This is a genomic window from Candidatus Endomicrobium procryptotermitis (assembly GCA_031279415.1).
Classification (GTDB): domain Bacteria; phylum Elusimicrobiota; class Endomicrobiia; order Endomicrobiales; family Endomicrobiaceae; genus Endomicrobium_B; species Endomicrobium_B procryptotermitis.
This window is the reverse complement of sequence record JAITIP010000036.1, coordinates 1-57,671: the sequence shown is the minus strand read 5'-3', so window position 1 is coordinate 57,671 and position 57,671 is coordinate 1. Positions and strand designations below refer to the sequence as shown.

At 35.2% G+C, this 57,671-nt stretch carries 44 protein-coding genes, 4 tRNA genes and 1 riboswitch; of the genes, 24 read left to right on the top strand and 24 right to left on the bottom strand.

The genetic code is table 11. From position 1 onward, the window contains the following. Positions 1 to 12 precede the first annotated feature (12 nt). The 4 genes from LBD46_06895 to mfd all read right to left on the bottom strand — a co-directional run bounded on the left by LBD46_06895 (position 13) and on the right by mfd (position 7,772). On the bottom strand, positions 13 to 1,680 hold the full coding sequence (locus tag LBD46_06895; protein MDR2426881.1) for a YgiQ family radical SAM protein: 1,668 nt from the start codon (positions 1,678 to 1,680) through the stop codon (positions 13 to 15). A 119-nt stretch (positions 1,681 to 1,799) separates the two neighbouring features. Continuing rightward, complete coding sequence (locus LBD46_06890; protein ID MDR2426880.1) at positions 1,800 to 2,729, bottom strand: AEC family transporter; 930 nt, start codon at positions 2,727 to 2,729, stop codon at positions 1,800 to 1,802. Between the two features lie 388 nt (positions 2,730 to 3,117). Continuing rightward, positions 3,118 to 4,581 (bottom strand): IMP dehydrogenase, encoded by a 1,464-nt coding sequence (guaB, locus tag LBD46_06885; protein ID MDR2426879.1) that lies wholly within the window; start codon positions 4,579 to 4,581, stop codon positions 3,118 to 3,120. A gap of 125 nt (positions 4,582 to 4,706) precedes the next feature. Then, entirely contained in the window at positions 4,707 to 7,772 is a 3,066-nt protein-coding gene (mfd, locus tag LBD46_06880) for a transcription-repair coupling factor (GenBank protein MDR2426878.1), read from the bottom strand. Positions 7,773 to 7,992: 220 nt separating this feature from the next. Continuing rightward, positions 7,993 to 8,226, top strand: a riboswitch (cobalamin riboswitch). A 124-nt stretch (positions 8,227 to 8,350) separates the two neighbouring features. Between mfd and LBD46_06875 the strand changes: the two genes are divergently transcribed. From LBD46_06875 to metE, 4 genes are all read left to right on the top strand, one after another. Beyond that, the gene (locus LBD46_06875) at positions 8,351 to 10,402 is read left to right on the top strand and encodes a ribonucleoside triphosphate reductase (protein ID MDR2426877.1); all 2,052 of its coding nucleotides are present in this window, start codon (positions 8,351 to 8,353) and stop codon (positions 10,400 to 10,402) included. 21 nt (positions 10,403 to 10,423) lie between these two features. Next, complete coding sequence (locus tag LBD46_06870) at positions 10,424 to 10,603, top strand: anaerobic ribonucleoside-triphosphate reductase (protein ID MDR2426876.1); 180 nt, start codon at positions 10,424 to 10,426, stop codon at positions 10,601 to 10,603. Between the two features lie 114 nt (positions 10,604 to 10,717). Continuing rightward, entirely contained in the window at positions 10,718 to 11,323 is a 606-nt protein-coding gene (locus LBD46_06865; GenBank protein ID MDR2426875.1) for an anaerobic ribonucleoside-triphosphate reductase activating protein, read from the top strand. Positions 11,324 to 11,508: 185 nt separating this feature from the next. Next, complete coding sequence (metE, locus tag LBD46_06860; GenBank protein ID MDR2426874.1) at positions 11,509 to 13,770, top strand: 5-methyltetrahydropteroyltriglutamate--homocysteine S-methyltransferase; 2,262 nt, start codon at positions 11,509 to 11,511, stop codon at positions 13,768 to 13,770. A gap of 197 nt (positions 13,771 to 13,967) precedes the next feature. On the opposite strand, the gene LBD46_06855 is transcribed toward metE, so the two are convergent. Together LBD46_06855 and LBD46_06850 are read right to left on the bottom strand one after the other, a co-directional pair. Then, positions 13,968 to 14,059: transfer RNA gene (locus tag LBD46_06855), tRNA-Ser, on the bottom strand. Between the two features lie 268 nt (positions 14,060 to 14,327). Next, positions 14,328 to 14,846 (bottom strand): GyrI-like domain-containing protein, encoded by a 519-nt coding sequence (locus LBD46_06850; protein ID MDR2426873.1) that lies wholly within the window; start codon positions 14,844 to 14,846, stop codon positions 14,328 to 14,330. Between the two features lie 154 nt (positions 14,847 to 15,000). Here LBD46_06850 and LBD46_06845 point away from each other — a divergent pair, with 154 nt between their 5' ends. Beyond that, complete coding sequence (locus LBD46_06845) at positions 15,001 to 17,118, top strand: transglycosylase domain-containing protein (GenBank protein MDR2426872.1); 2,118 nt, start codon at positions 15,001 to 15,003, stop codon at positions 17,116 to 17,118. A 280-nt stretch (positions 17,119 to 17,398) separates the two neighbouring features. Here the strand turns inward: LBD46_06845 and LBD46_06840 are convergent, their stop codons facing one another. Beyond that, positions 17,399 to 17,692 (bottom strand): hypothetical protein, encoded by a 294-nt coding sequence (locus LBD46_06840; GenBank protein ID MDR2426871.1) that lies wholly within the window; start codon positions 17,690 to 17,692, stop codon positions 17,399 to 17,401. 334 nt (positions 17,693 to 18,026) lie between these two features. On the opposite strand from LBD46_06840, the gene LBD46_06835 reads away from it, so the two are divergent. Beyond that, entirely contained in the window at positions 18,027 to 19,175 is a 1,149-nt protein-coding gene (locus tag LBD46_06835) for a carbohydrate porin (GenBank protein ID MDR2426870.1), read from the top strand. Between the two features lie 590 nt (positions 19,176 to 19,765). Here the strand turns inward: LBD46_06835 and LBD46_06830 are convergent. Continuing rightward, on the bottom strand, positions 19,766 to 23,596 hold the full coding sequence (locus LBD46_06830) for an MFS transporter (protein ID MDR2426869.1): 3,831 nt from the start codon (positions 23,594 to 23,596) through the stop codon (positions 19,766 to 19,768). A 395-nt stretch (positions 23,597 to 23,991) separates the two neighbouring features. Here LBD46_06830 and LBD46_06825 point away from each other — a divergent pair, with 395 nt between their 5' ends. From LBD46_06825 to LBD46_06815, 3 genes are read left to right on the top strand one after another with little or no spacing between them, the layout of a single operon-like run. Then, positions 23,992 to 24,867, top strand: a complete 876-nt coding sequence (locus LBD46_06825; protein MDR2426868.1) for a M23 family metallopeptidase — start codon at positions 23,992 to 23,994, stop codon at positions 24,865 to 24,867. Continuing rightward, complete coding sequence (locus LBD46_06820) at positions 24,836 to 25,219, top strand: polymer-forming cytoskeletal protein (GenBank protein MDR2426867.1); 384 nt, start codon at positions 24,836 to 24,838, stop codon at positions 25,217 to 25,219. Before LBD46_06825 ends, LBD46_06820 begins: the two co-directional genes overlap by 32 nt. After that, positions 25,216 to 25,893, top strand: a complete 678-nt coding sequence (locus LBD46_06815) for a SurA N-terminal domain-containing protein (protein ID MDR2426866.1) — start codon at positions 25,216 to 25,218, stop codon at positions 25,891 to 25,893. The genes LBD46_06820 and LBD46_06815 overlap by 4 nt, the downstream gene beginning before the upstream one ends. Here the strand turns inward: LBD46_06815 and LBD46_06810 are convergent. The 4 genes from LBD46_06810 to argF all read right to left on the bottom strand — a co-directional run bounded on the left by LBD46_06810 (position 25,880) and on the right by argF (position 28,798). Further along, positions 25,880 to 26,455 carry a Maf family protein gene (locus LBD46_06810; protein ID MDR2426865.1) on the bottom strand — a complete coding sequence of 192 codons (576 nt, stop codon included), beginning with the start codon at positions 26,453 to 26,455 and terminating at the stop codon, positions 25,880 to 25,882. The two genes, LBD46_06815 and LBD46_06810, sit on opposite strands and share 14 nt — an antisense overlap. Then, a complete protein-coding gene (gene amrS / locus LBD46_06805) occupies positions 26,452 to 27,444 on the bottom strand; it encodes an AmmeMemoRadiSam system radical SAM enzyme (protein MDR2426864.1) in 993 nt (330 codons plus the stop codon). Before amrS ends, LBD46_06810 begins: the two co-directional genes overlap by 4 nt. Continuing rightward, positions 27,413 to 27,757 (bottom strand): divalent-cation tolerance protein CutA, encoded by a 345-nt coding sequence (locus tag LBD46_06800; GenBank protein ID MDR2426863.1) that lies wholly within the window; start codon positions 27,755 to 27,757, stop codon positions 27,413 to 27,415. The genes amrS and LBD46_06800 overlap by 32 nt, the downstream gene beginning before the upstream one ends. 114 nt (positions 27,758 to 27,871) lie before the next feature. Further along, complete coding sequence (argF, locus tag LBD46_06795; GenBank protein MDR2426862.1) at positions 27,872 to 28,798, bottom strand: ornithine carbamoyltransferase; 927 nt, start codon at positions 28,796 to 28,798, stop codon at positions 27,872 to 27,874. A 401-nt stretch (positions 28,799 to 29,199) separates the two neighbouring features. On the opposite strand from argF, the gene LBD46_06790 reads away from it, so the two are divergent. The 4 genes from LBD46_06790 to LBD46_06775 all read left to right on the top strand — a co-directional run bounded on the left by LBD46_06790 (position 29,200) and on the right by LBD46_06775 (position 33,531). Beyond that, complete coding sequence (locus tag LBD46_06790; protein ID MDR2426861.1) at positions 29,200 to 29,916, top strand: ZIP family metal transporter; 717 nt, start codon at positions 29,200 to 29,202, stop codon at positions 29,914 to 29,916. A 128-nt stretch (positions 29,917 to 30,044) separates the two neighbouring features. After that, positions 30,045 to 30,116 (top strand) — tRNA-Met (locus tag LBD46_06785). A gap of 181 nt (positions 30,117 to 30,297) precedes the next feature. After that, on the top strand, positions 30,298 to 31,233 hold the full coding sequence (locus LBD46_06780; protein MDR2426860.1) for a glycosyltransferase family 2 protein: 936 nt from the start codon (positions 30,298 to 30,300) through the stop codon (positions 31,231 to 31,233). A gap of 54 nt (positions 31,234 to 31,287) precedes the next feature. Beyond that, on the top strand, positions 31,288 to 33,531 hold the full coding sequence (locus tag LBD46_06775) for a glucosyltransferase domain-containing protein (protein ID MDR2426859.1): 2,244 nt from the start codon (positions 31,288 to 31,290) through the stop codon (positions 33,529 to 33,531). Between the two features lie 82 nt (positions 33,532 to 33,613). Here LBD46_06775 and rlmB read toward each other — a convergent pair whose 3' ends face one another. Genes rlmB through ispF form a run of 3 tightly spaced genes read right to left on the bottom strand, consistent with a single transcriptional unit; the run spans position 33,614 to position 36,265 of the window. After that, on the bottom strand, positions 33,614 to 34,390 hold the full coding sequence (gene rlmB, locus LBD46_06770) for a 23S rRNA (guanosine(2251)-2'-O)-methyltransferase RlmB (GenBank protein MDR2426858.1): 777 nt from the start codon (positions 34,388 to 34,390) through the stop codon (positions 33,614 to 33,616). Between the two features lie 8 nt (positions 34,391 to 34,398). Continuing rightward, a complete protein-coding gene (cysS, locus tag LBD46_06765; protein ID MDR2426857.1) occupies positions 34,399 to 35,790 on the bottom strand; it encodes a cysteine--tRNA ligase in 1,392 nt (463 codons plus the stop codon). Further along, positions 35,780 to 36,265, bottom strand: coding sequence for a 2-C-methyl-D-erythritol 2,4-cyclodiphosphate synthase (ispF, locus tag LBD46_06760; GenBank protein ID MDR2426856.1), 486 nt, complete (start codon positions 36,263 to 36,265; stop codon positions 35,780 to 35,782). The genes cysS and ispF overlap by 11 nt, the downstream gene beginning before the upstream one ends. A 185-nt stretch (positions 36,266 to 36,450) precedes the next feature. Between ispF and LBD46_06755 the strand changes: the two genes are divergently transcribed. From LBD46_06755 to LBD46_06725, 7 genes are all read left to right on the top strand, one after another. After that, positions 36,451 to 36,524, top strand: a tRNA-Ala gene (locus LBD46_06755). A gap of 81 nt (positions 36,525 to 36,605) precedes the next feature. After that, positions 36,606 to 38,252 carry a DNA polymerase III subunit gamma/tau gene (dnaX, locus tag LBD46_06750; GenBank protein ID MDR2426855.1) on the top strand — a complete coding sequence of 549 codons (1,647 nt, stop codon included), beginning with the start codon at positions 36,606 to 36,608 and terminating at the stop codon, positions 38,250 to 38,252. A gap of 179 nt (positions 38,253 to 38,431) precedes the next feature. Continuing rightward, positions 38,432 to 39,028, top strand: coding sequence for a recombination mediator RecR (gene recR, locus LBD46_06745; protein ID MDR2426854.1), 597 nt, complete (start codon positions 38,432 to 38,434; stop codon positions 39,026 to 39,028). A 115-nt stretch (positions 39,029 to 39,143) separates the two neighbouring features. Continuing rightward, positions 39,144 to 39,725 (top strand): 2-oxoacid:acceptor oxidoreductase family protein, encoded by a 582-nt coding sequence (locus tag LBD46_06740; GenBank protein ID MDR2426853.1) that lies wholly within the window; start codon positions 39,144 to 39,146, stop codon positions 39,723 to 39,725. A gap of 27 nt (positions 39,726 to 39,752) precedes the next feature. Further along, positions 39,753 to 40,070, top strand: a complete 318-nt coding sequence (locus LBD46_06735) for a 4Fe-4S binding protein (protein MDR2426852.1) — start codon at positions 39,753 to 39,755, stop codon at positions 40,068 to 40,070. 18 nt (positions 40,071 to 40,088) lie between these two features. Continuing rightward, complete coding sequence (locus tag LBD46_06730) at positions 40,089 to 41,291, top strand: hypothetical protein (GenBank protein MDR2426851.1); 1,203 nt, start codon at positions 40,089 to 40,091, stop codon at positions 41,289 to 41,291. 47 nt (positions 41,292 to 41,338) lie between these two features. Continuing rightward, the gene (locus LBD46_06725) at positions 41,339 to 42,274 is read left to right on the top strand and encodes a hypothetical protein (GenBank protein MDR2426850.1); all 936 of its coding nucleotides are present in this window, start codon (positions 41,339 to 41,341) and stop codon (positions 42,272 to 42,274) included. Between the two features lie 245 nt (positions 42,275 to 42,519). On the opposite strand, the gene LBD46_06720 is transcribed toward LBD46_06725, so the two are convergent. The 9 genes from LBD46_06720 to LBD46_06680 all read right to left on the bottom strand — a co-directional run bounded on the left by LBD46_06720 (position 42,520) and on the right by LBD46_06680 (position 53,049). Then, positions 42,520 to 44,829 (bottom strand): AsmA family protein, encoded by a 2,310-nt coding sequence (locus tag LBD46_06720; protein MDR2426849.1) that lies wholly within the window; start codon positions 44,827 to 44,829, stop codon positions 42,520 to 42,522. A 96-nt stretch (positions 44,830 to 44,925) separates the two neighbouring features. Further along, positions 44,926 to 45,525, bottom strand: coding sequence for a methylenetetrahydrofolate reductase C-terminal domain-containing protein (locus LBD46_06715; GenBank protein MDR2426848.1), 600 nt, complete (start codon positions 45,523 to 45,525; stop codon positions 44,926 to 44,928). After that, complete coding sequence (pth, locus tag LBD46_06710; protein ID MDR2426847.1) at positions 45,522 to 46,097, bottom strand: aminoacyl-tRNA hydrolase; 576 nt, start codon at positions 46,095 to 46,097, stop codon at positions 45,522 to 45,524. Before pth ends, LBD46_06715 begins: the two co-directional genes overlap by 4 nt. Positions 46,098 to 46,100: 3 nt before the next feature. Further along, positions 46,101 to 46,766: a 50S ribosomal protein L25 gene (locus LBD46_06705; GenBank protein ID MDR2426846.1), complete on the bottom strand. Its 666-nt coding sequence runs from the start codon at positions 46,764 to 46,766 to the stop codon at positions 46,101 to 46,103. Positions 46,767 to 46,837: 71 nt separating this feature from the next. Next, positions 46,838 to 47,770, bottom strand: coding sequence for a ribose-phosphate pyrophosphokinase (locus LBD46_06700; GenBank protein MDR2426845.1), 933 nt, complete (start codon positions 47,768 to 47,770; stop codon positions 46,838 to 46,840). A 10-nt stretch (positions 47,771 to 47,780) separates the two neighbouring features. Beyond that, positions 47,781 to 49,130 (bottom strand): bifunctional UDP-N-acetylglucosamine diphosphorylase/glucosamine-1-phosphate N-acetyltransferase GlmU, encoded by a 1,350-nt coding sequence (gene glmU / locus LBD46_06695; GenBank protein ID MDR2426844.1) that lies wholly within the window; start codon positions 49,128 to 49,130, stop codon positions 47,781 to 47,783. 521 nt (positions 49,131 to 49,651) lie between these two features. After that, a tRNA-Ser gene (locus LBD46_06690) sits at positions 49,652 to 49,739 on the bottom strand. A 112-nt stretch (positions 49,740 to 49,851) separates the two neighbouring features. Further along, positions 49,852 to 50,094 carry a DUF3781 domain-containing protein gene (locus LBD46_06685; protein ID MDR2426843.1) on the bottom strand — a complete coding sequence of 81 codons (243 nt, stop codon included), beginning with the start codon at positions 50,092 to 50,094 and terminating at the stop codon, positions 49,852 to 49,854. Between the two features lie 33 nt (positions 50,095 to 50,127). Next, positions 50,128 to 53,049, bottom strand: a complete 2,922-nt coding sequence (locus LBD46_06680) for a UvrD-helicase domain-containing protein (GenBank protein ID MDR2426842.1) — start codon at positions 53,047 to 53,049, stop codon at positions 50,128 to 50,130. Between the two features lie 313 nt (positions 53,050 to 53,362). Between LBD46_06680 and LBD46_06675 the strand changes: the two genes are divergently transcribed. From LBD46_06675 to LBD46_06660, 4 genes are all read left to right on the top strand, one after another. Further along, on the top strand, positions 53,363 to 53,971 hold the full coding sequence (locus tag LBD46_06675; GenBank protein MDR2426841.1) for a hypothetical protein: 609 nt from the start codon (positions 53,363 to 53,365) through the stop codon (positions 53,969 to 53,971). Positions 53,972 to 54,090: 119 nt separating this feature from the next. Beyond that, a complete protein-coding gene (nadE, locus tag LBD46_06670; GenBank protein ID MDR2426840.1) occupies positions 54,091 to 55,902 on the top strand; it encodes an NAD(+) synthase in 1,812 nt (603 codons plus the stop codon). A 364-nt stretch (positions 55,903 to 56,266) separates the two neighbouring features. After that, entirely contained in the window at positions 56,267 to 57,289 is a 1,023-nt protein-coding gene (locus LBD46_06665; protein MDR2426839.1) for a bifunctional nicotinamide-nucleotide adenylyltransferase/Nudix hydroxylase, read from the top strand. Positions 57,290 to 57,364: 75 nt separating this feature from the next. Beyond that, positions 57,365 to 57,577 (top strand): transposase, encoded by a 213-nt coding sequence (locus tag LBD46_06660; GenBank protein ID MDR2426838.1) that lies wholly within the window; start codon positions 57,365 to 57,367, stop codon positions 57,575 to 57,577. The last annotated feature ends 94 nt before the right edge of the window (positions 57,578 to 57,671 follow it).

The window sequence follows — 57,671 nt, the reverse complement described above, 5'->3', positions numbered from 1 at the left end:
AGCTTCCAAAAACTATCCGCAGATAATTCTCTTTTGCCGCTGCTTGCCGTTTCTGTCTTTTTCGACAAAAACCTTGCCGCCAGATAAATCCTTTTCACAATAGTACATCATTGCCGCATTCGTTGAAGGTGCCGGGGTAAATATTTGTACTTGCTGCGGATGAATTTTTAAATTTTTTCCTATATAATTTTGAAGATATATCATTTCTTTTTCACCGCAGCCTGGATATGCTGCAATAAAATAGTATGTGAGAAACAGATTTTTACTGTTACTTCTTTTAAACATTTCGATAAAGTATTTAAGTTTATTTGACGAAGGTTTGCCCATGAGAGATAAAATCTTATCATCACAATGTTCTGGAGCTATCTTCATCTGTCCCGATATATGATTTTCCGTGATACGGTCAAGATAATCTTGACCGTTTTCTGCATCGCCGCATATAATGTCATATCTTATTCCTGAAGAAACAAAAACCTTTTTTACTCCTTCAAGCATGCTCACTTTTTTCAGCAGCAGCATTTGTTTATTGTGTCCGTAAATGAGATTTGCACATTGTGACGGAAATAAGCAGCGTTTACTTTCGCATCTTCCCGCATTTGAGTTTAACGAACATTTTATGGCAAACATATTTGCTGTCGGTCCGCCTAAATCTGTGATATAACCTTTAAAATCTTTAAGTTTAGTTATTTTTTCGGCTTCTTTAACAACCGATTCTTCGCTTCTTGATACCACTTCTTTTCCCTGATGCACTGCTATAGAACAAAAATTGCATTCTCCGATACAGCCTCTGTGCGTTGTTATTGAAAATTTTATGGTCTCCTGAGCTTTTACTTTTCCCATTTTAGCATAGAAAGGGTGAACTTCTCTTGTATAATCTAAATCATATACAGCATCCAACTCTTCCGTCGTAAGAACTGACTGACTGCCATTGTGTATGATGTATCTGCCGCCGTGTTTTTGCGATATTGTTTTTTCATTTCTGTTGCAAGAATTTTTATAAAAAGTTGAAAACATTTCAAAAAATTTGTCTTTATTATCTCTGCATTCTTCAAATGACGGAAGCTCTAAAGAATCTTCTTTTTTTTCTTTTGAAATATAACATAGCCCTTTTATATCTCTCCATTCTTCTCCATCTCTTAAAGCTCTGGCGAGCTCAAGATTGGACTTTTCACCCATACCGTATGAAATTATATCGGCTTTTGCGTCAAATAGTATTGACCGCCTCAAAGCATTGTCTTTAAAATCATAATGGACAATTCTCCTAAGGCTTGCTTCAACTCCGCCGAGAACTATAGGTTTTGTATTTTTAAAATGTTTCCTTATAAGGTTTGTATATGCCATGCATGCTCTGTCAGGACGCTTATTATTTATGCCTCCAGGTGTTAAATCGTCATCGTTTCTGAACTTGTTAAGAGCCGTATAATTTGAAATGAAAGAATCCATTGCGCCAGCCGATACACCCCAATAAAGAGCTGGTTCTCCGAGACGGGCAATATCATTATTATTAATGTCTGGCTGTGCAATAATCGCAACTCTAAGCCCTTTGGAAACAAGATAATTTCCAATAACGGCAGTACCTATAAAAGGGCTGTCTATATAAGTATCTCCGGACACTAAAATTATGTCGGCCTTATCCCAGCCGATTCGGTTCATTTCTTCTTTTGTGGTAGGTAAAAACACAAATCCTCTTTTATATTTTTAATTTACAAACATTATAAGTTTGTCCCGCAAAAGCGGAAATCCGAGTTGAAAAAACTCTTTTCAACTTATATTGCACCAGTTTGCTGTGCATAAAATTATTATTTCTCCAGTAAAAGAGATATTATCGGCATTGTTATAAATCCTGCTGCTGTTGTCAGCACTATAGCAAGTGCAGCAAGTTTGTGACTAAGTTTATACTGCGAAGCTATAACTAAAGTTAAAACCATTGTAGGCATTGCGGCTTCCATAGTCGTTGATTTGAAAGCCAGATTTTTCATTCCCAAAATCATGGCCGCAGAATAAGCAATCAGTGGAGAAATACACAATTTTATGACAACCGCAGGAAGAACTATTACGGTTTCTTTTATTTTTGGAATAGTAAGTGCAAGCCCAACGCTGAAAATCATAAGGGACACTATGGGCATCGACATGAGTTCTAAAGTTTTAAGTAAAAAACCGGGAAGAGTTATCCCGCAAAAATTTACCACAAAACCCAATATTAATGCCCATATCGGCGGAAGCTGTGCAAGTATTTTCACGCTGTCTTTAATTGAAAGTTTTTGTCCTTTTCCATAAGAACAAGCAAGCGAAGCACCTACAAACCATAACAACGGCATGGTCGCCATTAAATCATATAAAAAAACATATTGCGAAACGCCGCTGCCGTAAAGTCCGGTTAAAAGTGGAAGTCCTAAAAATGTAACGTTTCCAAAAGTCGCCGCAAGTATCAAAACAATTTTATCCTTTTTATTTAAAGATATGAATTTCTCTATGATTCCAAAAACGATAAAAGAAAAAATAAGCGAAAGCGATATTGTAAGAATTGCCGAAACAGGCAAAAGAATAGTATTGATGTCCATGTCGGCAGTGGCGATAACTCTGAAACATAAAGTTGGCAGAAAAAATCTTATAACGATAGTATTGATTGTGTGTCTTGCCAAATCTGGATTTATGTTTCCGGGTTTTTTCCATTGAAAAAAAATACCGCTGCCCATAATTAAAAAAAACGCTATTAAATTTTCAATCATTTTAATCCTTTAAAAAAAGAATTTTAGTAAAAATGCAGAAGTGGGAAAGCTGGATAACGGTATATTGGGGGCGGCAATCCAGAAATGCAAAGTAATATTTTAATATGCCGACTGTCAGCACTGCAGCTTCGTGTGAGTTGTTGACATACGGGAGAAAAATATTTTTTGTGGACAGATATGTTCTTAATCCATATTAGCCGCTTGCGGACTGTATTAAGATATTATGGTACAAACTGCATTACAAGATTTGCTGTTACCATTTTCCTTTGTTCGACTACTCGGTTTCTGCTTTCGCCAATATGTCATATCGTCAAAAGCCTGTATCCTTTTGCAGCTACTGCGGTCATTACCCAGCTGCTGTTGTTGTCCAACTTCCCGACTTCTGTAATCATCCATTATATCTGCTGTAATTACTTTCTTCTTTAGTTATAAAGATATCATGAGGATGACTTTCGGCAAGCCCAGCCGAAGTTATTTTTACAAATTTTCCGTTTTCAATAAGTTCTTTAATAGTTTTAACTCCGCAATAGCCCATTGCTGCTCTTAGTCCGCCGATAAGCTGATAGACTACATCTCCGACTTCTCCGCGGTAAGGAACTCTTCCTTCGACGCCTTCTGCGACAAGTTTTTTTGAATTTTCCTGAAAATACCTGTCGCTGCTTCCGGACTGCATTGCAGCGGAAGAACCCATACCTCTGTAATATTTAAAAGCGCGGCCATTATAAATGATGTCTTCTCCTGGACTTTCTTTTGTGCCGGCAAAAAGCGAACCCATCATGCAGATGCTTGCACCTGCAGCAATTGCTTTAGGTATGTCTCCGGAATATTTTATTCCGCCATCGGCAATTACCGGTATGCCATATTTTGCCGCAATTTTAGCGCAGTCATAAACCGCGGTTATCTGCGGAATGCCTATGCCTGCAACAACTCTTGTAGTGCATATGGCGCCCGGTCCTATTCCTACTTTTATGCAATCTGCGCCGGCATTTATTAAATCTTCGGCCGCCGCCGCGGTTGCGATATTTCCGGCAATTATCTGCGCATAGGGAAAAGTTTTTCTCAATTTTTTTACTGCGTCTATAACTCCTTGGCTGTGCCCGTGTGCAGTATCTACGGCCAGAACGTCTACATGTTCAGCGAGCAGAGCTTCTGCTCTTTCAAGCATATTTTTTGTTATTCCTATGGCAGCTCCGCACAAAAGTCTTCCGTCATCATCTTTTGAAGAGTTTGGAAAGCGTATTCCTTTCTCAATATCTTTAATTGTTATAAGTCCTTTTAAGATAAAATTTTCATCGATTAAAGGAAGTTTTTCTATTTTTTTATTTTTCAGTATTTCTCTTGCTTCGGAAAGAGATGTGCCTACTTTTGCGGTTACGAGATTATCTTTTGTCATTATATCGGAAATCTTTTTACTGCTGTCATCTTCAAAACGCATGTCCCTGTTGGTTATTATGCCGATAAGTCTTCCATCATCTTCAACGATAGGCACGCCAGATATTCTGTATCTTGAGGCAAGTGCTTTCGCATCGCCAAGAGTATTATCCTTTTTTAAAGAAAAAGGATCAGAAATTACTCCATGATCGCTTCTTTTTACGCGGTCAACTTCGCCTGCCTGCGCCTCTATTGTCATATTCTTGTGGATGATTCCGATTCCGCCTTCACGCGCCATGGCTATAGCCATTTTGGATTCTGTAACGGTATCCATTCCTGCGCTCATAAGTGGAATATTAAGTTTGATTTTTTTTGTGAGATTAGTGCTTAAGTCAACGTCTTTTGGAAGAACCTGCGAATGCTGAGGGATAAGTAAAACATCATCGAAAGTCAGAGCCTCTTTTAAAAATTTTGTATCCATTTTTATCTCCGCTTTCTGAAAATTATACTTATTTTAACCATTTTTGGCAAATGCTCTCCTGCGGCGGCATTAAAAATCAGTTATAATAAAATTTATAATATATAAGTGTTTTTTCTATTGCCCCATTAGACTTTTATATACAATACCTCCAATTTTTGAAGAAAAGTTTTTATAAAGTCTACAATAGTGCCATTTATTTTTTCTTTTTTCAATTTAAACGCATAATGTTTCCCCATTATAAATTCAATCATATCCGAATAATCGTTTATAAATTTTTTAATATCTGCATTAGAAAAATCAGCGTTTTGTGAAAATAACACATATATATATTTATTGTCTTCCGATATTCTTTCAATTTTCAATTTTTCCGCTTTGAGCCTTATGCGCGCGATTTCAAAAAGTTTCTGTGTTTCCTGTGGAATCTTCCCGAAACGGTCTGTCAGTTCGTTTTTAACATTTTCTATGTCTTCGGCTTTCTTTGCATTGGAAAGTTTTCTGTAAAATAAAATTCTTATATCGTCATTTTCTATATAAATGTCGGGTATCAAAGCTGAAATTTGTAAATCTATTTCACATACGAGATCTTTTTCTCGTTCAACTGTTTTGCCTTTTATTTTTTTGCCTTCTTCTTCAAGGAGCTTTGCAAACATATCGTAGCCTATATCCCTGACAAATCCATGCTGATTAGCACTGAGTATCCCGCCTGCACCTCTTATTTCCAGATCTTTAAGTGCAAGCCTGAAGCCTGACCCTAGTTCGCTGAACTCTTTCATCGCTTCAAGCCTTTTAACCGCTTCATCGCTTAAATGTTTGTCTTTATAAAAAAGATAGCAATATGCTTTTCTTTTATCTCTGCCAATTCTGCCGCGCAGTTGGTAAAGCTGGGACAAACCGAAATTTTCAGCTTCTTCGACTATCATCGTGTTTACTGAAGGAATGTCCAAACCGGACTCAATAATAGTCGTCGCAAGCAAAACGTCAAGCTCGGCATTTGTAAATCTCCACATTATTTCTTCGATATCCGCAGTCTTCATCTGTCCGTGTATAACTCCGAGTTTGATGTCTGGGACAAGTCTTTTAATCTCTGAAGCTTTAGCAAGAATCGTTTCAACTTTATTGTAAACATAAAAAACCTGCCCGTTTCTTGAAAGTTCGGCGCCGATTATCGTTTTTATCATATTTTCGTCATATTCCGAAAGAGAAGTTTCTATCGGAAGCCTTCCAAAAGGAGGCGTTTCAATAAGCGACAAATCCCTGAACCCTGAAAGCGAGGAAGACAATGTGCGTGGGATAGGTGTGGCGCTCAACATCAGCATATCTATATTTTTCTTTATAGATTTTATCTTTTCTTTTTGTTTTACTCCAAATCTATGCTCTTCATCGACAATCAGCATTCCGAGATTTTTAAATTTAATGTCTTTTTGAAGAAGTCTGTGCGTACCGATAACTATATCGACTCTTCCCTGAGCAATTTCTTCGACAGTTTTTTTCTGCTGCGCTTTGCTCTGAAAGCGGCTTAACACCACAATTTTTGTCGGGAAAGGAGAAAGCCTGTTATAGAAAGTGTTGAAATGCTGCTGCGCCAAAACCGTAGTAGGTACAAGAACTGCCGCCTGCATGCCATCCTGCACGATTTTGAATGTCGCTCTTACGGCAATCTCAGTTTTACCATAACCGACATCACCGCATATCAGTCTTTCCATTGGATAAGGTTTTAAAAAATCACTTTTTACATCTTCGATGGCTTTAAGCTGGTCAGGAGTTTCTTCATATGGAAAAGCGTCTTCCAATTCTTTCTCCCAAGTTGTTTCGCGGCTTAAAGGCTGCCTTTTAACTTTGCTTCTTTCCGTGTAAAGTTTCAAAAGCTCTTTTGCGAACTCTGCCGCCGCTTCCCTGGCGCGCGACTTTATTCTTTCCCATGCACCCGTATCCATAGAATAAAGTTTCGGTTTTACACCTTCGACGCCTATATATTTTTTTACGGTTTTAATTTCTTCGGGAGGAACGTAAAGTTTGTCGCCTTTTCTGTACTCTATGCACAGATATTCCGACGTTTTATCTTCGCGTGAAATCGTTTTCAACCCGATATAGCGGCCAATACCATATTTTTCGTGCACGACATAATCTCCAGCAGAAATTTCCCATATTCCTTCAAGTCTCCTTCCTCCCTGAACTTTCGGAAAACTTATGGGTTTCTTTTTATATAACATTTCGCGGCTGGACAGGCATGCAAAGTTTTCTTTTTCAAGATAAAATCCCTGTGACAAATTTCCATACAAAAATTCAGGCACTTCGTATTTCCAGCCGTTTTCATAAAAAAGGTCATGAATTCTTTCCCTTTCTCCATCATTAGCGCAGTATATCTTTATGTTTACGCTGTTACGTGCAAAATTTTCAAGCGAATTTATGAAAAATTTTATGTCTCCATGAAAACCAGTAAAACTTTTATAACCTTGATATTCGGATTTTTTATTTAATGGTGCATTTACAAAAAGTTCATATTTTTTAGAAACCAACTCCTCTTCCTTTTCCACTGTGTAATCGAAATAAAGCATGGATTTATCGTCAAAATAATCTTTAATTAAAGCGGTATCATTTTGCAGATTGAGCGGCAATACTTTTATTTTGTCGATAAAAGTATTTGAAAGCTGGCTTGCTGGGTCAAAAATTCTTAAAGCCTCAATAGTATCGTATTCAAAAAGAATTCTGACGGGGTAGATATTTGCCGCAGGCCAAATGTCTATTATGTCACCTCTTATGGAAAATTGCAAACGGTCTTCGACAAAACTCGTTCTTGTATAGCCTAAACTGACAATCGAACAAATCAATTCCTCAAATTTATGTTTCTGTCCATGTTTAAAAACTATTCCTCTGTCATCTCCGGGAGCGGCAACAGGAAGGTTATATGATATGTCTCCGGCACATATAATGAAACTCTTAAGATTTTGTATTTTATCAATGGCAAAAGTTCTCTGCTGAGCATCATCGGAAGGAAAGAGTATGATGGGAAATTCTTTATAATCTTTTTGGAAAAAAACGTTCAAATCATCGTAAAAAGAGTCAAGTTCATCGTCTTTGACAAATAAAAAAGCGCGCAAATCCGAATTTTGGACATACCTTTCAGATAAGCATTTAAACAAAAAATGGGCTTTAGCAGATCCCGAAATACCTGACAAAAACGTTACACTCATTTCACTTAGTGTTTTTTATCAAAAATTTAATTAGAAATCAATAAATAGAAACTTGACTGCCACCAAAAACATGAAAAATATCAAATGCATATTGCAGTAAATTTTACAAGATGGCGCACAGAAGGTCGCTCAAAGTGCTTGTGTGATATTACAAGTAATTGACATTTTTATTTTAATAATATAGCATTAGTTGTGTCATCTAGATTTTAAAACACAATATATAGATTTTTGCTTTTTTGGTGTTTCGCAGGGTTTTATTGCGTAACCTAATAGGAAATTCCGTGAAAATCGGAAGCATTCCCGATGCTGTAAGGGGAAAACAAAAGCCGCAGATTTAGCCACTGCCCAATTCGGTTGTGGGTGGGAAGGCGCGGCAAGTAGATTAAATGTTTGAGTTTTGTACGGCATTTATTATTCCCAAGCCAGAAGACCTGCCAAAAAAGCTGCCTGAAAACAGGCAAATAATATTAAGTTGCCGCGGACAGTAGCTTAATTTGTTATTTGAGGTCATGAAACCAGGGTACAGCCTCATTCTTTAATATATAAGGAATGAGTTTTTTGTTCTATAGGAGAAAATAATGGAAAATGCAGAGTTTTTTAGTGCAATAGTAAAAAGAAATGCCATGATAGAACCGTTTAACCCTAAAAAAATAGCGGCAGCCATAGCAAAAGCAGGACAGGCAACAGGCGAGTTTGGTGCAGATGTTGCAGACAAACTTACGCTTAAAGCATTATCTCTTTTGCAGGACACAATAGAAGACAGAAAACCTACGGTTGAAGAAATTCAGGATATAGTAGAAGAGGTTTTACTTTCTTCGGTTTATAAAAAAACTGCAAAAGCATATATTCTTTATCGCGACCAACACAATAAAATAAGAGAAATAACATCTGCTTTCAACGTTGACCTTGTGGAACAGTATCTCAAAAAGATAGATTGGCAGGTAAATGAAAACAGCAATATGTCGTATTCGTTGCAAGGGCTAAACAACTATATTTCTTCTGAAGTCAGCAAAGTTTACTGGCTGAACAAAATTTATCCCGAAAGCGTCCGCAAAGCGCACAGTGGAGGAGATTTGCATCTTCATGATTTGGGTCTTCTTGGTGCATATTGCGTTGGCTGGGATTTACAGGATTTGCTTCTCAGCGGCTTTAAAGGCGCTTTAGGCAAAGCTGAGGCAAAGCCGGCAAAACATTTCCGTACGGCTTTAGGGCAGATAGTAAATTTTTTCTATACCCTTCAGGGAGAAAGTGCAGGAGCGCAGGCTTTTTCAAATTTTGACACTTTGCTTGCACCTTTCATTTATTATGACAAATTGTCTTACAACGAAATAAAACAGGCTTTACAAGAATTTTTGTTTAACGTAAACGTTCCCACAAGGGTAGGATTTCAAACACCTTTTACGAATTTGACTATGGATTTGACCGTAGCACCGTACTATAAGAGTGAACCCGCGATAATAGGCGGCAATCGTATGGACAAGACTTACGGCGAATTTCAAAAAGAGATGGACATGTTAAATCAGGCTTTCTTGGAACTCATGCTTGACGGCGATGCTAAGGGAAGAGTTTTCACATTTCCAATACCTACTTATAATATTACAAAAGAGTTCGATTGGAACAATAAAAACATAAGCGCATTGTGGGATATCACTGCAAAATATGGCATACCTTATTTTGCAAATTTCATAAATTCTGACATGAAACCAGAAGATGCAAGAAGCATGTGTTGCCGTCTGCGCATAGACAACCGTGAATTGCAAAAACGCGGGGGCGGGTTATTCGGAGCTGCCCCTCTTACGGGTTCGATTGGCGTTGTTACGATAAACTTGCCAAGGATAGGTTATCTTGCCAAGAACGAAACCGATTTTATTGAAATATTAAAAAAGAACATGGACATCGCCAAAGAAAGTCTTGAGATAAAAAGAAAAGTTCTTGAAAAATTTACATCCGGAAGCCTTTACCCTTATATGAGTTTTTATCTAAGAAGCGTAAAAGAACGTTTTGGGGAATATTGGAAAAACCATTTTTCAACTATTGGAATTGTCGGTTTGAATGAGGCATGTCTAAACCTTTTCGGTCAGGGCGTTGGGAGTCCAAAAGGCAAAGCTTTCGGCGAAAAAGTTTTGGATTTCATAAGAGATACACTAATCATATACCAGCAGGAAACTGGAAACAATTATAATCTTGAAGCTACTCCCGCAGAAGGCACGTCTTATAGACTTGCAAAGATTGATAAACAGAAATATCCAGAAATAATTTCCGCAAACGAGAACGGAAGCACGCCATTTTACACAAATTCCAGTCAGCTTCCAGTAAATTATACAGATGATATTTTTGAAAATCTGGATTTACAGGATTCAATGCAGACAAAATATACAGGAGGAACGGTTATCCATATATTTATGGGCGAAAGAATAAAAGATACGGGCAGCTTAAAAGAATTCATAAAAACTGTCTGTGAAAATTATAGTTTGCCGTATTTTTCCATAACGCCGACTTTTAGTGTATGTCCTGTATGCGGATACCTTGAAGGCGAACATGCACAATGTCCGAAGTGCAAACAGGAAAGAATAGAGGCCATAAACAAACAAATAGAAATGTTGGAACAGCAGTTAATAGTTAACAGCTGATAACAATAAAAAGGAGGCGGCATGACAAAAAATGAAATTACACAAAAGCTTTCAGAACTGAAAACGCAAAAAGCAAACATTGAAGGCACAAAATGCGAAGTTTACTCAAGAGTTGTAGGATATTTACGACCAGTAACTTTGTGGAACGAAGGTAAAAAAGAAGAATTTAAAATCCGCAAACATTACTGCCCTTGCAAGTAACTCATATTTTGCCTAGATACTGATGGAGCAGGCAGATTTTTACTTTGCCGCTCAAACAAAATATTGTCTGAGCGGCAAAAATTTATATGTTTTTGGCAGAAGGAAAAAATTTCAATGAATATAGGCGGCCTTCAAAAATTATCTTTAATAGAGTATCCTGAAAAAACAGCAGCGATAATTTTTACGCAAGGCTGCAATATGTTTTGCCCTTATTGTCACAATCCGCAGCTTGTATATAAGGACATGTTTGAACAAGTTTTAAATGTAGCTGAGATTTTCTCATTTTTAGAAAAAAGACAGCGTTTGCTGCAAGCTGTTGTAATAACAGGCGGTGAGCCCACAGTTCAAAAAGATTTAAAAGATTTCATAAGAAAGATTAAAAGTTATAGATATGCTGTAAAACTGGACACAAATGGCACAAATCCGCAGATTTTAGAAGAACTCATAAAAGAAAATCTGATAAATTTTATAGCTATGGACATCAAATCTCCTTTGGAAAAATATAATCTTTTCTATAAAGGTGATATAAAAAAAATCGAAAATTCAATATTCATAATAAAAAACTCAAAAGTTCCTCATCTTTTCAGAACTACTTTTGACGAAGAACTTTTATGCAAATTGGACTTACAAATAATAGAAGAGCTTGTTTTTCCATCGCGACACATAGTCCAGCCGCACATAAAGCGGGACAAAAAAACGCTAAGCTCTTTTAATGTATAAAAATAAGGGGTAATTTTCATCTTAGGGAGGAAAAAGTTTTTTTATGTTATCGCTAAAATGGGGAAGTCCTGTGAAAATCAGGCACAGTCGCGCTGCGGTATGGAGAAATCTTAACGATAAGCTCTAAGTCCGAATGCCATGATAACAATCAATAAATTTTGTCGCGCAAACAAAAGGAGAAAATTATGTCAATTAAGACACTCATCACTGGTTTTCCGAGAATTGGTGAAAAAAGAGAATTAAAAAAAGCTTTAGAAAGTTATTGGTCAGGAGCAATTAAGGCCGAACAGCTGCATAAAACCGCCTCACAAATACGCCAAAAAAGCCTGCTTTACCAAAAAAACTGCGGAATTGATCTTATCAGCGTAAACGATTTTAGTTTATATGACAATATGCTTGACACCGCCGTAATGTTAAACGCGGTATCAGAAAGATTTAAGGTTATTGAAAACGACCTTGATCGTTATTTTGCCATGGCGCGTGGAAACGATAAAGCAACTGCCCTTGAAATGACTAAATGGTTTAATACAAATTACCATTATATCGTTCCAGAATTAAATGGCAATATGAAACCCATGCTCAACGCTTTAAAAATCATATCGGAATATAAAGAAGCGAAAAAGGCTGCTGTAACACCTAAAATAAATATTATAGGACCCGTAACGTTTTTAGGATTGTCAAAAAATAAAGAAGGAAACGTATATAATGCATATTTCGATAAAATTCTTTCCATATATAAAGAACTGCTGTCTGAAATTTCAAAGCTTGATGATATAGTATATGTTCAATTTGAAGAGCCCCTTTTAGTAAAAGATACTACAAATCTTGAATTAACACTTTTAAAAACCGCATACACTTCGCTTTCATGCGTCAGTGATAAAATTAAAATCATAGTGACTTCATATTTTGAACATTCTACTGAAGCGGTTGAAATTCTTACAGAGACGGGAATATGGGCTGTGGCGCTTGATTTTGTCTATGGCAAAAAGAATTTGCAAGCATTAAAGAAATTAAATTCAAAAAAACTTATAGCGGGAGTTGTTGACGGTAGAAATGTTTGGATTAACGATATAGACAAAAGTGTAAAATTGTTAGATAAAATTGCCGAAAACGTGCCTCATCAGGATATTATCATCTCTACAAGCTGCTCCCTTCTTCATGTTCCGTATGCACTGGAAAACGAGCCTGACAGCGATATAAAACGCTGGCTGAGTTTTGCTTACGAAAAAGTAAAAGAAACAGTGCTTATTGCAAAACTGTTTCACAAAGATTCTTTATCCGAACAGGAAGAAATTTTTCTTGCACAAAGCCGCGCTGCGATAGAAGAAAAGAAAACTTCTTGTAAAATTAATGATATTTCCGTTCAAACACGTGTTAAAAATATTCAAAAGTTTGAACGCGGGGGAAATTTCAAAGAAAGAAACCCGCTGCAAAAGAAAAATTTAAACCTTCCGCTTCTTCCGACAACAACCATTGGCAGTTATCCGCAAACAGACGACATACGTAGTATCAGAAAAGAATATAAGAAAGGAAATATTTGTCTTGAAGAATACGAGTCAGGAATAAAAAAATATATTGATAACTGTGTAGCTTTTCAGGATGAAACGGGTTTAGACGTTTTAGTGCATGGCGAACCTGAAAGAAACGATATGGTGGAGTATTTCGGAGAAATGCTTAAAGGTTTTCATTTTACGACAAATGCATGGGTACAAAGTTACGGTTCAAGATGTGTAAAACCGCCTATCATTTACGGAGATATTTCTCGGCCGCAGCCGATGACGGTAAAATGGATAACGTATGCGCAAAGCAAAACAAAAAAAGCGATGAAAGGCATGCTAACAGGGCCTGTTACGATTTTAAACTGGTCTTTTGTAAGAGACGACAAGCCAAGAAATGAAGTGTCAAAACAAATAGCGTTGGCATTAAGTGATGAAATAAACGATTTGCAGCAGGCAGGAATAAAAATAATTCAAGTTGATGAAGCTGCATTTAAAGAAGGCTATCCGATACGAAAAGAAAACATAGCTGAATATGAAAAATGGGCAGTTGAAAATTTCAAGCTGGCCGTAAGTACTGCAAAAAAAGAAACGCAGATACACACGCATATGTGTTACAGCGAGTTCAATGAAATAGTAAAAACAATAGAAGCGATGGATGCAGATGTTTTAACGATAGAAACGACAAGAAGCGGAAATGAATTATTAAATGCATTTAAGCAGGTTGGATACAAAAATGAAATAGGACCCGGCGTTTACGATATCCATTCGCCTAGAATTCCGCAGGTTGAAGAATTTGCAGATCAAATAAGAAAGTTAAAAGAAATCATACCTGTCCAACGTCTCTGGATAAATCCGGACTGTGGACTAAAAACAAGAAAATGGGAAGAAGTAAAACCAGCATTAAAAAACATGGTGGAAGCGGTAAAAATTATCAGAGACAAAAACTGAGAAACAGGGAACCGAAGGCCGAGAATAATGGAAAGGCAGAAGACTAGGATATCATATTCTATGCAAACAGAGAATGTCTGACTTGGTTTTGGCTGAAAATATATGGTTTTTTTGCACTCGCTCAGTTCGGGAAATAAAAAAACACCAACGTGAGTTTTTCACGTTGGGAAATATTTAAAACAGAAAAAACTGGGATGCGGAAGGGGAGGGATTCGAACCCTCGGTACGGACTTTCATCCGTACAGCGGTTTAGCAAACCACCGCACTAGACCAGCTATGCGACCCTTCCATTTTGAAATATTTTAAGAATTATAACAAATAAGGACTGCCCTTGCAATAACGAAATGAGATGACTGACAAGCGCTGTTACCTTAGTTCTAAATTTTAAAAATACTTTAATAGAAAAACTAAAACAATTTAACGACAAATATTTTCCCGACGCACAATACAAGTATAAATTAAGACAAAACCTTATAGACGAAGACGCATACAGCGCACAAAAAGAGAAATTCAAAATATTATTGACGAAATCTCAGTGGCACAGATGAATCAATTTTCTATCGGAATTTTTTAAAATCCTCTATCCATTTTAATTTCTTCTGCGAATAAGGTCCGTTTATCACGCCAATAGCAATCTTTACCAGAGTTTTATCATCGGAAGTGTCTTCAGATGGATAAAAATATTCATATGTACTACTTCCATGTTTAAGCTTATTGTCAGCAAACCATTGAGCCATCTCTTCATATAAATGCTTTCTTTCAAGATGACCTCCCTGAATTAAGCAAAAAACGATTTCCCCTTCGGGAATTATGGAAAACTTTATATCTCCTTTTCCTGAAATATGCTTATTTATAGGAAAACATATTTCTATTTCAAGATTATTAATATCGGAATTATGGTATGCAACAAAAGGAATATCTGTAAAAGCCACATTCTTTTTTGAAAGATATTCGGCAATTTTCAGTCTGTTTACTGAAACAACTTTTCGCAGGTCTTTAAGTGAAGTTCTTGCTTCTATAGTAAGCACTGGTTGTTCATTTTGATGTATAAAAATGTATTGCGACAACCTTGGCATAAAACCTCCATGCTTCAATCAAAAAGTGTTTACATATTATAGCCTTATTATGTTTTTTTTGCAGTATTTTTATTGAAATCCACCGTCTATATTTTGACACAGTGTTTAATTTAAAATATAATCACTTTTATATATGTGAAAAGCGGAGTGCTAAATGAATTTTAAAAATACTTTTTTAAAAATAATTTTTTATTTTTTTCTCACGGCAGTTCCATTATGTATTATTGTCAGTGGTAAAATTTTAGAAAAAATGACCGAAGACTTGCCTTCCATAAGCCAGTTGGAAAATTACACTCCTAATCTATCTACAAAGATCTATGATAAAGATGATAATTTGATAGCTGAACTTTTTACGGAAAGAAGAATGTTGGTACCGATCAATGAAATTCCAATAGATTTGCAAAATGCCTTTATCTCTATAGAAGACAATGCCTTTTTTCAGCATTGGGGCGTATCGGCAAAAGGAATTATTCGCGCTTTTTCGAGAATAGTGCTGAGAAGAAAAGTTGCTGAAGGCGGTTCCACTATAACTCAGCAGCTTGCAAAAACAATATTTTTAACTCCAGAAAAAACTTTAAAGCGCAAAATCAAAGAACTCTTGCTTACCATACAGCTTGAAAAAGATTATTCAAAAGATGAAATTTTACAGTTTTATATAAATCAAATTTATTTCGGCAGCGGCGCTTATGGGGCGCAGTCGGCTGCAAAAGTTTACTTCAATAAAAACGTCGAAGATTTAAATCTTGCCGAATGCGCAACTCTTGCGGCAATACCAAAATCGCCTAACTATTATAATCCTTTCAAAAAAGCAGAAGCTTCTTTAATAAGAAGAAATCTTGTACTGGCAAAAATGAGACAGCTCGGATATATAACTCCACAACAGGAACAGGAAGCTCTTGAAGTGCCTCTTCCGATAAAAGAAGATAGGCTCAAAGAGGAATCAGGGCATTATTTTGTAGAATTTCTAAGAATAATGCTTGAACCTAAATACGGAACAAATGTTTTGTTTAAAGCTGGACTTTCGATATATACGACTCTTGATATAGCTGTACAAACGGCGGCAGAAAAAGCTTTGGAAAATGAACTTGAAAAATTTGATGCAGAAAAAGCCAAAGTTTTTGAAAATGCAGGAAAAGAACCAGTAAAAGTACAGGGCGCGTTGATAGCAATGGACATAAAAACAGGAGCAATCAGAGCAATGGTTGGTGGCAGAAGTTTTAAAGAAACGCAGTTTAACAGGGCAATTCAAGCAAAACGTCAGCCCGGCTCGGCTTTTAAACCTTTCGTTTACCTTGCCGCAATAGAAGCTGGACTTACCACCGCAACACTTCTTAACGATGAACAAATGGTGTTTGTTTACAACGGCGCCAATTGGGATTTGGTTTCAAGAGATATAAAAACCCTTGAAAGCATTGCAGAAGAAATTTCGGAAGAGGACTTAATTGACACTCAAAAAATATGGACACCAGTAAATTACGGCGGCAAATACAGAGGTCCTGTTTCTTTGAGAACGGCTCTAGCTTTATCCATAAACACATGCGCCATAGAGACAATAATGCAGATTACACCGAGAAAAGTGATACAGTCGGCAAAAAAGCTCGGTATCAGCACTCCACTTTCAAATTCTTTTGCTTTGGCGCTGGGTTCAAGCGACGTAACTTTACAGGAAATGGTTTCGGCTTATTCCACATTCGCCTCCGGAGGCGTTAAAACGACTCCTTATGTTATCACAAAAATAACTGATAAAGACGGAAGAATTTTAGAGCAAAATCTTCCCAAACAAAAAGAAATTTTACCTCCGCAAATATGTTTTGTTATGACAAACATGCTAAAATCCGTTGTCGAAAGGGGCAGCGGCTGGTATGCAAAATATCTTAACAGACCCTGCGCAGGAAAAACAGGAACTACAAACGAAGGCAGCGACGTTTGGTTTATAGGTTACACTCCGCAGCTTGCAGCTGGGGTGTGGGTAGGATATGACGACAGAACCATATCTTTAGGCGACAGAGTTACCGGAGGAAATTTAGCATGTCCGATTTGGACAAAATTTATGAAAGAAGCTCTTGAGGGAAAACCTATAGTCGATTTCAGCCAACCGGACAATATAGACTGGGCTTTAATAGATCCGCAAACTGGACTTTTAGCGCTTAGCAAAACGCCAGGCGCATTTTTGGAAGCTTTTATAAAAGGCACGGCCCCAAAACAATATTATGATCAGATTATTCCAGATTCAAAAAGGATTGATCTTACAATCGAAGAAGAAGGATTTTAGTTTTTTCCCTAACTTGATATATACTTTATGCCCTTTAAAAAATACTACATCTAATCAATCTGCTGATAAGTAAAGATTTTTATTCTGTATAAATGTATGCTTTTACAATTTTTGAATTGTTGAAAATTGTCATTGAAAGTTAAAATTAATCATCTGCCTGAAGAAAATCTAAAAGTTCTTTAAACGTTTTTTTGGAATATTTGCTATCCATATCAAATTGATATTGATGGTATAAAACAGGGTCGTCTTTTGAATAGATATTATAAAAACGCTTTTCGCTTTAACTCCCTTTTCTTTCAATGCTTGCGATATACGTTCCAGATGGTCGATATTTTACCAATAGCATGGGCAAATTCATCCTTTTTATTTTTTTAATTTTTAAAGCTTTTTTGATACTTTCATCTTTTTCTTTTTCACAATATTGATATATTACTTGTTGACTTCTGATAGAAATACCAAGCACATATCCACTAGAAGCATGTTCAGCAGGATTACCGACAACAGGGAACAATCTTTTTCTTTTCAGTATCTTTTTATTTTTGTGTTGACACAAGTAAAAATTAGGTATTGACATTAAAAAAATAAAATGTTATATTAATCTAACAAACTGCTCTTTTCATATTGTTTTTGAGAGAATGTTTTATCAAAAAAAGATAAAAAGTTTAATCAATAAAATATTGTTTTGAAAAAATAAGTTATGATTTTAACTCTTTGCTGGAGATTTATTTTTAATTATTTAAAAGAGTTAGTTTAAACTATAATAATTTTTAAGAAGACTTTATTATCTAAATTTAATTCTCATTAAATTTATAGCTTTTTAAATAAATGTAGTCGAGTTAACAAAATAGATATTTATTTTGTACAATTAATTGATAGTCTAAAAATAATACACATAGGAGGGTTTGATAATGAAGAGAAGTATCGCAGCAGTAGCAATGGCAGTATGTTTATTTTTTGGAAGCAACGCTTTTGCCTTGACAGTTGAAGAAGAGTTAGCTCTTCTTAAAGAAGACGTAGCAAAATTAAAAAGTGGTAGTGTCTCTGACGCTTTAGGAATTCAAACTAATGCTGGCGCCACATTTGTTTTGCAGGGCGTTTCAAAAGCAAATGATGGTTCGGATAAAGGGAGAATTGACGGTTCTTTGAGTGTGGATTTGGAGTTCAGCAAAGAGTTTTCTAATGGAGGAACGGCTTTCTTACATCTTGAAGGCGCAATAGGGGAAGGATTAAATGATAAACTGTCGCTATACAGTCCTTTAAATGGAGATGCAGGCACAACTTTAAGTATTTTTTCAATAGCGGAATTTTGGTATGAACAGGCTTTGTTCGATAATAAGTTGACAATAACTTTCGGAAGATTAGATCCTACCGGATATTTTGACGGAAACGAAGTTGCCAACGATGAGACCGAACAGTTCTTAACCTCAATGTTTGTCAATAATTCCACTATACTTTTCCCTGACTATTCTTTAGGTTTGAGCGTTTCTTATTCTCCGGTCGAGTTTTTGAGTTTAACTTATGCTTATTTTAATCAGGATTCAATAGAGTTTAACAATATAGATACCGCAGGTTTTAACATTGTTGAAGCGGGATTTAAAGTCGGAGAAACCGGGAATTATCGTTTGACATATTGGTTAAGCAATGTAGACTCCAGAGATGAAAGTGTTTTTGGTTTTGCTTTAAGCGTGGATCAACAGATAACGGAATCCATAGCATTGTTTGCCAGATATGGTTATAAAAATCCTAAAATAGCTGATGATGACAATCCTCTTTCTCATACATGGAGTTTTGGAGCCGGATTTAATGGTTCGCTTTGGCAGAGAAACGATGACGCAGTTGGAATAGCCGTAGGCCAAAATTTGATTTCAAAAGATTATGCAAGTATAAACAATCGTAAAGAAGATGCCGAAACACAAGCTGAACTCTATTATAAACTTGCGCTTACTGAAAACATCGCCTTAACGCCTATTTTACAATATGTCATAAAACCCGCAGGCGGAAATATTACAGAAGATGACATTTTTACATTCGGCATAAGAACGCAGATAGGTTTTTAAGTTTTAAAGGAAGTATAAAACAGAATATACGTCCCCCCGTATATATAAAAAGGGACTTTTGTCCCATCAGTAAAACAAAGGAAGGAGCTTTTCTCTACCCCTGAAAAGTTCCTTCCTTTTTTGATTTAACAGTCTGTAATCTGTGGCAACAAAAGGTAAAACTGTGGACCGTCAGTAGTGAAAGCTAAAGCTGAGCAATAATGAGGAATGGCTTGGTAAGTCTCTCACTCAATCTTGATAGGAATTTGAAAAGGCAGTTCTTTGCCTTTGCCAAACTTCTGCTAATCTTTATGCCGCGGCTTTGATAAATTGCCGGGATCATCAAAAAAAAGCTTAAATACCACAATAGGCAGTTTCTTTTAAAACCCCATAAGAATGTACAGTTGTGACTGAGCTTTCTTCATATCCAATACGACACCGGTTTTTGTCACTAGCAAAAAGTTTTGCATATTCGGGTAACTTGAAAGTTTTATGGGGAAGATATTATTGTATTTTTGAGAGGCAGCATTAATTTGGAGATTTTAGTTTTTAAGAAACTGTTGGAATAAAATAATAAAGCGGCGGTTGATATTTTTCAATAATCGCATATTCTATGCAGCGCTTAGCATTCTGTTTGTAAGCATAATATTAGGAAGTTCGTTAAAGTCTTTTTGATTTTTCCGTTTACTAAATGAGGAGCTTAAAATTGCAGAAAACACCGTTATTGCCGCCATCATAAGCATTAATATTGTAGCATAGGCGAAGTTGTTAAACAGCAATAAAGCAATAATTAATTCAACCACTGCGGCAAGCACGCTATTTATAACTATTTTTGCAGAAAACCAGTAGGGGCTGATATTATCAGATAATGTTTTTTCTACTTTAGCAGGTTCAACTACGGATGATGTGCCCTGCCAGAAACTTGCAAGCAGATAAAACGCTATTAAGAAAAAGAAATTATGAAATACTAAGAAACCAGCCACAAGTGCCGTTAGAGAAGTAAAATATACTATTCTTCTAGAATAATTATTTACAAATGATGAAACTTTACTGACAAACTTGCTTGCCACGCTTTGCATTAAGCTTGCAGAAAAAACTACAATGCCAATAGCTAGTGTTCTCAAACCGTTACCCTCATTGTGGAGCATAAGCTGCATACCTAAATCAAGAAAAACAAATAATCCACTGTCAATTATAAAGTTGATTATAACCATAGTATTCAGATTTTTTGTTGTAAGCACGGTTTTGACGGCATTCCATATCTTTTTACTTTCTTTTAAATTAGAAAACTGTTTCTCTTCTTTAGTTTTCTCTTCCTGCCTATTGTCTGCAATGGATTTTGTCATTATAAGTGAATAAATACTCAAAAATGTTATTAAAATACTTGACATAGCAATTACAAAAGTCATAGTTACAACTTCTGCAAGCAAACTACCCAAAAGTACTGAAATCGCAAATCCTATCCAAAATTTGCTCCTTATTTTCCCATAAACCGATTCAAAATTATCTTCTTTTCCTATAGTTTTAAGTGAAGAATATAAAAATGGTATAAAAAGAGCACCTATTCCTGCAGCAGCCATGGCAGGAACACCCAACGCAAAACCGAGTAATATAGGAGACCCACCCGCAAAAAGTAAAAGAGCATCGCCCGCACAATGTAAAAACAGGTTGCCCATAAGAACATTTCGCTTTCCGAATAAATTGCTTAGATAATTTGATATAAGAGATCCCATAACAGCAAGTAAAGCACATAATCCCAATATAATGCTTAAATATGACGCTTCATACCCTAGTTCTTTAGTAATATACACATTCCTGAAAGAAGCAAAAAATTCAAAACCTACAACAAGATGTATAAAAAGTGCTGCTGAAATATTTCTGTGTGCTGCCAGAGATCTTTTCTTTTGTTCCAGATGTGTTGCGGGTTCAGAAGATATCAGAATAGTTTTGCCTCTGCCCTCAAATATAAAATCACTGTATTGCTCATCGACCTTTCCGTCCTGAATATACAGATCAAGATATTTGCCGTGATGTTTTATGGAAAACAGGTATACACCTACCGAATCAAAAATACTTTTATCGATATGCAATCCAAAAATACCCGCTGCCGTGATATTTTCTATTTCTTCAAGAGCATCCTCTGCGCTTAGACCAGAAGGCATCTTGTAAACCATGCTTACATTTTTGTATACGGCTGAATCGACAGAAGCTGCAAACTCTTTATTACTGCTGATTATTATGAATTTATTCTTTATTTTAAGCGTAAATCCGAGAATCCTGCCGGAGTCACTGTCAATGCTTTTATCAAAGTTTAATATAATATTGGTTTTACTTTTCTTTTTTGCGAATTTCTCAACTATATTAAGCGCTTCATCTATTGAAACCTTAAAACCTTTGCTGCATTCAATATAAAAGTCTGATCCTTCGCGCTTTATATCAAATTCAATGGTATTCACTTTTTTAAGATTTCTGATTATATTCACTAACTCCTGATATGATTTCGCGGATTTAAAAACAGCATTAGCTGCGGCAATCTCAGGAAAATTCCATCTGAGAAATTTAGCTTTAAGATTTCCTTTTATTTTTGTAAAAATCGATTTTTTTTCAGGCTTGGCATTTGTTTCGCTTATGTTGGGAGCTTTTGTCTGCGGTTCTTGTTTTTCGACATTTTTTTCTTCTGCCTTTATCCTTTGCTCTTGCAGCATTGCCGCCAGAAAAGAAAGTTCTTCTATATTTTTTATATCGCTCTCGCTTATTCCATTTTTTATGAGCCAATCGAGCATATCCGCATAAACATCTTCTTTAGATACTCCCGATTCTTGTGCGGTCGAAACCCAAGCCTGTATTATATTTTTTATTATTTTCCCTTTCAAAGGTTCATTCTCATTACTAGTTACGGCATTTAAAAGAGGCGGAGCAAAGGCAGAATGCTCAAAGGTAATATTTTTGCTGCCGATTCTTCCCGGAAAATTAATCGCATCTAAATACTGCGTTCTATCGGATTTTTTTTCGATTTTGGGGGCTATACTTAAATATGATATTTTATTTTTTCTTAAAAAATCCGTAAATTCCAAATGAAACCCGCCTGTAACAACTACAAAAACATTAGAAAAATCATTTATACCTGATATGCCGGCGCTTCCTATTTTTCCGCTTTTCTCAGAATTTATTGCATCTTTAACTGCATTGAAAAAAATCAAATCTCTTTGAAGATTATTAAAATATATAAGGTCGGTAATTTTATTTTCCGCTAAATATACAAGAGTATTGCTTTCAGCTATATTCATGTATTTTGCGCTTATTTCTTTGATATTGTTTCTAGTATTTATAAAATTAAGCAAATCTGTTCTTGTTATGCCGAGCGAATATATCTGTTTTAGCGATTCGACCATGTCTGCAAGATACATAATATCTTTTTCTTCTTTGGAAGCAAATCGTTCGACAATGTGCTTCTTTAACGATTGTTTTTGTAAGTAAACGTCATAAGGATTCAAATTAAGGTTGACATAATTTATTCTGAAAATCTCCATTATTAGTGGAAAAAATTTTTCGGCATCAGGAGCGTTTTTAGTTATTATTTTATAAGCTTCGGCTAAGGAGTTTTTATCATCGGAATTGGAAATTAAATCGCTGACTCTCATATATTTACCGTAAGACATTTTTGAGTTTAAATACTTGTTTAAAGAGGATATTTCTTTAATGGCGGACTTATAATCGATTTTTTCTCTTTGTTCTTTTGAATATAAATAAGTAAAAAAATCTTTATATAAAGTTTCGTCAAAACTGTCGTCCTTTTTTAAAAATGCCTTTATTTTTGAATATGAATTTATATTTTCTTCTTCAATTGCCTTATCAATATCAAAAAAAGAACCAGACATATGAATTTTTTTTAACACTTCAATTTTTTCAGAAATATTTTTAAAAAAAGCTTCACTCTCTTTGTATAACGATAACATATTTTGTATAAGTCTCAGGTTTTTATTATATAAATCATTGTCCTCCATACCAAAAAGAATGTCTCTATTATTATAAGAGGCATAATACTCACATGCTCCTATCTGCGCTTCAGAAAGCATTTTGTCCAAAATACTTTTTTTAAGATTTTCATCAATACTTTTAAATAAATTCAAATTTACTTTTCCCAAAGGAGCACCTTCAACAAATATTTTTTCTATTTGCTTTTTTTTATCGTAAAAATCTATTATGTCCGATATTTTTCTTTGCGCTTCATAATCGCTATGGGAATCTAGGATATGAATAATAAGAGTATTACTGTCATAATAACTGCTGTCAATTAACATTGAATTTTCAACCATTTTTTCAATGTTGTCAAGCTTCTTTACATTTTTTGCATATACAAAATCACAAAAAACAAAAGTTAGCAAAAATGAATTTAAAACACTAAATAAAACAAGTTTTCTTACATATTTTTTTGTAATCATAAATATTTATTAGCCTCATTTAAATTATTTAGTTTAATATAAAATTAAATATCTTAAAAAATATCACTTTTTTCTCTTTTTTATTTCATTTTTGAAAAAAGGCATCATATTTTAAGATTAGTTAGATTAATATAACATTTATAATAAATTTTTGTCAATCCATTTTAATAAAATATTGAAAAGATTTTTTTAGTTTTAATCGTTTTATGATTCTTTTTGAGAGTTGACAAAAATCATCTTGACAGCAATTTTTTTTAATGATACCATTTTCCAATATGCAAATTTTTTCAAAAATACGAAAAGAATTAAAAAGAAAAATAACAATTATGCTTATTCCTCATGGCAAAATAAGACCGTTGAAATTAAGTATATCTGTGTTATTTTTTGGTATTTTTATGATATCATGGACATCTCTTACGCTTTGGTCGGGATATCTTGTCAGTCAGCATATAGATTACATCAAAACAAAGGCCGACAAAAAAATCATGCAGATGAGGCTTTTGTTTTTTGCCAATCAGCTTGAAAAAACAAAAAACCTTATTGAAAGAGTTCAAAATAATGATGACAAAATTCGTTCGCTTCTTTCTCTAAATTCTAAAAAGTCAATTATAGAAGAAGATATACCGCAGAATCTTGGAGAGGGCGGGCCGTCAGCGGCGCAGGCAAATGCTTTGTCGGTGATTCTTTCTGGCAGGATAAATCAAATAGATTACAAATTTCTTACGGAGCAAACTTATAAGATAAATCAACAATACAATTATATTCAAAGCAGCTATAGCGAAATAATGTCTCATATAAATTATCAAAAGTCGCTGTTTATGGCTATCCCTAGGGGATGGCCAGCTGAAGGTAAAATTTCTTCCCCTTTTGGTTTCAGATTCAATCCTTTTTTTAAAACAAAAGATTTCCATTCCGGGATTGATATAGCGAATGAAAAAAACACTCCTGTATGTGTTACAGCAAATGGCAAAGTTATTTTTGCAGGCTGGCAGTCTGGTTATGGATATATAACCGTTATTGATCACGGATACAATTATAGAACGGCTTATGCTCATAATGCTAAGCTGTTAGTTAAATCCGGACAATATGTGCGCAGGGGCGATGTTATTGCAAAAATGGGAAGCACGGGGTCGGCAACAGGGTCTCATGTACATTATGAAGTGCATTATAAAGGAAAGCCGGTAAATCCAGTCTCATATTTATCAGACTATTTTTATACTCAATCGGAAAGGAACAGGTATGACGAAAAAAAACTCAAAAAGTTTGCTTGACAGCGTAGAAACGCTTGTGGGTGCAAATGCTGTATTTGAAGGAAATATTAAAACCGACCGCACCATAAGGATCGATGGAAAAATTGTGGGAAATATCGAAACTACGGCAGGTGTTTTAGTGGGTGCGGAAGCTTTGATTGAAGGTAATATAAACGCGGAAATAGTTATGGTAGGAGGAACGGTTAAAGGAAATATAAAGGCGCCTGAAGGAATAGAAATTCTTCCAAAAGCAAAAATGCTGGGTGATATTTCGACAAATATCCTGACAATAGCAGAAGGCGCTTTTTTTGAAGGAAAAAGCCAAATGTTTAAATCCGATGACAACGACAAAAGCGGAGAAGAAACAAAATGATGAATTTTTTAAGAAAACATATGCGTAAAATTTTTATCATAACTATTGTGGCCTTTATCGGTGGTACTTTTATGGGTTTCGGCGTATATTTTTTTGGACCGACAAAAGATTTTGATACGGCCGTTAATATAAACGGCACAAAAGTTACATTAAAGTTTTTTTCTTCGATATATACGGCTTCCGTAGACATGTACAGAAATGCTGAAAACCAATCCGCTGCAACGCTGCCGGAGCAGCTTGAACAAATAAAAATCAAAACAATGCAGGCAATAGTACAAGATGAACTGTTTTACCAGCAATCTCTTGGCTATAAAATAATAGTATCAGATGCGGAGCTGAAAAATGACATACAAAGTTCTGCGATGTTTAGAAATACTCAGAATCAGTTTGACGCAAATATTTATTATTCATTTCTTAATTCGATAAAAATGTCTCCTAAAGATTATGAGACGATGAGAAAGAAACGAATTGCAGCGGAAAAATTAAAATTACTTTTGGCATCTGCAATAAAAGTAAGCGATTCAGAATACGAAGCAGCTGAGGCTGACGGCATTAAAATGACAAGAGAAGAGTTTATGCACAATAAAGTGAATATGATATTAAGCGAATGGTATTTTTTCATTATAAGTCATTCAAAAATAGTAACTAACGATTCTATTTTTAAACAGATTTGAGTTTAATGCCGAATTGAAGTAATTTTTTGAAAAGTTTTTCATATGGAAGACCAACTACCGTATAATAATCGCCATATATTTTTTCTACAAAATCATCATTTTTATCTTGAACAGCATATGCTCCTGCCTTATCCATATGTTTTCCAAAAAGATATCTGAGTTTGTTTTCAGGCAGCTTTTTCATTTTTACGATAGCACAATCGTAAAACACAGATTTCTTTTTTGTTGTATTGTCTATTATAGTTACTCCTGTATAAACTTTATGCAGGCTGCCGTTTAACTGCCTTATAATCGTCTCGGATTCTTTTTCATCTTTTGGTTTTCCAATAATTTTTCCATTTAAAACCACTATTGTATCTGCGGCAAGAATTAAACCGCCGTTTTGTTTAGAAGCTATGTCGCTGCCTTTTCTATATGAAATATCTCTTACTATATAAGAAGGTCTTACAAATTTTGTGTCTTCGTTTATTGTGCTGGGAATAACCTCAAAAATTAATCCCCACTCTTTCAGTAAAGAGATTCTTCTTGCAGATGCAGATGCCAATATTATTTGTTTTTTCATATTATTATATTAGTTCTTGTCATACATTGTGGACAAAAGGCCGGATTTTTACAATTTATTTTAATATTATATCCGTTTCTTTCAATAATGCAAAAACCACAATTTTTACAGTATGTGGAACCATATTTGCAATCATCATAATTACCTATATAAACATGTTTAAGTTTGTTTTTTGCAATTTTATACAAATTAATTAAAGTTTCTTTTCTCGTTTGCGGCAGCACAAAATTATTGTTCGGAAAATACCTTGACAGATGAAGTGGTATCTCATCGCTTAAACTTGAGATAAAGTTAAGCATCTGCAGAAAATGTTGTCTATCACTGTTTTCGGCATCTATAACAAGGTTTGTTATTTCTATATGTACTTTTAATTTATATAAAATCTCGATTGATTTTAAAACCTGACTAAGCGTGCCACTGCAATGTCTGTTGTAAAAACCGTCATCATACGCTTTTAAATCTATATTCGCAGCAGCAATATAATCAGCCAGCTTTTCAAGAGGTGCTTCTTTTATATAGCCATTTGTCACTAAAATATTGTGCATGTTCTTTCTTGCGGCAAGTTTGGCCAGTTCAAGAACCCATTCATAATTTGTTAAAGGTTCATTGTAAGTATATGATAAAAGTTTTGCATTTTTTTCTACGGCAAAATATATGGCGTCTTCCGGAGACAACTTAATATTTTCCGATGGTTTTGCGCGGGCAATTACGTAATTTTGGCAAAAACCGCATTTCAGATTACAGCCAAAACTTCCGAAAGACAATGTTGTGCTTCCCGGATAAAAATGATACAGCGGCTTTTTTTCAATAGGATCGATATTTATCGTAGAAATCACTCCGTAAGATTTTGAAATGAGGACGTTTTTAATATTTTGTCGTGCATTGCATATGCCGAACTTCCCATGCACAAGAATACATTCGTGAGGACACAGCTCACAAAAAACTTTACCGCCTTGTTTATTCCAATATAATGCTATCTTGTCCTGCATTGTTTTCTATCCAATCAAGATAATCTTTGTTTGCATCGGATATTTCCGAAGAAATTATTTCGGGCACTTCGTAAGGATGGATGTCTTTTATATGTTTTTCTAAAATGGTAAACTTCGATTTGACCGTTTTCATTATGAGAAGAATTTCTTTGGAATGTTCTATTTTACCTTTCCACCAGTAAAAAGATTCCGTATTTTTTATTATGTTTACGCAAGCGGCAAGTTTTTTCTTTAAAACGTTTTTTACGATATTGCCCGCTGTTGTTTTGTCCGGAACAGTTACAAAAACAATAATATATTTTGATTTTTTCATGCTATGAAAAGGAATTGCAGGCATAAAACCGTACGGCAAAGCAGAGCTTTTATTTGCCTTGATATATTTAATGTGTTCCTTATTTAAAATTTTTGCAAGCGGGAAAATCTTTTGTCACTTTAATAAATGAAGCAATACGGCTTTTTGCATATGCATCCTGTTTTCAGCCTGAGTAAAAATGCTGTTCTCATATTTATTCATAATTTCCGCCGTAATTTCTTCTCCTCTTACGGCGGGTAGACAATGCAAAACTATGCATTTCGAAGAAGCCTTTTTTAGAAGTTCGGCATTTATCTGATACGAGGCGAAAGCCTTTCTTCTTTTCTTTTCCTCGGCTTCTGCTCCCATAGAAATCCAGACATCCGTATAAAGCACGTCGGCGTTTTTAGCGGCATTTATATCACTTGAAATTTTTATTTCCGCGCCAGTTTTTATGGTATATTCCAAAGCTTTGTTTAGCAAAACCTTTTCAGGAGCATATTCTTTCGGGCACACTAGAGTAAAATCAAGTCCTAAAACCGCGGAAACCGCAAGCATTGAATTTGCCACATTGTTGCTGTCTCCGATAAAAACTATTTTAATTTTTTTAAGTCCTTCAACTGTTTTTATTTTATTAAGCTCCATTATAGTCATTATATCAGCTAAAATCTGGCACGGATGCTCAAAATCAGTCAAACCGTTTATGACGGGAATAGAAGAATATTTTGCAAACTCTTCAACATCGGAATGTTTGAAGGCCCTTATCATAATGCCGTTAAGATATCCTGAAAGCACTAAAGAAGTATCATGGATGGATTCTCCCCTTTTTCGCTGTAAGTTTTGTGCGTTAAGAAAAATGGGAAAGCCGCCAAGCTGTACCATCGCGGCCGCGAAAGAAACCATTGTTCTTGTAGAAGGTTTTTCAAAAATAAGACCTAAAGTTTTTCCGGTTAAATCCGTAAGATGCTTTTTCTTGCTTTTAAGTTCAAACGCTTTATCTAGCAGCAGTTTTATCTCTTTATCAGATAAATCATAAATTGAAAGAATGTCTTTTTTTGCCATGATAATCATCTCTGCTTTTCAATTTTTGAACTAATTAAAATATAATTCTATCAAAATAGTAATATTAAATCAATTTTCTCGTTAAGGTCAAAATAGAAAGGTCACTTTCTTAAATATAATAAAAAAGGGGTGATAACAATGAACTTTCTAACAATTTTGACGGCTTGTGAAAATTTGTTAAACAAAAACAATTTGATTATAATTATTTAAGGCTTCACAGATCTTTAATTTTTAACAGCCGTCTGTTTTCAAATAGGAAATTCTTTAATCTAAATAGGGATATATCTCCTTTACCATAACACTGCTGCATTAGCATGTTGAACTTGTGGAAGCCACTCTAAACTTTTAAACAGCGGTCTTTTTTATTATAATATTTTCTATATTTATAAACGGAGAAAAACATGAAAGAGATAATTTCTTCTTTGTTGGCTGCTTGCGCCGCAATGCTTGGCGCTTTTTTAGTTTTAAAATTTCATAAGTGGTCTGAAAAAAATTCAATATTAATAATCAATTTTGCCGCTGGCATAATGCTGACAATCGCTTTCACGCATTTAATTCCCGAAGCAATAGAAATAGATGTGAACGCGCTGCTTTTTACACTTCTTGGTTTTTTGATAATGTTTTTTTTGCAGTTTGTAATACTTTTTCATCCATGCCATGATGATCAAGACTGCAAAACGCATTCAAATATTGGAATAACTTCCGTAATAGGACTTTCTTTTCATTCTCTTCTTGACGGACTCATTATAGCCGTAGGCTTTGAAGCCGGCGCCGGACTTGGAATTTTGACAACGTTTGCCGTGCTTTTACATAAACTTCCTGACGGAATCACGATTTCGGGAATTTTACTTCACAGCGGTGCTTCAAAAAAGAAAATTTTAACTTTTTCATTTCTTACAGCGGCATTTACGCCTATAGGAACATTTTTGGGAATAATTTTATTTAAAAGCATATCGCCTGCGGTGCTGGGAGCTTTGCTGGGCACAGCTTCTGGTTCTTTCATTTTTATTGCCGCTTCAGATTTAATACCAGAAACACATAAATGTAAAAACAGGCTTGCCCCTTCTATGCTTTTCATCGGAGTGCTTATAGTTTTCCTTCTGGAACATCTTTTATAAATCATGAAACTTAACAGTTTAAAAAAAAATTTAGAAACTGGGTACTGCCAGACTTCACTTATTATCTATAATTGATGAAAAATTGACTTTCAAAGGAAAAAATAATAGAATCTTAAAACTTATTTACAGGCGGCGTAGCTCAGGGGTAGAGCAGAGGACTCATAAGCCTTTGGCCGGTGGTTCAATTCCACCCGCCGCCAATTACTTGCCAAAAACACTTTTAAATATTCGGTTTTTCAGGCTTTTTATGCCTCCAATATTTTTTCCTATAGGGATTCCATTAAGTTTTGAGTTGTAAATAATATTTATTATAATTATTTTAGATAATATAAATTCCTTTTATATGATAAAAAGGTTCACAAAAAATTAAAGATAGAAAATATGATTTCTGAAAATTTATCAATAATAGTTCCAATGTATAATGAACAGGAAGCTATAGCCGTATTTTTTACCGAAATCTTTAAAGTTTTGAATAATATCAAAGAATACGGTTTTGAAATTATTTGTGTAAACGATGGCAGTAAAGATGATACTTTACAGATTTTAAAAGAGTTTGCGCAAAAAGATAAAAGAGTTAAGATAATTTCTTTTTCAAGGAATTTCGGAAAAGAAAAAGCGATGTATGCCGCGCTTGAATCCTGCTGTGGAAAAGCTGCAGTTATTATCGATGTTGATTTACAAGATCCTGTAGAGCTGATTATTGAATTTATAAACAAATGGAAAGAAGGTTACGATAATGTTTACGGTGTGCGCCGTGACAGGCAATCCGATACATTTCTTAAAAGAATGACGGCAAATTACTTTTATAAATTAGTCAATAAAATATCCGATAGTCCGATACATAAAAATACGGGAGATTTCAGGCTTATCGACAGAAAGGTAATAGAAGGTATTAAGCAGATTCACGATAAAAAACTGTTTATGAAATATATTTTTAACTGGCCGGGATATAAGTCTGCCGGAATAGAATATGCAAGACAAAAACGCATTGCTGGGAAAACAAAATTTAATTATTGGAAATTGTGGAATTTTGCGCTGGACGGTATCAGTTCTTCATCAACTTTACCTCTAAGGATCTGGACATATCTAGGTTTAATAATCGCTTTTATTTCTTTTCTTTACGGCGGATACATAGTTTTGAGAACAATTATTCACGGTGTAGATATGCCGGGATATGCTTCAATATTTATAGCTGTTTTATTTTTCGGTGGTGTGCAGCTAATATGTTTGGGAGTAATAGGTGAATATTTGGGAAGAATTTTGGAAGAGACAAGAAACAGACCATTGTATATAGTCAGCGAAAAAATAAACTTTTAGAAATCCCTTATTTCAATCAAATACAATAAAAGAAATATATATGGAGATAACATAATGATAAAAAAAATATTTAATTTTTTATTTAAAACAACGTCAGGACTTATAAGTTTGTTGGTTATTACGCTTATTCTTTTTTATTTGGCTGACAATAAATTTAGCAGATATATACAAGTCGGACAAGAAGTTATCTCGGCGTCAGGCTATGACAGCCAATCTTTAGATGAAAAGAAACAAAAACCTTTTGAATTTAAATATTCTAATTTGAACGGTTTGGTTTATTCTATTGAACTGTCTATGGATTTTTATGCATATTCTTTCAGCAATTGGCAGACGCTTTTTGATATGGGTTCAAAGGAAGGCATTATTATTGATATTAATGCCAACGGCAAAGCAGCGGTTGATTACAAAGATAAAAATAGGAAATACAGCATAAATTTTTTAAATGAAAAAATACCGCTGGAAATAAATAAACCTAACCGCTTGGAAATAAGAATTTCAAAAGAAGGAGACGTAATCAGCATTCTTAACGGAAAAGAAAATATTCATGTGAAAATTGACGGAAAAATTGAGTTTTCTGAGATAAAATCCGGAACAAATATTAAAAATGAAAGAATTTTTGACGGCAGGATAGATAATTTTAATCTAAAATATATTTTTTATGAGAAATCTTATTTTTGGCAGAATGTTTCAACAATTTTACTTAGTATGGTTTTTATTGCTTTAATATTTGGATTGTGCAGTCTTCATTATGAAAGTCTCAGCAAAATTATAGAAGGGAAGAATACAAAATCAACGGTTTATTTTGAAAACATTAAAGCATATTTTTCAGACAACTTATTTGACCGCGGTTTTGTAATTTGCTGCATCATGGTATTTTTATATATTTTGCCGATAATCATTGCCAATGTTCCTTATATGGACGATTATGCCAGAACAGTTGTACCACATTATTGGAATGGCGACAGCCGTTTTCTGTCTGGTATTCTATATAAAATGTTTTCCGTTAATGGAAAATTAGCTGTTTTTGCGCCATGGGGACTTATAATAAGCTCATTTATTTTATGCGCAAGCGCATATTTGCTTGCTAAAAAATTTAATTCGCAAAACAATTTAGTGTCCATTTTTGCAGTAATATATTTATTTTCATCTCCGTTTTTGCTTCAGCCGTTAAGCTTTCAATTTGATGTTCTTCCGATGTTATTTTCACTAATCTTTTGTCTGTGGATTTTTCTTACTCCAAATAAAAGTATTCTTTTAGTAATCATTTCAACGTTTATCTTTACTTTTTGCTGTCTTTTGACATATCAGACCTCAATTGGTGCAATATTTATTCTTATTTTTACCGAAATTATAATAATTATAAAAAATAAAGAAAATCCTAAAACCGCACTGAAACTTTTTTTAACCCGCATTTGCTCTTTTATTTCAGCAGTAACTTTATGGTATTTTACTATTTATAACAGCAGCCGTTTTGTAAATAAAGATATTGTTCATTCTTCAAATTTATTTATTTCTCTATTTGGTAGGATTAAAGACATAGGAAACTCACTGTCAAAATGGAAGCCGTATAATGATTTTACCTTGATAATATTATGTTTGTTATTTATTGCTTTTTGTATCGCAGTGATAGTTTTTGCCGTTAATACTTTTTCTAAAAAAACTTTGCTGTTGAGGTCATGGGAGAGTCGCATATGCAAAGTTATTCTTGTTGTTTCTCCGTTTATTATACTGTTTACAGCTTTGTTTGGAGTAAACGCAGTGCAAACTTTTACAATGGATCCCAGACACTTTTTTCCGTTTGCTATTTTTTTATTTGTAATTATATTTTTTGTTTTAACTTTTTATAATGGGATTTTACGTTATATTTTTATTTTTCTATCGATTATCCCGTTATTTTATTCTTTCGGTTTATCTTATTCCTATAGCAATGCTTTGAGTTATCTTGAAAAATATAACAGATTGATTGCTAATTCTTTAATGGATGTTGTGCATGATGATAGAGAAATTTTTATAATTTTTAACGGACCAATAAAATATCAGAAAAAAATTGATAATATCGGTAAAGCTTATCCGCTTATATACACTTTATGTGGAAGATGGATGTGTGGAGGAGGAACAGGTGTTTTACCATATTACGGTTTCAATATCAACGTAAAACTCGATAAAAGGGAAACCAATAAGGTGTTGGAGCATATTAATGAAGCAGAGCTTGTTGCTAAACATTATTACTATAATTTACTGCGTTATAAAGACGTTTATATAGTCGATTTTGATAAAACCGATTTAAATAAAAGTTAAGCTCCCTATTTAACTTTTTTGTTAAAAAAACTTGCAGCCGCTATTTTAATAGCCGTTTTATTATAGATATCAGGTTTATTTTTTAAATTCTTCTTTTGGACAATTCGTATAAAATTACGGCCGTGGCGCATGAGGCGTTTAATGAAGAAATAGTATTTGTCTGAGGTATAGAGATTAAAAAGTCGCATTTTTGTTTTGTAAGGCTGTGAAGTCCAAAACCTTCGCTGCCTATTATTAATACTAGAGGAAAATAAAGATTTGTTTCTTCCAAACTTTGTCCTCCATTTTCAGCTCCCGCTATCCAGAAACCATTTTCTTTTAATAAATCAACGGCCTGATTGGCATTTGTAACTCTTGAAACAGGTATATGCTCAATAGCTCCTGCAGAAGATCTCGATACAGTTTCATTTACGCCTGCCGCCCGCCATTTAGGAATTATAACGCCGTCCGCGCCAAAAGCAACGCAGTTTCTTATTATTGCTCCGAGATTATGCGGGTCTTCAATACAGTCAAGCAAAACTAAAAGCGGGTATTTGCTTTGTTTTGTTTTGGATATAAGCTCTTTGATTTCAATATATTGCAGCGCAGAAACTTCCGCCGCAACTCCTTGTGAATTTTCTGAGTATTTATCAAGTTTTTCCGGAGGAACATTGTGAATCGCAATGCCTTTATTTTTCGCAAGAGTAATAATCTCTGTTATCGCTGTTCCTCTTGCCGTCTGCGCCAACAATATTTTGTTTACTGTTCTTTTTCCTGCTTTAAGCAATTCCAAAACAGAATTTCTTCCGCATATTATATTATCTAAAACTTTTTCTTCTTTATTTTTATGATATTGCGATAAAAATTTTTTTCGAGCCATTTTCAGCCTTATATTTTTTTTGTCAGTATTGAAGTCCCATCTTGATTGTCTATAATTTTATAACCTTTTTCGTCGATTTCTTTTCTCAACTTGTCCGCTTCAGCCCAGTTTTTTGCTTTTCTGGCTTTGTTTCTTACAGTTAAAAGAATCTGTAGGCTTTCATCGTTATTTTGTATTTTTGGCAGTGAAATGCCTAGAGAAACTTTCACGAATTCTTCAAAAAGCGCTCTAAACTGCCAAAGTCTTATTTTATCCGCGCTGAAAAGTTCTTTTAAAAGCATATTTTTTAATTTGTGAAGATATGAGAGTGCCTTTTCAGAGTTAAAATCATCATCAAGAGAATCTAAGAAATTGTTTTCCAGCTCAACAAGGTCGGAATCCTTAGTCTGTACTTTTTCAGCCGTTTCTACAGCAAGCCTTAAGTATGCATCGTCAAGCCCCTGCAAAGCATTTTTTGCCGACTCAAGTCCTGAATCCGAAAAATCAAGAGGACTTTTATAATGCTGTGTGAGCAGATAATAACGCACAACGCGTGGATCATATTTTGTAAAAATGTCTTTTAGCGAAAAAAAATTGCCTAAAGATTTCGACATTTTTTCTTTATTTACCGTTACAAAACCGTTGTGAATCCAATATTTTACAAACTGCTGTCCTGTGCATGCTTCGCTTTGCGCGATTTCATTCTCATGATGTGGAAAAATTAAGTCTTGCCCGCCGCCGTGTATGTCTATGGTATCTCCAAGAATTTTTGAAGACATTACCGAGCATTCGATATGCCAGCCCGGTCTTCCTTTACCCCAAGGGCTGTCCCATGAAGCCTCCTGCTGTTTTCCATCTTTTGTTTTTTTCCAGAGAGCAAAATCAAAAACAGAACTTTTTTTGTCACAGATGTCCACTCTGACGCCCGCTTTCAAATCTTCAAGATTTCTTTTTGAAAGCTTTCCGTAACCTTTGAATTTGTTCACAGAATAATAGATATCGCCATCGACAATATATGCAAAACCTTTATCTATAAGTTTTTGTATAAAATTTATTATTTCGGGAATCATTTCTGTGACGCGCGGATAAAAATTTGCTTTAAGTATGTTAAGTTTTCCGGTTTGGACAAAATAATCGTCAATATATATTTGTGCCAAAGCGGATGGGGAAATGCCTTTTTCGGCAGCTCTTTTTATTATTTTATCATCAATATCTGTAAAATTCTGAACATGTCTGACTTTGTATTTTCTTTTTTGCAGATGCCTTTTTATAATATCAAAAGTCACGTATGCTCTTGCATGTCCGAGATGAACTTCGTCATAAGGCGTAACTCCGCAAACATACATCGTAACAAAATTTTCATTTTGCGGTATAAATTCTTCTTTTGCATTCGTAAGCGTATTGTAAAATTTAATCGCCATATTTCTTTTTTTTGACTGATGCCGCTGCCATTACTGCTATTCCTTCACCTCTGCCGATAAACCCCATTTTTTCATTAGTAGTGGCTTTTATTGCTATCCGCGACTTGTTAAGTTTAACAGTTTTTGAAATATTGTTTTTTATTTGCTCAATATAAGGATAGATTTTTGGAGATTCCGCTATTGCGGTTATATCAATGTTGTTTATTTTAAAGTTTCGTTTCTTTAATTCTTTATAAACCGTTTCTAAAAGTTTGAGACTGGAGATGCCTTTGTATTTTGAGTTGGTATTCGGGAAAAAATGGCCTATATCGTTAAGCCCGGCGGCTCCTAAAAGAGCGTCCATTAAAGCATGAAGCAAAACATCTGCATCGCTATGACCATCAAGACCTTTCGAATTTACGATTTCTACTCCGCCGAGTATCAGTTTTCTTCCCTTTTTAAATCTATGAACATCATAACCGAATCCGATAAACATCATATTTCCTTTACAGCAAATAATAATTTATTATTGTATAAAAATAACGACACCAACTCAAATAATATGTTAAGGTCAAAATAGCTATTCCCTCTTTCATTATATCTAAAAAAGGGACATATTAACCTCAATTGCAATAAATTACAAATAATTTGCTATAATAAAATTCTTCTTCTGAGTAACATGGGGTCATAGTTAAACGGGAGAACGCATCGTTCGCAACGATGAGATGCGGGTTCAATTCCCGCTGGCTCCACCAAAATTCAAAAAACGGTGTTTGGCACGCAGTATTTACAGAAAAACGGGTTTTCCTGCAAAATCTGGTGCTTTTGAGGTTTTTATGTCATATCTAGTATTAGCCAGAAAGTTTCGTCCTCAAAACTTTGATGAAGTTATTGGACAAAATCATATATCTGTAACACTCAAAAATGCGATTTTAGAAAACAGAATAGCACACGCTTATCTTTTTTCCGGTCCAAGAGGCTGTGGTAAAACAACTATGGCAAGGATTCTTGCCAAAGCTTTAAACTGTAAAAATGGTCCGACGAGCGACCCATGCGGAGTATGTGAAAACTGTATCGAAATAGGCAAAAGTTCCAGTGTAGATGTAATGGAAATCGACGGAGCTTCAAATAACGGTATAGATGAGATAAGAGCGCTTAGGGAAAACGTAAAGTTTTCGGCCGCAAGTTCCAAATATAAAATTTACATAATAGATGAAGCTCATCAGATAACCGTACAGGCTTTTAACGCTCTTCTTAAAACTCTTGAAGAACCACCGCCGCACGTACTTTTTATTCTCGCCACAACCGAACAGCATAAAATTCCTGTCACGATACTTTCAAGATGCCAGAGATACCGCTTTAAATTTATATCCGCTAAAGATATAGCCAACACTATTAAAAGCATCAGCACAAAAGAAAGTTTTGAAATAGACGACGAAGCTTTAAATATAATAGTAAGCGCATCCGGTGGTTCTATGAGAGATGCGCTAAGCCTGCTTGACCAGTCCGTTTCTTCAAGCGGCGGAAAAATAAGTGGAGATTATATAAGAGAACTGCTTGGGCTGCTGCCGAAAGAAATAATTGCTTCGGTTACGGAAAATCTTGCCAAAGGTGATATTCTTGCAATATTAAAAACAGTTAAAGAAATTTCAGAGCAGGGATACAATATTTTACAGTTTGCCAGAGATCTGCGCGACCATTTAAGACAGGTTATGATATATTCTATAAATCCGGAAATAGCGGAGATTTCAAGCGAAGATAAAAAACTTTTCGAAATGCAGAAAACTCTTTTTACAGTTTCGCGTCACGTGAGAATGAACAACCTGCTTTCGAAAGTTTTGGAAGAAATGCGCTGGCATGACCAACCCAGAATTTTGCTTGAAATGTACCTTTTAAAAATGTCGGAACCTTATTATAATGTCGGAGAACTTATAAACAGAATTGCTGATTTGGAAAAAAATTTTAAAAGCGGCAATTATTATGTTGCAGATTCTAACGACATTTCCTCATCGACAGTTGACGGCAAAAGCTCGGATAATAGTATAATCTCGGAAGTTGACAATATAGGAATCGATGATGATTTGATAAGCGTCTGGAAAGAAATAGTTACAGAAATTACAAGAAAACATCCTTTAACATCACAATCTCTTCTTAAAACGCTTGTAAAAATAACTTCACCCAAATCGGTGCAAATAACCGTAACGAATAAATTTGACTATGAAGGAGTTTTTGAATTTCAGGAACAAATTACAAAACTTTACCAGAGAAAAACAGGGGAAAATATTGCCATAAAAATAGTGATAGAAGACGTTAAAATCAAAGAAAAACAGGATAGAGAAGAAATTGTGATTAAAGAAGAGTCTGAGCCGAATGTTGCCGCTTATAAAGTTGAAGAGGATTTCAAGGAAAGTGCTAAAACCGCAGTCCCAAAAAATATTCAGGAAATAGCCAAAAAGTTTGGCGGCAAAGTGAGGAAAGTGTAGTGTGGAATCTGAAAATTGAGAAATGGCAAAAGACTGTGTGAAAAGCGTAAAAGTCTCGTATTTTATAAAGAGTTTAAGGAATCCATGAAAGAACAAATAAAAGATGAAAGCAAAAGAATAGTTAAAAAAGTGTCAAAAGCGTTACAAAAGGAATTCTCAAAGGACTCGGCGGATTTTAAATGAACAGACCTCAGCCTATAGAAAGAATGGTGGAAATAATAAAAAGACTGCCTGGCATAGGTCCTAAGATGGCGGAACGGCTAAGCTACCATATACTGAAAATGCCTCAGACCGAAATTGATAGGTTGGTTGATTCCATACTCAAAGCAAGGAAAACAATAAAATATTGCAGCAGTTGTTTCAATCTCAGCGAAAGCGATCCGTGTCCGATATGTTCAGATCCAGCAAGAGAACGCAATATAATATGCGTGGTTGAAACTCCGCAAGATTTAATAGCCGTAAGTAAAGCTAAAGATTATAAAGGGTTATATTTTGTGCTTGGCGGTGCTCTTTCTCCGCTTGACGCTGTAGGTCATGATGATATAAGAGTTGATAATTTGCTAAAAAGATTAAAAAGTGATAATATTAGCGAAGTAATACTTGCGACGGATACGGATTCAAAAGGCGAAACCACCGCATTATATCTTGCCGAAATTATTAAACCTATGGGAATTACAGTTACGAGGCTCGGCTACGGTTTACCTGTTGGCGGTGATATTGAATACGCTGACGAACTTACCATTTCCCGCGCAATTTCCGGAAGAAAAGAAATGTAATAACTATTTTTTATAAATGGTAAAATACATTTTTAATTATTAGTATTTAAATAATATTTTGATTGAAAAATCAGACTTTTTTAATTAAAATATATACTAAAATAAGGAGTAAAAAATGTCAGCAAAAATGATTGAAGTTCGTTGGCATGGACGCGGTGGTCAGGGAGCAAAAACAGCCGCTCTTTTATTTGCCGAAGCAGTTTTGGCAACAGGCAAATATATTCAGGCATTTCCTGAATATGGACCGGAAAGAATGGGGGCGCCGGTGCAATCTTTTAACAGAATAAGCGAAGATGCAATAACGATACACTCTGGAATAACAAATCCTCAATACGTAGTAATTTTAGATCCGTCCCTTATGGACTGTGTCGATGTTACCGATGGAATTGGAAAAACCGGCAAAGTGATAGTAAACACGACTTTCGGCGTCGAAGAAATAGCCAAATTGCTCGTCGTTGACAAATCACAGGTTTATGTTGTCAACGCAAGCCATATAGCTCTTGAAACCATAGGCAAAAATATTCCGAACACCCCTATGCTCGGCGCTTTGGTAAAAGTTATAGGAAATTTGGATATCGACAGCGTTCTTGAAGATACAAAAAAGAAGCTTACCGCTAAGTTCCGTCATAAACCAGAAGTTATCGAAGGAAATCTTGCGTCGATAAAAAGAGCTTATGACGAAGTAAAAAGCGCATAGTTTAAAAATATACGGAGGGGAAATAAAGTGGAAAATAACAATTGTAAAATAAAATTATCGGCGTCAGAGCTTCCTATAGGTGATATAGTCGAAGCTGGTACAGCTCAAAATTTTATAACTGGTGACTGGCGTTCTGAAAGACCTGTGTGGAATAAGGATAAATGTATTCATTGTCTGGCATGCTGGATATCCTGCCCCGATTCTTCCGTTAAAATTGCTCCGGACGAAAAAAAGATAACCGTCATTACTGGTATAGATTATGACCATTGCAAAGGCTGTGGAATCTGTGCTAAAGAATGTCCTGTAAAAATTAAAGCCATTACGATGGAAGAAGAAAAGAAATAAAATAAAGGGGTTAATGAAATGATAAAGACAGTATATCCTAAAGGCAGGCTTGTTGCAAAAACCGGCAACGAAGTTATGGCCGAAGCAATGCGCCAGATAGAGCCGGATGTGGTAGCGGCTTATCCTATCACTCCCGCAACGGAAATCGTTCAAATTTTTTCGCAGTTTGTCGCTGACGGCATAGTAAAAAGCGAGTATGTCGCGGTTGAAAGCGAACATTCTGCAATGTCCGCCACTATTGCCGCTTCCGCAGCCGGAGCAAGAGCCATGACCGGCACTTCGTCACAGGGACTTTCTCTTATGTGGGAAATGCTTTATATAGCTTCGGGTTTAAGACTTCCGATAGTTATGGCGGAAGTCAACAGAGCAATATCCGCTCCTATTAATATTCATGGTGACCAATCGGACACCATGGGCGCAAGAGATGCGGGATGGATACAAATATACTCGGAAAATTCTCAGGAAGCTTATGATAATATGATTCAGGCTACAAAAATTGCAGAAAAAGCAAAATTGCCCGTTTTGGTCACGACCGACGGTTTTATTATTTCGCATTGTATGGAAGTAGTCGAAACTTATCCTGACGAAGACGTAAAAAATTTTATTGGAGAATATAAGCCCGATAGGTACCTTCTAGATACAAAAAGGCCTTATACGCTCGGTTCAATCGACCTTCAAGATTACTATTTTGAGCACAGATGGCAGCTTGCGCAGGCCATGAGAGACGCCAAAGATATTGTTTTGGAAGTCGCAAAAGATTTTGAAAATACTTTCGGCAGAAAATACGATTTATATGAAAAGTTTATGATGGACGACGCCGAAATTGCCGTAGTCGTTATCGGTTCAACGGCTGGAACGGCAAAAGTTGTTATAAAAGAACTCAGAGAAAAAGGAATAAAAGCAGGCCTTATAAAAATAAGAGTTTTCAGACCTTTCCCTGCGGAAACCATAGTAAAAGATTTGGCGAACGTTAAAGCGATTGCAGTTATGGACAGGTCGGACTCATGTTCGGGAACATACGCTCCGGTTTATTCCGATGTTGTTTCCGCTTTATATGCGGCCGGCATTACAGGGCCTAAAGCGATTAACTACGTATATGGTCTTGGCGGAAGAGAAATCAATACGGAACATATTGCCGCAATTTATGACAAACTAGGCAAAATAGCTTCCGGTGCCGAGAAAGCTTTTACCGGAATCGAATATGTTAATGTAAGATTTTAAGTTAATAATTTAAAATGAAGGAGCTTGGCTCCCGGGGGATATAAAAAATGGCAAATATTAAAGAATTGAGTAAAAATCCTGAACGCGTAACCGGCGGACACCGCCTTTGTGCCGGCTGCGGGGCCGGCATTGTTGCAAGGCAAACACTTCTTGCCGCAGGTAATACGCCAGTTGTGGTTACAAGCGCTACAGGCTGTTTGGAAGTTTCAACGACAATTTTCCCTTATACTGCTTGGAAAAGTTCATTTTTTCACAGCGCTTTTGAAAATTCGGCGGCAACCTGTTCGGGAATAGAAGCGGCTTACAGATCTTTAAAAAAACAAGGCAAAGTAACCGAAGATATAAGATTTATAGCTTTTGGCGGCGATGGCGGAACATACGATATAGGAATTCAATCGTTGTCAGGCGCTATGGAACGCGGCCACAAAATACTTTATGTGTGTTACAATAACGAAGCGTACATGAACACAGGTATCCAGAGATCAGGTGCGACGCCGAGAGGAGCTCATACAACGACTGCTCCGTCAGGAAAAGTTCATCAAGGAAAAGAGCAGAACAGAAAAGATCTTACGGAAATTATGGCGGCACATGGTATTCCTTACGCGGCTCAGGCTTATGTCGGCAACTGGAATGATTATGTTACAAAAGTACAAAAAGCTTTAGCGGCGAATGGTCCGTCATTTATAAACGTGCTAACGCCTTGCCGGCTGGGCTGGGCATATAAGCCGGAAGATACTATGACGCTTAACAGGCTTGCAGTCGAAACGTGTATATGGCCTTCGTACGAAGTTGAAAACGGAATTTATAAAATAAATGTAAAACCCAAAGAGAAGAAACCCATTACGGAATTTTTGAAACCTCAGGGAAGATTCAAACATCTTTTTAAGCCTGAAAATGCGCCGATACTCGAACAGATACAAAAAGAAGTTGACGCAAAATGGGAACTTTTGCAGAAAAAAGTTGAGATTTTCAGCAAAGCATAAAAAAATAGTTTTCAAAAACGTCACACAAAAAATAATTCCCAAAAAACGGCTGTAATGGCAAAATATGCCTCTACAGCCGTTTTTTGGGAATTAAAGTGCATTTAATTCATAAGGACTTCGCTGTTGCAGCACAATAAAAACAAAAATTTATATGATGTTTCCTTGTATTTGATAAACAATTTTAAAAGCAGTATCTTTTAAAAAAATCAAAACGGGAGAAACTCAGCTTTACAATTCCCGCGCTTCTATTTAACAGCTTTTTGAATAGCATCAATAACTGTAAAAATGCTTCCTGCTAAATCGACACGAGTTTTTGGTTTATCTAATGTGCCATCCAGTTTTATAACAAAAGATTCTCCTGTAACCGCACCTACGATAAGCCGCATATTTAAAAAATGCGACTGCAAACCTATGCCGCCCGCCGCATTAACATATGAACCCGCTGAAGACAGTTTCAATTTTTCCATATGTATAAAACCGGGATTAAATAAGCTTTTGCTTTCAACTTTATCAAATTTTAAAAAATTTGTCCTTTTTTTTCCTTCAGGCATTTCTTTTTTGCCAAATATATTAATTCCGATATTTGCCGCCGCTTCACGTACCTCATTTAAAGGATATATGACCGATTTTGCAAAAGTATTTTTATTTGCAAATTCTTCAATATTTTCAATAACGACATTGTCAGCGTTAACCGAAAGGTAACCTTTTATACGATCATATCTATGCGTAATATTTTTTAAATCGGCATTGATATTAACGGATTTCGTTTTTATATGAGAGATTTCCGCAAAATTGGCATGAGTGGACATTTTTAAATGCAAAATATAAGGCAAGCCGCGATTTTCAGCTGGAACTTTACCTTCTAAAATGTTTTTATCTGCTTCTTTTTTTGGGGGAAAGGATGGAAAATAAAATTTATTTGCTTTAAAGTTCAGCGAAAGCATTATATTTTGCAAATCTTTGAAATATGAAGCCAAAAGCGTAAATTTCTCACCATTAAGCTTCCCTGTCATATTATTTGTTTTTATATCATTAATCGAATTAAAAACGATAGTCCCATTTAATTTGTCAATGTCAAAAACCGAAAGATATTTTACTGCGGCATCTTTCAAAACGGCGCTGCCTTTAATTCCTGAATTGGAAAACTTGAAAGAAATATCGGCCTTCCCTTGCGGAGAATAATCTTTTATATATCTGCCAAACAATAAAGAAAGATCGCTTATGCCAAATGATGAATTTATAAAAAACTCATAGTTATTCTTTTTGAAGTCATAAATGCCGTTTGAGTTTACAATAAAGTTTAAAATAGAAAAGTCCAGATTTGAAAAATTGATTTTTCCATAAAGAAAGTCAACTTTAAAAGCGGACTTTACCGCAGCGCTGCTTGCTGATATGCCTGTTTTTTCAAAATTTACAGAAATGTCATTGCTCCAAGCCTGCGCTGTTACGGTGTTATTTTTAAAAACTGTCGCTGCATTAACGGTTCCATTTACTGAAAATTTGGTAAACCATTTTTCAAAATTTCCAAGAATTTCTCCGATATTAAAACTTAGCGTTTGTTTAAAATCAATGCTTTTATTTTTTTGTCCAAAACCTACACTGCCACTTGATTTTACAACGGAATTGCCGGAAGTTAAGTCCAAACTTTTAAAAATAATTGCCTTATTGATAAAATCGACTTTGAATTCGGAATTGATTTTAACTTTATTAAATTTAAAAGGCATGCATGCCGCAGCAATATCTTTCAATGTGTTTTGTGTAAAAGTATCGGCTTCGGCCGAAAAGCTTACATTAGGCATAAAAAAATTTTCTGCTTTAGCTTTTACATTAAATTTCGTATCGTTATAATGAAAATCAAGAGATTTTATTTCTATGGAAGCGTTTAATGGATTCATATTTTGCAAATCTGCAATTAACAGAGCTTCAAATGGCACTTCAATCCTTTCGGTTTCTTTATTATAGGAAAGAATAAATTTAAGTTTTGTTTCAAACGGAACTGAAAGATGCACATTTTTTGAAACGGCAGATAAGTCTGAAATTGTATATATAATATTTTTGTCTTTACTAAAATACTGGATCTGCGATTTTGTTATGTTTATTTCTGAGATGGCAAATTTAATCTTTTTATTTTTGCCATTTTTTAAACCGTCAAAAACAAATTTTTTTATAATGTCTTCGTTAGAAACATTGTACATTCCATCTTTTTTTATAATATCCATAAACAATTCACCGGCTTCAATGCGGTATAGTGATATGTTTTTTATTAGTAAAGGCAGCAGTTTAACTTTAAACGACAATTTTTTTGTTTTAATGAAAACGCCTTTGTCAAAACCACCTTTTTTCGATAAAGTAAAATTGTGCAGCTGCATACCCGTTCTTATAAAAGTAATCTTATCAAAATTTATTTCTCTGTCGAATTCGGATTTTGTATAAGCTTCCATAACAGTTTTAATTTTTTCCGGGGGAAATGCGGCTTTTAATAAAAAAGGAATCATTATAAATACAATGATAAAAACTATTAAAATTGCGCTTATTGTTATAATTATTTTTTTCATGATTTATTTTCTCATATTCATATCTAGATGTGAACGGTAACGAGAAACCATATAACCCTCAATGATTTTTTTAAAATATGTGGATTAGAAATTGTTTCATGGTTTTATGTAATCGTTTAAAAATTTTTGGAGTTTGCCAGATTTTTTTAGTTTTTCAAATATAAGAACCCAAGCGCAGTCTTTTGTTTGGTCTGTTTCACATTTTCCGTCAATGAAGCCTCCGCACGGACCGTTTACCAAACTTTTGACGCACCTTGTGCGCGGACAGATGCTTTCTGTTTCGGCTAAAATACAGCTTCCGCATACGCTGCAAAATCGATGGTAAACACCTATTCTTTCTGTACTTCCGACATATTTTGATTCTAAGGCGGGGATTATGTTTTTTTCGCTGACTTTTTCTACTGACTGGCTTCCGGCACCACATGAAAGCATTACAACGGCTTGCGCCGCCCTGAAAATTTTATCTTTTGACAAATCCCGTTTCGCAAGTCTCATATCGCATGCGCTGTCCAATATAAAACTTCCCAAAACCTCTTTGCCGTTATTTTCCAAGAAATCTTTCATTTCGGCTACTGCTTTTTCATCACCTGTAGAACATTTTGCCGCACAACTGCCGCAACCGACAATGAAAAACGTATGAAAGTTTTCAATGCTTTTTAATATTTCATCTTGATTTTTTTTAACCGTTATAATCATTTTATATTGGAAATTTTTGAAATTGCTTTTTCTAAGCCAGATTGTATTATTTCGTCAAACAATTCGATGGCTTTTGAGGTTACGGCTTCTATTTTTTCTTTATCCTCTTCATAAAATTTTGACAAAACAAAATCCGGAATTTTGACAAATTCAGGCAAATGCCCTATGCCAAGCTTCATTCTCGGAAATTTGTCGGTGTGAAGATGGCTTATTATTGAATTTATTCCATTATGCCCTCCGGAAGCACCTGAGAGCCTGAGCCTGAACTCTCCCAGTGGTATGGAAAAATCATCATAAAAAACAAATATTTCTTCAGGCAGTATTTTGTAATATTTTGCCGCTGCAGAAATCGGATGTCCAGAAAGATTCATAAAAGTCATAGGTTTTAAAAGAATTATTTTCCAGTTGGTGCTGTCATAAAAAGAAATATCCGCCATATTTTCCCTATTTTTGAACTCCAGACGTTTTGCATGAGCTATAGCGTCTAAAGCCATAAAACCGAAATTATGACGGGTATTTTTATATTTGTCTCCGGGATTGCCGAGCCCGGCAAACAATTTAATGTCGGACATTTTTTATTTTTTTTCTCCAGAAGCGCCTTCGCCTTCTTTATCTTTCTTTCCTTTTGAAATAACTTCTGGCTGAGCCGCTTCCGTTCCGACTTCTGCCGCAGGCGTTTCTTCAGCCGCGCTCACTGAAACAACATGCACTATCAATGTTGAGGGTTCCTGTAAATATTCGATTCCGTCAAGTTTAGGCAAATCCGCAAGCGTTACCCCTTGTCCCAAACCCAAAGGCGTAACGTCAACGCTGATTTTCTGTGGGATATTTGTCGGCAAACACGAAACTTTAACTTCTCTAGTCATAAATTCCATTAATCCGCCGAAATTTTTAACTCCGTCTGCAATGCCTTCAATATGTATAGGAACCATAACTTCAATCTGTTCTTTAAGAGAAATAGCCTGAAAATCAATATGCATAGGTGACTGTGTCAAAACATTTCTCTGCAATTCTTTTACGAGAGCCGGCTGATTTCCATTTTTCATTTTAAGATTTATGATAACGTTTGCGCCGTTGGCTTCTATTATTGATAGAAAAGCTTTTGAGTCAACTGCTATAGAAGCTGGTTTTATATCTTTTCCGTAAAGAACTCCAGGAATTTTTCCCTGTTTTCTAAAACTTTCCAAACTGCTTTTTGAACCGATTTCTCTTGTTTCTGCATTTAAAATCACTTCCTTCATTTCCCTTCCTCCGTTTTGTATGCTGTAATTATATTTGAATATTGATTTCATCTAAAAGAAATCAAAAACAATTATACGAATAAAGCGCTTATCGACTCGTCATTTGAAATTCTCATAATCGCTTCGGCAAGAATAGAGGCAATGCTTAGAACGACTATTTTTTCTACAGGGCCATCCTGCGACAATGGAATAGAATCTGTTATTACAAGCTCTTCTATGAATGAATCCTGAATTTTTTGTTTTGCATTTCCAGACAAAACTCCATGAGAAGCTGTAGCAAAAACTCTTGCCGCACCTTTTGATTTTATTGCTTCGGCTACTTTTGTAAGCGTGCCTGCGGTATCAACCAAATCATCTAATATTATACAAGTTTTTCCTTTCACTTCGCCAATAATATTCATAATAGCAGCTTCATTCGGTCGAGGCCTTCTTTTATCTACGATTGCCAAATCGGCGTTAAAATGTTTTGCGAAAGATCTTGCTCTTTCCACTCCTCCCGCGTCTGGAGAAACGATAACAGCATCAGTAAAATTTTTTTCCTGAAAATAACTCAGAATTACCGGTGTTCCATACAGATGATCTACGGGAATATCAAAAAATCCTTGAATCTGTCCTGCATGCAAATCCATCGTAAGCACTCTTGTAATTCCCGACGTTGCAAGAAGATTTGCCACAAGTCTTGCTGTTATCGGCACTCTGGGTTCGGCTTTTCTGTCCTGCCTGCCGTAACCGTAATAAGGTATAACCGCTGTAATTCTTCTTGCAGAAGCTCTTTTTAAAGCGTCGGCAATAATGAGAAGCTCCATCAGATTTTCGTTTACTGGCGAACACGTAGGCTGGATTATATAACAGTCAGCGCCTCTGACATTATCCACTATTTTAACCTGTATTTCGCCATCACTAAAATGTCCTACTTTGGCCTCACCCAGTTCAACGCCTAGCTTTTGAACGATCTGTTTGGAAAGTTCAACATTAGCATTTCCTGAAATAATCTTAAGCTTCATAGAGGCCTCTTTATTTTTTTCTATATTTCAATTCCTGACGGGCTCTTGCTATGGCAAGTCTTCCCGAAGGAATATCGTTTGTTATAGTCGACCCTGCCGCAATCAAAGCATCTTTGCCTATTTTTACTGGAGCAACAAAATTCACGTTTGAACCGACAAAAGAACCTGAACCAATAACAGTTCTATGCTTATTTTTGCCGTCGTAATTGCAGGTTATCGTGCCGGCTCCTATATTTACATTTTCGCCCACTTCGGCGTCGCCTATATAAGAAAGATGGTTGACTTTAGAATTTTTTGATATTACTGCTTTTTTCGTTTCACTGAAATTGCCGATTTTTACGCCGTCTTTTAAAATCGACTCCGATCTTATATGTGAAAACGGACCTATTTTCGAGCCATTTCCTATTTTTGAGCCGTTAATATATGAAGACAAAATTGAGACATTATCAGCAATAGACGAATTTTTTATATAGCTTGAACCCTGTATAATACAGTTTTTTCCGATTTTTACTCCGACGTCAATAAAAACGCCCGGGTATATTACCGTATCCTGACCGATTTCTGCGTCATAAGAAACATATATATTATTTACGTCAATAATTGTAATGCCTTTTTTAAAAAGCTCGTCAATTTTAACTCTTTGCAAAGCGTTTTCTGCTTCCTGCAATTCACGCCGGTTATTTATGCCTCTAAGTTCGGAAGCATTTTTCGCAGTGATGAACATGGTTTTTTTGCCGAGTTTTTTAAGTATTTCAACAGTATCGGTCAAATAATACTCTTTTTTTGCGTTGTCAGGCTTTACTTTAGAAAGTGCTTTCCAAACATTATTGTCAAAACAGTATATGCCGCTGTTAACTTCATTTATAAGTTTTTCGCATTCATCTGCATCTTTTTCTTCTACTATTTTTTCAAGAGCGTCTCCATTTTTAACAATCCTGCCATAACCGCAAGGATTATCGACTCTTGCCGCCAACACTGTAACCGAAGATTTATTTTTTTTATTATATTTGATAAGAGAAGACAACTCAGAAACTTTAACAAGAGGAACATCGCCGCATATTACTAAAAGGTCGCCTTTATAATATCTAAGCGCTTTTTGAGCCTGCATAAGAGCATGCGCCGAACCAAGCTGTTGTTCTTGATACGCTATCGTTACTTTTTTATTTTTAAAGTTTTCCTGCACTATTTCGGATTTATGTCCAAAAATCACTACGATTTTATCCGGCTTTAAAGCTTCAACTGCGTCTATAACCCAATTTATTAAAGGTTTGCCCGAAAGCTTATGCATAACTTTAGGCAGCGACGATTTCATTCTTGTTCCTGCGCCGGCGGCAAGAATTACGGCGGCAAAATCTCTCATTTTATTTATGTCCGTATCCCAGCAAAGTGAACTAAGTTCGGAAAACTCATATATAAAAACTACAATGAATTATTAGAGTTCCATGCCTTTGTTCCGGCTGTTAATCGTTTAATATTTAGATATACAATTAAACAATAATTCTAATAGTCTGTCAAATTCAAGCTGCTCGGCTCTTTACTTAATTTTCTTAAATTTATAAATGATATAATAAAAAATTCAAAAAGGAAAAAACATGAAAAAAACAAAAGCCAATGATAATGTTCAGCGGGTTGTAAATAAGAAGAAAAAAGTATTCATTGAGCTTCAAACTATGCTGATGATAAAAGCGATAACACATTATTTGAGTGAAGAGGCAAAATAAATAAAGTTAAAAAAGTCGTAAAATCAGAGTTCTGAAGGCTTTTTGCAAATTCAGAAATATACAACACAGTTTCTAGCAATAAGACACAGTCATTTAAAAGGCTGTTATGAGAAAAAATATTGTAGTTTTCAAGTCCACGATGACATACAAAAGCCAAGAACGGAGAAGGGGGGATTCGAACCCCCGATACGGTTTCCCGTATAGCAGTTTTCGAGACTGCCGCCTTAAACCAGCTCGGCCACCTCTCCAGTTTTTATTTAAGAAACACAATTATATCATTGTTAATATTTTCTTTCAATATTACATTTTGTCTCAATTATGCATAGCGTTTTGGATGTTTAGCGCTTTCTGTACAGCATTTTATTTTCTCTTATGAGCCGTAATTATCGTATAACTATAAACATTAACTGTTATTACGCAGTCAATTGTACTCACATACCAATTTTTACCTGTTCTGACTATATCGTTTGATTGAGTGATTTTTTGTTTGCACCAATCAACGGCATTGATATCCGCTTTCAAGACAAGGTTTTGTTTTATTCGTTCTCTGCCCATTTCCGTCGTATGAATTTTATCAATATTTTTTTGCAGGTCATTTGCCATTGCATTTTCCTTTTCACCGCGAGTCGTCATACCTTAAAATAAATCAAGCTGACAGGATTGTTTTTTTGCGTGAAGGACTTTTTCCAGTCTGCTGAATTTTAACAGATCGCTTTCTATTTTTTCTAAGAATGGCGACGGAAGTAATTTTTTATAGGTTCCAAACCATTTTCTTTTGACGCAGCGCGTCAAGAATAATCTTTTCTCAGCTCTTGTCATACCTACATATAATAAACGCTTTTCTTCTTCTATTTCGTATTCTTTTTTAGCGCGGTAAAAAGGAATAATGCCTTGTTCAAGGCCGACTATAAAAACGCATTTGAATTCTAGTCCTTTTGAAGAATGCAATGTCAATAATGAAATTCTGTCTGCTCTTTTATCAAGAGTATCTATTTCCGACAGCATAGACACTTCATGGATAAATTCTTTTTTTATTCTATGAGTTTGCGCAAGTTTTACAAAGTAGTGCAAAATATTTTCATCTATTTGCTCTAAGAATTCTTTATTAAGCCTGTTAAGCTGTTCGATAACAGGTTCAACATCTGTCAGCAGGCTTAACAGTTTTATAACCTCTTTTTTATTACACAGCAAATCGTCGGATAATTTTACATAAGGCATGCCCGATCTTTTAAACGCTTCAAGCAGAGGTTCTAACTGCGAAGAACTGCGGTATAATACGGCAAAATCCGAGAACGAAAAATTACTTTCTTCTCCCGCAGATCTGTCTGTATCAATTGAAAAGAAACTATGCCCGCCGATTAGACTTTCTATAGAGCTTACAACAAATTCGGCTTCAGATTTTTCCGTAGGTGCTGTGTGTATGGTAATTTTTTCATGAGGTTTATCGTATTTTGCAGTTATGTCATATGAATTAACTATTTGATTTGAAGCGTTGACGATAGTCCCGGTAGAGCGATAGTTATTTTTTAAGTTAATTATATCTGCGTTAGGATAATCTTGTGTAAAGTTGTTGAAATACTTTGAATCACCTCCTCTGAAGCCGTAGATTGCCTGATTGGGATCGCCTATTGCGCATAAGTTTGCGTCCTGATTAGCTAATAATCTGATTAACTTATACTGATTTTCATCAATATCCTGATATTCGTCCACCGAAATATACTTGAAACGGTTCTGGTATGATTTAGCGATATCTAAATTATCAGCCAGAAGTTTTAACGTCAAAATTATCAAATCGTCAAAGCTAAGCACATTATCTGATTTGGACAAATTTATTTCTTCTTTACTTGCCGCTTTGAAATCAGCGCTTAATCCTGCTTCTGCGGCATTTTCCTTTAAAATTGAAAAACACAAAGAATGAAAAGTATGAATATTGATATTTGAGCAATTTTCGGGAAGCATTAAACTAAATCTTTCAAGCATTTCATTTGCTGCTCTGCGTGTAAAAGTTATGGCAAGACAGTTTTTAGGAGAAATATTGTTTTCTGAAATTGCAAAAGCTATGCGTTTTGTCAATACAGTAGTTTTTCCAGAGCCAGGACCTGCAATTATTAAAAGCTGTTTTCTGGAATTTTTTACTACGGATAGCTGATACTCGTCAAGATCCAAAAGAATTATATTTTTTGGTATGGCATGGATATTATGATTTTGATTTTGATAATTCTGTTTTGGTATATCTTGTTTATGCGTACGGAAAGTTTTTTCCTCTTTTTTAATCGGCTTTACAGGAATTGCCATATCAAACATCAGATTAGCGCTTTCCAGTTCTTCCTGCTCAAATAACTTTATTATTCCGTATTCGCCGTCAAAGCCTGCTTGTTTTATAACTTTGCCCTCTCTTAGCCTAGATATAGCTTCCCCGAGAAGTGAAGAATGATGTTTTGATATTTCCACTATAGGAATATCTCTTAGTATAGGCAATTCCGCGCCTAATTTTTTTATTAAGTTTTCATACGCATTACTTACCAACTTGCTGGATACCCCGGCTTGCATAATTTCTGAAAGAATTTCCTCTAAAGGCACAAGGCTAAACGCCTTTCCCGCGGTTTTTGGAATTATCAAATCTTTACCCTTGCGGTCGGATAATTCATTAACTCTATGCATAACTCCTATGGTCAGAGGTTTGCCGCATACGGGACAGATGTTTTTAAGTTTTACCGTTTCTTCAGGACTCAGGCAAATATTACATTTTCTATGCCCGTCTTCATGGTATTTTCCTTCTTCAGGAAAGAATTCTACGGTACCGACATAACCTTTGCCGGTTTGCAGTGCTTTACTTACAGCGAAATAGTTGGGATCAGTATCAAAAACCGTGGCTTCGCGTGCAAGTTTTGAAGGAGAATGAGCGTCGGAATTGGATACCAGTCTGTATTTATCGAGAAATGAAACCCGCCAATTCATTTTCGGGTCAGATGACAATCCTGTTTCTACGGCGAATATATAATCTGCAAGGTCTCCATAACAATCTTTTATGGAATCAAAACCTGACCGCGAGCCTAATACAGAAAACCACGGAGTCCATATATGCGCTGGAACTATATACGAACCTTCTCCGGACTCAAGAACTATTTCAAGGAGATTTCTAGAATCAAGCCCAAGTATTGGTCGTCCGTCTGAAACTATATTTCCCACTGCGGAAAGTTTTTGTCTTACATTTTCTACGGTTTTAAAATCGGGAACAAATACTACATGATGGACTTTTCTTGTTTTTTCATCTTTTTTATATATGGTTGAGATTTCAACAGATAACAAAAATCTCACGCTTTGATTATTTTTTAGAACTTGTCGTTCTATGTCGTCTCTCAGTTTGAAAACGCCGCCGCCAACGGGAACAAGCTTTTCTTTTATTTCGTTAAACCATGCGGGATGCGTGAAATCACCCGTTGATATGAGGCTTAGCCCTTTCTTTTGAGCCCATGCGGCAATCTCTTCCAAATTACAACTTTTGCTTGTTGCTCGTGAATATTTTGAATGTATATGCAAATCTGCATAGAAAAACATTAAAAATCCTCATTTATTTTTAAGTTTGAAGATTATAGCAAATTAACAGCGACGTGCAGAAGTTTGGATACATAGACGCATGTTCAAGAGAGGTCAGTTCCTGCCTTTGATCCCATACACTGACATTCTCTAAATACTCTTAATTTTATATTATATATAGAAACTAGTGAAGCGGCAGCCAAAGATATTTTGAAGGCATTAAAAGTTTCTTGCAAATGCGCCCAGCGTTGAGGAAAAACAATTTAGAAATTTAACAGTTCGACAGCGAGTCTTTATCTAGCCGTTTGACCGATTAGATGCAAAAGGAGATTTTATGACGCGCTATATTTTTTACATTGTAGTTTTTATTATCGGAGGAAGTTTGTCATCTGCAGCTCTTCATTTGTGTTTGGTACATTTTAAAAACGCAAAAGAAATGGCTCAATACAAAAATGCAGTCTCCCAAACAAAAAATTTGGGAAAAGTTTTGGTTGTTTATTATTCTCTAAGCGGACATACTCGTGATATTGCAGAAAGAATAAAAGCTAAAACAAGCGCCGATATTTATGAAATAAAGCTTAAAGAAAAAATTTCACGATTTTCCATTTTTTACACTTCTTTAATAAAATGTTCTAAACAGCTGCCTGAATTAGACGGACCGCCGCCAGATTTTGAGTCTTATGATTATATTTTTGTAGGTTCGCCGGTGTGGGCTTATACCGTTTGCTACCCTGTGTTATCTTTTTTAGAACAGACAGACTTTAAAGGCAAAAGAGTAGTTCCATTTTCAACTCAAGGCAGCAATGCGGGAAAGTTTGAGAAAGATTTCGCGTCTAAAGCCAAAAATGCAATAATATTGCAATATCAAAAATTCAATAATTTATCTAAGAAATACGATAAAGATGTGGACAATAAAATATCCGTATGGCTTAACGGATTATAAATTAATTATATTCTGCTAAAAGGAATCAATAAAGAGTTTACCAGTTCTTTGGCTTTTCTTGAAAACGACAAAAAAGCCGAAATAATAAAGATATTTAAAAAGAAAGGTATAAACATAACATGAAGATAGCATTGGCACAAATCAATGTTAAATTGGGACAAATAGAAAAAAATTATCAAAAAATAGCGAATACGTTGCGGCTTGCAAAAGAAAAAGGGGTTTATCTTGTAGCATTTCCTGAAATGTGCTTGTCCGGCTATCTTATGAGCGATCGCTGGAACGACGACAATTTTTGCAGCGAGCTGATGAATTATAATGAAAAAATACGGGCTTTATCTAAGGAATTTGACATTTCAATAGTTTACGGAAATATTTATAAAATAGATAATTTGTTAAATCATGACGGAAGGACAAGAAAATATAATGCGGCTTATTTGATTGATAAAGGAGAAGTTGCCGGTATTCATACAAAACATCTGTTGCCTACATACAGAATGTTCGATGATGCCAGATATTTTTACAGCGACGCTTACGTTGTCAATATATTAAAACCGTATAAACTTAAAAATGGTTCAACCGTTGGACTGGAAGTCTGCGAAGAGTTATGGTATAAAGATTACGAAATTAATCCAACAAAAATACTTATAGATAAAGGCGCGGAACTGATTATAAACATTTCTGCTTCGCCTTTCTCGGTAAACAAGTCAACCGCTAGAAATAATAGGATAAAAGAGCTAAAACAAGAACTTGGAACAGATTTTGTTCCATTCTATTATATCAATTGCGTCGGGATGCAAAATAATGGCAAATCTATAGTTATTTTTGACGGCGATTCAAGAATTTATGATAAAAATGGCTGCATTACGCAACAAAGTTTAAAACCTTACGAAGAAGGACTGCTGCTGACCGATTTTAACCAAGAAAGAAACGTCGTTCATGTTGTATCTAAAGATTTTATTAAAGCTGAACGCGTTGTGTCCGCAATAGAACAGAAATTTTTAGCTTTGCAGGAAGCTTACAAATCTATGGACGAAATATTAAACAAACCTCAATATGTGTTCGGTTTGTCCGGCGGAATAGATTCATCGTTGAATGCCGCGCTGTGCAGGCTGGCAATAAAAGAGGACAGAATTCACGGTTATAATATGCCTTCGAAATTCAATAAAGAAATTACAAAAACCACCGCAGAAAAACTGGCTCAAAATCTCAGAATTAAGTATGAAATAATTTCCATAAATGACATTTTATCCGAATATAAACAAGCTCTTAATTACGATAAAACTATTACAGAAGAGAATCTTCAGGCGCGCATAAGAACGCTGATACTGCTTGCAAAAACTTCAGAACTCGGGAATGGCGTTTTGATAAATAATACAAATAAAATCGAGCTGGCTTTGGGCTATGGAACGCTTTACGGTGACTTGGCAGGCGCATGGTGTCCTTTGGCGGATTTAACAAAAGTTGAAATATGGGAAATGTCGCGCATGATTAATAAGGCTTACGGAAATATCATACCACAGGAATTAATTCCAAACAAAAATCTGAAATTCGATGAAAATAAGATAGCTCCGTCGGCTGAACTCAAGGAAAGGCAAATTGATCCTATGATATGGGGGCTTGACGATTGGCTGATAGAAAAAGTCATGACTTATAAAAGTTCTTCTCCAGAAAAAATACTGCGGCTCTATATCAGTAAGAAAGAAAAAGAACTATTTGCCAAATACGGAATGGATGATTCAAAAAATTTTATCGAACATATAGAATGGTTTTTTGGAAAACTATACACGAACGTTTTTAAGCGCATTCAAGCGCCACCCATTTTGGTTTTATCAAAATCCGCATTCGGAGCGGATTACAGAGAAAGTCAATATAAATATGAATTCACAAAACTTTATAAAAAACTCAAAGAAGAAATCTTAAAGAATAATTGAAAAAGTTTTATAAAAATTTCGATTTGTACTGTGCAAAACTGTTTGACACAATCAGTTGGGATTCCATATAAAGCGGGAGAAGATATAATAAATCCTCTTACCAAAAGAACAATATTTTCAAATGCCTTAAAATTAAACGAACCTTTCAAACTTCATGATTATTTTAAATTAAAGATAAAGCAGCAGTGGTTTTTGGCACAGCCGCATCCCTTGTAAACGATGTCGAATTTCCGCAGCTTGACATATAAGAAGCCAGCGGAAAGCTGCGGTAAAAATAAGTAATAATTCAGGTAAAATAATGTGTAAAGGCGAAGGTTATTTGAAATATATTATAAAGTATAATTTTAAAAATTGAGGAGCTTTTATGTTAGATGCTATCGTTTATATAGGTAGATTTCAGCCGCTGACTTTGTCCCATATAAAGATCATAAAAAAGGCGCTGGAATCGGCTAAAAAAGTCATAGTTATAGTTGGCTCGGCAAAAAATGCCAGGAATACACATGACCCATGGACCGAAGATGAACGTATTGAAATGCTGAAATCCGTTAGGCAAATAAATACGAACAGAATTTGTTTTGCCCCGCTGCAAAACAGCAATTATGAATTTTCATGGTGGTTGTCGGAAGTACAAAAAATAGTTGAGGGCAATACTGTACAAAACAGTAAAATAGGCATCATCGGATATAAAAAAGACGAAACGGGTTATTATTTGGATTATTTTCCACAATGGGAATTTATTGAAATATCACATTTATATGATAGAGGATTGTCAGCCACACAAATAAGAGAAAAATTATTTTGTGGAAACGATTTAGATGGCACTCCAGATGAAGTGTGTCTATGGCTGAACGACTGGATAATAAGCAATAGAGATATTTATGAAAATTTAAAAGGAGAATTCTTTTATATTAAAGATTACAAAAAAATGTGGGCGGCATCGCCGTTTGCGCCCGTGTTTGTAACAGCCGACGCTCTTGTGCTTTGTAAAAAAAATATTCTTTTGATACAAAGAAAAAATAACCCCGGTAAAAATTTGTACGCTTTACCAGGCGGTTTTCTCGAACAGCGTGAATCTCTGGCAGATTGTGCTGTAAGAGAATTAAAAGAAGAAACTCAAATTGTCGTTGATATTTCTACGCTCAAAAATTCAATATCTTTGACAAAAGTATTTGATGACCCGTTCAGAGATTTGAGAGGCAGATTTATAACTCATGCGCATGTTTTCAATTTAAATTTAGAAAATTTACCAAAAATTGAAAGTTCAGATGATGCAGGCAATGTGTTATGGCTGCCTTTGTCCGAATTGGACGAGTTTCAAAATAAATTTTTCAGCGACCACTATCGGATAATAAACAATTTATTAAAAGCACTTAATATCAAAAAATAATAGAATTATCACTTGACATCTTCTCATTTTTTAGAATAACAATAGTATAACCGATCTAAAAATGGGCTATACTATATGAGCTATTTAGAATTTAACAAAAAGTTTCCAAATGAATTATCCGTTATTAACTATTTTATCGAAATTAGATATAAAAATAGGATAGTTTGCCCTAAATGCGGAGACGTATATCATCAGCAAACGCGACCAAAAGTTTGCCATTGCAATAACTGCAAAAGCGAGTTTTCTATTTTTAAAATACCATATTTGAAAAATCAAATAAGGATTTAAGAAAGAGATTTTATGTTATAAACCGTGTTTTAATTGGTCGTAAAGATATAAAAGATTGAAGAGGAAGCACAAAGATGGGAAAAGATAATGAAAT

Coding starts and splice junctions, on each gene's coding strand:
- LBD46_06840 (MDR2426871.1), bottom strand. CDS start 17,692: ATGTCAATACCTAATTTTTACTTGTGTCAACACAAAAATAAAAAGATA.
- pth (MDR2426847.1), bottom strand. CDS start 46,097: ATGTCCGACATTAAATTGTTTGCCGGGCTCGGCAATCCCGGAGACAAA.
- LBD46_06865 (MDR2426875.1), top strand. CDS start 10,718: ATGAATATAGGCGGCCTTCAAAAATTATCTTTAATAGAGTATCCTGAA.
- LBD46_06715 (MDR2426848.1), bottom strand. CDS start 45,525: ATGATTATAACGGTTAAAAAAAATCAAGATGAAATATTAAAAAGCATT.
- LBD46_06780 (MDR2426860.1), top strand. CDS start 30,298: ATGATTTCTGAAAATTTATCAATAATAGTTCCAATGTATAATGAACAG.
- amrS (MDR2426864.1), bottom strand. CDS start 27,444: ATGCAGGACAAGATAGCATTATATTGGAATAAACAAGGCGGTAAAGTT.
- LBD46_06870 (MDR2426876.1), top strand. CDS start 10,424: ATGACAAAAAATGAAATTACACAAAAGCTTTCAGAACTGAAAACGCAA.
- mfd (MDR2426878.1), bottom strand. CDS start 7,772: ATGAGTGTAACGTTTTTGTCAGGTATTTCGGGATCTGCTAAAGCCCAT.
- LBD46_06665 (MDR2426839.1), top strand. CDS start 56,267: ATGTTAGATGCTATCGTTTATATAGGTAGATTTCAGCCGCTGACTTTG.
- nadE (MDR2426840.1), top strand. CDS start 54,091: ATGAAGATAGCATTGGCACAAATCAATGTTAAATTGGGACAAATAGAA.
- dnaX (MDR2426855.1), top strand. CDS start 36,606: ATGTCATATCTAGTATTAGCCAGAAAGTTTCGTCCTCAAAACTTTGAT.
- LBD46_06810 (MDR2426865.1), bottom strand. CDS start 26,455: ATGAAAAAACAAATAATATTGGCATCTGCATCTGCAAGAAGAATCTCT.
- LBD46_06825 (MDR2426868.1), top strand. CDS start 23,992: ATGATATCATGGACATCTCTTACGCTTTGGTCGGGATATCTTGTCAGT.
- ispF (MDR2426856.1), bottom strand. CDS start 36,265: ATGTTTATCGGATTCGGTTATGATGTTCATAGATTTAAAAAGGGAAGA.
- LBD46_06720 (MDR2426849.1), bottom strand. CDS start 44,829: ATGAAAAAAATAATTATAACAATAAGCGCAATTTTAATAGTTTTTATC.
- LBD46_06725 (MDR2426850.1), top strand. CDS start 41,339: ATGGCAAATATTAAAGAATTGAGTAAAAATCCTGAACGCGTAACCGGC.
- rlmB (MDR2426858.1), bottom strand. CDS start 34,390: ATGGCTCGAAAAAAATTTTTATCGCAATATCATAAAAATAAAGAAGAA.
- argF (MDR2426862.1), bottom strand. CDS start 28,798: ATGGCAAAAAAAGACATTCTTTCAATTTATGATTTATCTGATAAAGAG.
- LBD46_06800 (MDR2426863.1), bottom strand. CDS start 27,757: ATGAAAAAATCAAAATATATTATTGTTTTTGTAACTGTTCCGGACAAA.
- recR (MDR2426854.1), top strand. CDS start 38,432: ATGAACAGACCTCAGCCTATAGAAAGAATGGTGGAAATAATAAAAAGA.
- LBD46_06890 (MDR2426880.1), bottom strand. CDS start 2,729: ATGATTGAAAATTTAATAGCGTTTTTTTTAATTATGGGCAGCGGTATT.
- LBD46_06775 (MDR2426859.1), top strand. CDS start 31,288: ATGATAAAAAAAATATTTAATTTTTTATTTAAAACAACGTCAGGACTT.
- cysS (MDR2426857.1), bottom strand. CDS start 35,790: ATGGCGATTAAATTTTACAATACGCTTACGAATGCAAAAGAAGAATTT.
- metE (MDR2426874.1), top strand. CDS start 11,509: ATGTCAATTAAGACACTCATCACTGGTTTTCCGAGAATTGGTGAAAAA.
- LBD46_06845 (MDR2426872.1), top strand. CDS start 15,001: ATGAATTTTAAAAATACTTTTTTAAAAATAATTTTTTATTTTTTTCTC.
- LBD46_06820 (MDR2426867.1), top strand. CDS start 24,836: ATGACGAAAAAAAACTCAAAAAGTTTGCTTGACAGCGTAGAAACGCTT.
- guaB (MDR2426879.1), bottom strand. CDS start 4,581: ATGGATACAAAATTTTTAAAAGAGGCTCTGACTTTCGATGATGTTTTA.
- LBD46_06705 (MDR2426846.1), bottom strand. CDS start 46,766: ATGAAGGAAGTGATTTTAAATGCAGAAACAAGAGAAATCGGTTCAAAA.
- LBD46_06790 (MDR2426861.1), top strand. CDS start 29,200: ATGAAAGAGATAATTTCTTCTTTGTTGGCTGCTTGCGCCGCAATGCTT.
- glmU (MDR2426844.1), bottom strand. CDS start 49,130: ATGAGAGATTTTGCCGCCGTAATTCTTGCCGCCGGCGCAGGAACAAGA.
- LBD46_06850 (MDR2426873.1), bottom strand. CDS start 14,846: ATGCCAAGGTTGTCGCAATACATTTTTATACATCAAAATGAACAACCA.
- LBD46_06660 (MDR2426838.1), top strand. CDS start 57,365: ATGAGCTATTTAGAATTTAACAAAAAGTTTCCAAATGAATTATCCGTT.
- LBD46_06700 (MDR2426845.1), bottom strand. CDS start 47,770: ATGAAGCTTAAGATTATTTCAGGAAATGCTAATGTTGAACTTTCCAAA.
- LBD46_06730 (MDR2426851.1), top strand. CDS start 40,089: ATGATAAAGACAGTATATCCTAAAGGCAGGCTTGTTGCAAAAACCGGC.
- LBD46_06680 (MDR2426842.1), bottom strand. CDS start 53,049: ATGTTTTTCTATGCAGATTTGCATATACATTCAAAATATTCACGAGCA.
- LBD46_06685 (MDR2426843.1), bottom strand. CDS start 50,094: ATGGCAAATGACCTGCAAAAAAATATTGATAAAATTCATACGACGGAA.
- LBD46_06830 (MDR2426869.1), bottom strand. CDS start 23,596: ATGATTACAAAAAAATATGTAAGAAAACTTGTTTTATTTAGTGTTTTA.
- LBD46_06835 (MDR2426870.1), top strand. CDS start 18,027: ATGAAGAGAAGTATCGCAGCAGTAGCAATGGCAGTATGTTTATTTTTT.
- LBD46_06815 (MDR2426866.1), top strand. CDS start 25,216: ATGATGAATTTTTTAAGAAAACATATGCGTAAAATTTTTATCATAACT.
- LBD46_06675 (MDR2426841.1), top strand. CDS start 53,363: ATGACGCGCTATATTTTTTACATTGTAGTTTTTATTATCGGAGGAAGT.
- LBD46_06740 (MDR2426853.1), top strand. CDS start 39,144: ATGTCAGCAAAAATGATTGAAGTTCGTTGGCATGGACGCGGTGGTCAG.
- LBD46_06875 (MDR2426877.1), top strand. CDS start 8,351: ATGGAAAATGCAGAGTTTTTTAGTGCAATAGTAAAAAGAAATGCCATG.